We start from the raw sequence: 40,730 nt of genomic DNA on the forward strand, positions 1-40,730 counted from the left end.
GCCCGCGGTGCGGCGGGCGCGGTCGGTGTTCGCCGCGATCGAGCCGTCCGCCGCGGGCCAGGACCGCAGCGCCGCGGGTACGACGGCGGCCGCGTGTATGACGTACGGGAGCGGCCCCGGCACACACACGCGCGGGAAGACCCGGCCGAGTGGATTTCCGGCCGGGCCTTCGCGTCGTTGCGGTGGATCAGCGGCCGTCGCCCGCGGCGGCGGGCACGTTCGCCAGGGCGGCACCGGTGGTCGCGTTCGGCCCGTCGGTCTCGTCCGGGCCGGCGGCCTCCTCCTCGGAGTCCCCGCCCGCCGGCACGTGGCGCAGCAGCACGATCGCCGCGATGGCCAGCCCGGCCACGATGACGGCAGCGATGCCGGACGCGAGGTTCAGACCGCTGGTGAACGCCTCACGCGCCGCGTCCAGCAGTTCCGTACCCGCCGGGCCGCCCAGCTCCCCGGCCACCGTGTCGGCACCGGCGAGCGTGTCACGCGCCGTGTCCGCCGCCGATGCGGGCAGGTCCGAGGAGAGCGCGGCGCCGATGTCCTCCCGGTACACGGCGGTGACGACACTGCCGAGACCGGCGATACCGAGCGCGATACCGAACTCCATGCCGGTCTCCGACATGGCCGCGGCCGAACCGGCCCGCTCCGGCGGCGCCGAGCCGACGACCAGGTCCGTACCGAGCACCATCATCGGGCTGATGCCGGTGTAGATGAGGACGAAGCCGATCACCAGCAGCGGCAGCCCGCCGGTGGAGTCCGCCAGGCTGATCAGGATGTATCCGAGCACCGACAGGAACAGCGAGCCGCCGACGACGTAACCGGGTCGGACGCGCTGGGCGACGGCGGGCGTCAGCGAGGAGGCGATGATCAGCGCGCCGGCCGCCGGCAGCAGCCACAGGCCCGCCTTCATCGGGGTGAGGCCCTCCACCAGCTGGAGGTACTGCGTGATGAAGAGGTAGAGCCCGCCCATCAGACCGAGGCCGAGGGTCAGCACCAGCAGGGCGGTGCTGAAGGCGCGGTTGGAGAAGAGACTCAGGTCCAGCAGCGGGTCGGCCAGCTTGCGCTGACGCAGGACGAAGACCACGCCGAAGAGGAGACCGACCAGGAGCGTGCCGATCGCCAGGGCGCCCGGTCCGTGCTCGGCCAGCCGCTTGATGCCGTAGATCACCGGCAGCACGGTGACCAGGGAGAGCACGACACTCGCCAGGTCCAGGCGGCCTGCGTCGGGGTCCTTGTACTCCGGCAGCAGGATCGGCGTGACGATCAGGAGCACCACCATCACCGGGACGGCGAGCAGGAAGACCGAGCCCCACCAGAACCACTCCAGCAGCGCACCACCCAGGACCGGGCCCACGGCGATACCGACGGAGAAGCAGGTGACCCAGACACTGATGGCGACACCGCGCTGCCGGGCGTCCCGGAACATGTTGCTGATCAGGGCCAGCGTCGAGGGCATCAGTGTGGCGCCGGTGATACCGAGCAGCGCGCGCGCCGCGATCAGCATCTCCGGGCTGGTGGCCTTCGCCGCGATGACCGAGGCGATGCCGAAGCCGAGGGCACCGATCATGAGCAGCTTGCGGCGGCCGATGCGGTCACCGAGCGTGCCCATGGTCACCAGGAAACCGGCGATCATGAAGCCGTAGATGTCCACGCTCCACAGCAGCTGCGTGCTGCTGGGCTTGAGGTCCGCGCTGATCGACGGCACCGCGAGGTTCAGCACGGTGGCGTCGAGCGCCAGCAGGATCGTGGGAAGGGTGAGCACGAAGAGCCCGAGCCACTCCCGTGGCCCGGCCCTCAGCTCCGCGGAGGCCTGGGATTCTGTGGTCATGGGGGAACCCTCCAAGGTTCGTCGATCGTCCGCGCCCTGGCTGGTCCGGGGCAGGGGAGCAGGGAAGAGAAGGGGGCCGTGGAGGCCCCGAGGGCTCAGGAGTCGTACGGGTGTACGTCCCGGGCGTGGTGGAGCAGCCGCGCCCACCAGATGAGCTGGTCGAGCGTCGCCTTGACCGAGGCCGCGAAGCTCGTGGACGTCTTCGGCCACGCGCCGTCGGCGTCGAACTCGTCCCAGTAGTTCGGGATGCTGATGCCGTCGCGGATGGCCACGGCGTGCACCTCGGTGAAGGCGCTGCGCAGCTGCTCGGCCGCGTGGAGACCGCCCGAGGGCCCGCCGTAGGACAGGAACGCCACAGGCTTGGCCTTCCACTCGTCGAGGTACCAGTCGATGGCCGTCTTGAGCGGGGCGGGGAAACTCCGGTTGTACTCCGGGGTCACCACCACGAAGGCGTCCGCAGCCGCGAGCCGTGGAGCCAGCGCGGCCACCGGCCGGGGCAGCTCCTCGCACTCGTCGCCGAGTGTGTCGGGCAGCCGGGCCTCGGCCAGGTCGATCAGATCGACGTCGAGTTCCCGGCGCCGCCGCGCCTGTCCGGTGAACCACCGGGCGACGGTCGGACCGAAGCGGCCCCGGCGCGTGCTGCCGATGATGATCGCCAACCGCAGACGGCTGTTGTCGGACATCGGACGCTCCCGCGCTGGGCCGGCCTGCCGCCGGCGGTGGTGGACAGGTCCCAGCGTGCGGCGGAGCACTCACGGCCGGCTCACCACCCGCTCACGACCGGCTCCCCACACCCCGCGGCGCTGCGTTACGGTGGCGCCCATGCGATTCGGGGTGCTGGGGCCACTGGCCGTGTGGAAGGCGGACGGCAGCCTGCTCACCGTGCCCGGAGTCAAGACCAGGACGCTCCTCGCCGCCCTGCTCTCCCACGAGGGCCACCCGGTCTCGGCCGACCGGCTCGTCGACGAGGTGTGGGGCGAGCGCGAGCTGCCCGGCAACCCCGGCGCCGCCCTCCAGACCAAGGTCTGGCAGCTGCGGAAGGTGTTCGGCGACGCGGAGACGGGCGGCCGCGAGCTGCTGGCCCTGCGCGACGACGGCTATCTGCTGCGTACGGAGGCCGGCAGCGTCGACATGGGCCGGTTCCAGGCCCTGGTGGTACGGGCCAGGGCCGCCGACACGCCGCGCGCCCGTGCGGCCCTGCTGACCGAGGCGCTCGGCCTGTGGCGCGGCGCCCCGTTCTCCGGCTTCGAGGACGCCGACTTCGCCCGTCCGGTCATCACCCGCTTGGAGGAGGCCCGCCTCTGTGCCGCTGAGGAGCTCGCCGAGGCCCGGATCGACCTCGGCGAGCACTTCGAGGTGGCGGGCGAGCTGACCGAACTCGTCGTACGCCACCCGCTGCGGGAGCGGCTCCGCTCCCTCCACATGCGCGCGTTGTACGCCGCCGGGCGGGCGGGCGAGGCGCTCGCCGGCTACCAGGAGCTGCGGACCCGGCTCGCCGACGAACTCGGCCTGGATCCCGGCCCCGAACTCACCGCCCTCCACCAGGCGATGCTGGAACAGGACACCCGGCTCACCACCCCCGCCGCCCCGGCCCCGCCGCGCCGCCCCGCCACCAACCTGCCCGCCCCGCTCACCGAACTGGTGGGCCGCGGCGACGCGGTGGCCGAGGTCAAGGGCCATCTCGCCACCGCCCGCCATGTGACGCTGACCGGCTCCGGAGGCGTCGGCAAGACCCGCCTCGCGCTGGAGACCGCCGCCCAGCTCGCCGACGGCTTCCCGGACGGCGCCTGGCTGGTCGAGCTGGCCGCGCTCGGCCGTGCCGGCAGCGCGAACGCGGTGGACCCAGTGGCGGAGGCCGTCATGACCGTGCTCGGCATCCGCGAGGACGCGGCGACCGCCGCTCCCGGCGCGCCCGGCCCCTCCTCACCCGCCGGAAGCCTCGCCAAGGCCCTCGCCAACAAGAGCCTCCTGCTGCTCCTGGACAACTGCGAGCACATCGTCGACGCGGTCGCCGAGCTGGCGGCCCTGCTGCTCAAGCGCGCGCCGGGCCTGCGCATCCTGGCCACGAGCCAGGAACCCTTCGGAGCGCTCGGCGAGGTGGTCTGGGCCGTGCCTCCGCTGGACGTGCCCGAGGCTGCGCTGGAGGCCGGATTCGAGGACGCGGCACGCTCCAGCGCCGTCGAACTGTTCGTCGCCCGCGCCGCCGCCGCCTCACCCGGCTTCGCGCTCGACGCGGCCAACGCCCGGGACGTGGCGGTGATCTGCCGCCGGCTCGACGGCATCCCGCTCGCTCTCGAACTGGCCGCCACCCGCGTCCGCGCTCTCGGCGTACGGGGCCTGGTCACCCGGCTCGACGACCGCTTCCGCCTCCTCGCCACCGGCTACCGCGGCGCACCACCGCGCCAGCAGACCCTCCGGGCGATGATCGACTGGAGTTGGGACCTGCTCGGCGCGCCAGAGCGGGCCGTCCTGCGCCGGCTCGCCGTGCACGCCGAGGGATGCACGCTGGAGGCGGCGGAGACCGTCTGCGCCGGGCCGGGTGTGGACGGGGACGACGTCCTGGACCTGCTGGCCCGGCTGGTGGACCGCTCGCTGGTCGTGATGGCCGACAGCGGCGACGAGCCGCGCTACCGGCTCCTGGAATCCGTCGCGCAGTACGGTCTGGCCCGGCTGGACGAGGCCGGCGAGAGTGACGAGGTGCACCGCCGCCACCGCCGGTACTACACGGAGCTGGCCGAGCGCACCGCTGTGACGATCCACGGGCCCGACCAGCGGCGCCGGCTGCGCGCGCTGGACGCCGAGACCGCCAACATCCGCCGGGTGCTGGAGGACGCGGCCCGGCACGGCGGAGCCGAGGAGGCGCTGCGCCTGGTCAACGCGCTGACCTGGTACTGGTTCCTGCGCGGCCGGCTCCGCGAGGCGGGCCGGTCCCTGGAGGCGGCGCTCGCCGTGGCCAAGCCGGGCGGCACCGAGCCGGGCCAGGACACGGCGGCGTCCCTGCGGGCCCAGGCGCGGGCGTGGCGGGCCGGGTTCGCCGTCCTCGTCGGCGAAGGCACCGACCGGATGCACTACCGACGGGTCGCCGAGGAGCTCTCGCGTGACATCACCGACCGGCGCGAGCGGGCCAGGGCCCAGTGGTTCTTCGGGTTCGCCCTCTTCGGCGTCGGCGACCAGGCCACCAGCGAGGAGCTGATCGAGGAGGCGCTGGAAGGGTTTCAGGCGCTCGGCGAGACCTGGGGCACCGCCGCGGCACTGAGCGTACGGGCCAACCAGGCCCATGTCCGCGGCGATCTGGACCGGTTGGCGCGCGACGGCCACCGCAGCGCCGAACTCTTCGCCGAACTGGCTGACGGATGGGGCCAGTTGCAGACCGTCGAGCCGCTCGCCTCGCTGGCCGAGATGGCCGGCGACTACGAGCGCGCGGCTGAACTCCACCAGGAGGGGCTGCGGATGGCCGAGGATCTCGGGCTCTGGCCGGAGGCCGCCGACCGGCTCACCGGCCTCGGCAGCACCGCCATGCTCACCGGCGACCACGAGAAGGCGCGCGCGTACCATCAGCGGGCGATGCGCCTGGCGGCCGAACACAGCTTCAAACCGGGTGAGATCCACGCCGAGATCGGCCTCGGCCTCGGCGCTCGCCGCGAGGGCCGGTTCGACACCGCCGAGGTCCATATGCTCCACGCGCTGGAGTGGCAGTCCACCATGGCCTTCGAGCCCGGCCGTGCCCTGGTCCTGGCCGAACTCGGCTTCATCGCCGAACAGCGCGGCGACTCGGTAGGCGCCCTGCGCCTCCATCTGGACGGCTGGGCCTCCGCCCGTATCACCGGCGACGCCCGCGCCATGGCGCTCGCACTCGAAGGACTGGCCGGAGCCCACGCACTGGCCGGACGGCCGGCGTACGCGGCGCTGCTGCTCGGCGCGGCCGAAGGGGCCCGCGCATCGGTCGGCATGCCGCTGCCGAAGGCCGAACGCGGTGACGTCGACCGCATCGCGGCGGCCGTACGGCTCCACCTCGACGAGGGCGCCTACCAGGCCGCGTACCGCCGCGGCCGCGCGCTCACTCCCGAGCAGGCCCTCGCCGCGGACGACGGCTGAGCCCCGCCGCCGTCCCGCAGACCGTTCAGTGACCGGCTGATGAGGGGCCGTCCCTAGGGTGTGTCCGGCGGATCGGGACACGCTCCGGCCTCGCAGAGGCTTCCGGGACGTCCCATCGGCAGGCGCCGGCCCCGCCGCACCGGCGGTGTCCGCCCGCGACCGGAGCCGCCACCACCACGGGCAGCGCGCGCGGCCCGTCACCGGCGCCGTTCTCGGCCGCCGGCTGGTCCACCGAACCGACATCGAACGAAATCTGGGGACGAAATGACTGAAGTCGCCGCGCCCGTGCTCGCCGACGCCAATGTGCGACAGATGCTCTCTCCGTTCGGACTCGACATCGAGTACACCCGGGCCGAGGGCAACGCTCTCCACTACACCGACGCCGAGGGCCGTGAGCGACGGGTCGTGGACTACGCCTGCGGCTTCGGCTCCCTCATGCTCGGCCACAACAACCCCGAGATCGCCCAGCGGGCCAAGGAGATCCTGGACTCGCAGATCCCGGTCCACACGCAGCTGGCCCGGCACTCGCACACCAACGACCTCGCGATCGCGCTCAACAAGATCATCCAGCGTGAGCTGAACACGGACGAGCCCTACTTCGCGCTCTTCGGCAACTCCGGTGCCGAGGCCGTCGAGATCGCCATCAAGCACGCGGAGTACGACCGCTTGGAGCGCGCCAAGGATCTCCTCGCCGGCGTGGCGGCCAACATCGACACCGCCCGTACGGCCGTGGCCTCGGGCGCCGCGCAGGTGTCGGCCGACGCCTACGGGCAGGCCGGCGTCGCGGCGGGCACCGGCTTCGACGAGTTGGCCGCGGAGATCGAGCGGCGCAACGAGGCGGCCGCCGGCACCCAGCCGCTCTTCCTCACCATCGAGGGCTCCTTCCACGGCAAGCTGGCGAGCAGCATCCAGCTCACGCACAACGAGATGTTCCGTACGCCGTTCAAGTCGCTCTCCGCGCAGGCCCGGTTCGTCCCGGCCGACCAGCCCGACGCGCTGGCCAAGATCGTCAGCGACGAGCGGGTCCCGGTGCTCGACCTCGTCACCGACGACGGCACGGTCACCGTCGTCGAGCGTGACTTCCCGGTCTTCGGCGCCTTCTTCCTGGAGCCGATCCGCGGCGAGGCCGGCATCAGGCCGCTCAGCGCGGAGTTCGCCCGCACGATCCAGGAGGTCTCCGCCGAACTCGGCTGCCCGGTCGTCTCCGATGAGATCCAGAGCGGCAGCGGCCGCTCCGGTGCCTTCTTCGCCGCCTCGCACATCGGCCTGCGCGGCGACTACATCATCCTGGCCAAGAGCCTGGCCGGCGGCATCTCCAAGACCGGTGTGGTGCTGGTCCGCGAGGGCCGTTACCAGCACGGTTTCGAGACCATCCACAGCTCCACCTTCGGCAAGGACAGCATCTCCTCGCTCATCGCCCTCAAGGTGGTCGAGCTGCTGGAGGCCGACGGGGGACAGGCCTACCGTGCGGCCGAGGAGCGCGGCAACAAGCTGCGCTCGGCGCTCGAAGCGGTCCGCGACGACTTCCCCGACGTCGTCAAGGAGGTGCGCGGCGCCGGCCTGATGCTCGGGCTGGAGTTCCACGACCAGTCGGAGGCCAGCTCCGAGGTCATCCGCGAGCAGACCCAGCACGGCATGATCGGATTCGCCGTCGCCGGATACCTCCTGCGCAACCACGGCATCCGTACGTTCACCACGGCGAGCGCCCTGCACACCTTCCGGTTCGAGCCGTCCATCTACGTCAGCGACGAGGACATCGCCCAGCTGGAGACGGCCCTGCGCGCCGTGGCCGGCGTCCTGCGGCGCCAGGACGAGGAGGGCTTCGGCGGCGCCTGACCCGCCGGGGTGGAGAAACCGCCACCCCCAGCCGAGCGACAGGGGCACGGCCGACCGGCGACGGACGGCCGTGCCCCTGCTCCGTCGTGCGCCGCTTCGGGCGCGCACCCGCACCACAACCGAACCGCCGGGGCGTCAACGTCCCGCGAACACAAGGGAGTCGACATGAACACCGCAGCCCCCGAAGCCGGACTCGCCGAACCGCACCTCGCCGAAATCCTGGCCGCCGTCGGCCTCGACGTCGAGTACGTCAGGGCCGAGGGCAACACGATCCACCGGCTCGACGAGGAGGGCCGCGAAATCCCCGTCCTCGACTTCGTCGGCGGCTTCGGATCGCTCATCCTGGGCCACAACCACCCCGAGATCGTCGCCCGCGCCCAGGAGCTGCTCAGCGCCCAGCTCCCCATCCACGCGCAGTTCTCCCGGGCCCCGCACGCCAACCGGCTGGCCGCCGCGCTCAACACCGTACTGCGCCGTGAACTCGGCGAGGACGAGCACTACTTCGCGATCTTCGCCAACAGCGGCGCCGAAGCGGTCGAGGCGGCGGTCAAACACGCCGAGCTGGACCGCACGCTCAAGCTGGCGGCGCTGACCGAGGAGATCGACGAGCACCTCGCGTACGCACGGTCCCAGGTACGGGAAGGGCTCGCGGTGCCGGCGGACACGGCCCACGCGCGGTTCGGCACCGGCGCCTCCGGCGACCCTGTCCGTGACGCGGAGGAACTCATCGCGCACGTCGGCCGGTTCAACGCGCTGCGGCTCGCCGAGGCCCCCCTTTTCCTCGCTCCCGAAGGCGCCTTCCACGGCAAGCTCGTCGGCAGCGTGCAGCTCACCCACAACGCGGGCTTCCGCGTCCCGTTCAAGGCGCTCGCGGCGCAGGCCCGCTTCCTCCCGCTCGACCAGCCCGACGCCATCCGCAAGACCATCGAGGCCGAGCGGCGGGTCCTGCTCGATCTGGCTGTCGCGGACGGCCGGATCACCGTGGTCGAGCGGGAGTACCCGGTCTTCTGCGCCTTCGTCCTCGAACCGATCCAGGGCGAGGGCGGGATCAACGTCCTCACCCGCGAGTTCGCCGAGGCGGTCAGGGAGGCCTGCGACGCCATCGACTGCCCGGTGATCGTCGACGAGATCCAGAGCGGCATGGGCCGCTCCGGCGCCTTCCTGGCCAGCTCGCTCATCGGCCTGCGCGGCGACTACTACACGCTGGCCAAGAGCCTGGGCGGCGGCGTCGCCAAGACCTCCGTGGCGCTGATCCGAGGGTCCCGCTACCGCAAGGAGTTCGAGCTGGTCCACAGCTCGACCTTCGCCAAGGACGCGTTCTCCAGCCAGATCGCGCTCAGGACGCTGGAGCTGCTGGAGGCCGACGGCGGCCGGCTCTACGGCGCCGTGAAGGAGCGCGGCCAGGCCCTGCGCACCCGGATCGACGCGGTGCGCGCCGACTTCCCCGACGTACTGAAGGAGGTGCGCGGCGCCGGGCTGATGCTGGGCGTGGAGTTCCAGGACCGGACGGACTCCGCCACCGGGAACATCCAGGAGCTGGCCCGCTCCGGCTTCCTCGGCTACGCCGTCGCCGGCTACCTGCTGCGCGCCCACTCCGTGCGCCTCTTCCCGACCGGCAGCGCGGTCAACACGCTCCGCCTGGAGCCGTCCGTCCAGCTGGCGGACGAGGAGATCGCGCAGTTGGAGACGGGGCTGCGGGACGTCTGCTCCGTCCTGCGCGACGGCGACGAGGCGCGCTTCTTCGGCGGCTGAGACCCGGCCGGCTCCTCCCGCACGACGGCCCGCTCCCGAGGCGGTCCGGAACGATCTGTTCCGGGCTGCTTTGTCCCAGCTTTGTGAGCGGTTGGACCACGGCAACGCAGCATGGAGGCCGAACCTGGCAGACAGGAGACGCGGCGTCACCGCCGCGTCCCCGCCGCCGGGCCGTCGGAAGCGTTCGGATGGGGGAGACATGGAATTTCGGGTACTGGGACCACTGGAAGTTCTCCGCGACGGGGAGCCGGTGGAGCTCAGGGGCACCAAACAGCGCGGCACCCTGGGTTTCCTGCTCCTCCAGGCGAACCGCGTGGTCCCCACGAGCCGCCTGCTCAACGCGCTCTGGCCGGACGAGAACGCGCCGACGACCGCGCGCAAGATCCTCCAGAACGCCGTGTACGGGCTCCGCGGAGTCCTCGCACCCTCACCGCAGGACGCCGCCGACGACGCGATGCTCCTGACCCGCCCGCCCGGCTACATGATGCGCGTGGCCCCCGACGAGGTCGACCTGCACCGGTTCAACCAGTGGGTCGGCCAGGGCCGTGAGAAGCGCGACCAGGGCGCTCCGGCCGAGGCGGCGGTCCTGCTGCGCGACGCCCTGGACCTCTGGCGCGGCTCCGCACTGGCGGACCTGGTCGAGGCCGGTATCGACTGGCCGGAGCTCGACTCGCTCCGCAAGACCCGGCTGGACGTGACGGAGGACTACTTCGACGCCCAGCTCCTGTGCGGCCGGCACCACGCCGTGCTCGCGGAGCTGGAGTCCATGGTGGCGGCCGAGCCGCTGCGGGAGCGGACGTGCGGCCAGCTGATGATGGCGCTGTACCGCTGCGGCCGCCAGGCGGACGCGCTGAGCGCCTTCAGCCGCGTGCGGTCGCTGCTGATCGAGAACCTCGGGCTGGAACCGGGCCAGCAGCTCCAGCAGTTGCAGCGCGCGATCCTCACCCAGGACCCGTTGCTGTCCTTGGACGCGAGCCCCTCGGCGGCGCCATCGGCCCGCCCGCAGCCGGTACGGATACGGGCGGCGGAGCCGGGTACGTCCGAAGCCGCTCCGGCCGGTGCGGAGGTGGCGGTGCAGGAAGCGGATGCCATCCGGCGCAGCGAGGAGACGGCGCCGGGCATCCAGCGCCGCCTGGTGAGCGTCCTGTCCGTCCGCACCCGCCTCACCTCACCGTTGGACGGCTGCGTCGACACGCTCCTGGACGCGGCGGCCACCGTTGTCAGGGAGCAGATCGAGCGGTACGGAGGCACGGTGACCGCCTCCATGGGCTCGCTCACCCAGGCCCTGTTCGGGCTGGACGGTCCCGAGGAGGGCGGTGCCGGGCAGGCCGTGGCGGCGGCGCTCGCGATCCGTGACGTACTGGACGTGCCGTGCGGGTCCGAGCCGGACCGGCCGCCGCTGTCGGTGCAGGCCGCGGCGACGGCGGGCGAGGTGCTGCTCCGCTACTCGGGCCGGAACGACGCGCCCACGCCCGTCGGCGCGGTGCTGGACGAGTCGCAGTCGCTGCTGGCGGGCCTGCCCGACGGCCATGTCATGGTCGCCGAGGAGGTGCGGCGCGCCACCGAGAACGCCGTCGTCTACCGGAGGGCCGAGGGCCGGCCGGCCGTCTGGCTCGCGGTCGGCCGCCGGACGAGCGGCCGGGAGGCGGGCGCCGAGGACCCCGGCACGGCGTACGAACTGGACCTCCTCTGCGGGCTGGTCAAGCGCAGCCAGGACCGGGAGATCCCGCACCTGGTCACGGTGCTCGGGGAGTCCGGCTCAGGCAAGAGCCGCCTGCTGCGGGAGTTCGGGGTCCGGCTGGCCGCCCGGCCCGGCCCGGTCACCGTACTGACAGGCCGTACGCCGGCCGCTCCCACCGACCACCCGCTGAGAGCGCAGGCGCAGGTCCTGGTGGCCTACTGCGGCATCCGGCCCGGCGACGGACCCGACTCCGCCCGGTCCGCCCTCACCGCCCGGGTCCGCCACCTCTTCCGATCCGAACGCAGCGGCTCACGGGTGCTGGCCGGCCTCACGCCCTTGCTGGACGCACGGCCCGGTGCGGTGCCCGCCGACGTGTCCGCTCCACGGATCCTGGCCGCCTGGCGTGACTTCTTCCAGGCGGCGGCGCAGCACCTGCCGGTCGTGCTGTGCATCGACGACCTGCACCGCGCGGGCTCGGACGTGCTGGACGTCGTGGAGGAGCTGGCCGAGTCCGGCGCCTCGGCCCCGCTGTTCGTCGTCGCCTCCGCCGGCCCCGAACTGCTCCTGCGCCGCCCCGCCTGGGCCGGCGGCCGGAGCCACGCGACCACCGTGACGCTGGGCCGGACCGAGGAGACCACGACCAGCAGGCAGTTGGTGGAATTCCTCCGGGCGGCCGCCCGCGAACGAACCGCGATCGTCGGCGGGCCGTCGGCGCACTGAGGGGCGTGCGCCTCGGACGCCCGTACGTCATCCGGGCGTCCGAGACGCACGCAGGACCTGTACGTGCGTCCGGGGCGCCGGTGCCCGAGCGTTCGGCCCGTACGTCCTCGTACGTCCGGCCCGGGCGACGATCCCATGCACAGCCGAGCAGGAGGTGGACAGATGGGGTACGAGACGGAGCGGCCGGCCGCGGCCGCCCGGGAACCCCGTGGTGCCGGTCGCCGAACCTACCCCGCCAGGTCCCGCCTGCCTCCGCTCCTGCCGGGCGTGCCGGCGCCGGCCTCACCGGTACGGGCAGGGGCGGCCCGTGGGCCCACCGGTTCCGGGTCGCCCGTGGAGGCCGGGGCACGGCACCGGCGGCTGGTCGCCGACGGCGTCCGTGAGCTGGCGGTCGCCTTCGATCCGCCGACCCGGCGCGGGTCCGACTCGGACGCGCCGGACGCGCGCGGGCAGGCAGGCGGCGGCGGTGTCGCGGTCGACTCGCTGGACGACATGCGCGTCCTCTTCGGCGGAGTCCCGCTGGCTCGCGTGTCGACGTACCTGGCGGCCGGCGCACCGGCCGCCGTCCTCGTGCTGCTCCTCCAACTGGCGGCGGAGGAACAGGGCGTGGCCGGAGAGCACCTGCGCGGCGCGATGGACAACGACATCCTGGGGGAGTACCTCGGCGGCGGCGGCATCTTCCCGCCCGGCCCCTCGCTCCGGCTCGTCGCCGACACCCTGGCGTACTGCGGATCGGCCCTTCCCCGGTGGACGGCCATCTCGGTCTCCGGAGAGCAGGCGGCGGCTGCGGGCGCGTCCGCGGCCGGGGAGGTCGCCTTGATGGTGGCGAACGGGGCCGCGTACGTACGCGCCGCCGTGGCGACGGGCACGCCGGCGGAGGTGGCCGCGTCCCGGCTCTCCTTCTCCTTCGCGGCCCGCTCCACGCTCGTCGAGGAGGCCGCCGCGGTACGGGCCGCCCGCCGGATCTGGGCCGGGACGGCGACGGAGCTGCCGGGGTCACACGCCACCGGGGCGCCACCGCTTCGGCTGACGCGTCGGCGCGGCGCGGAGCCGCGGCCCGCCCGGGCCGATGCGAGCGGCGGCCCGGACATCGTCGACTCGATGGCCCACGACATCGAGTGGGCCGCCCGCGCGCTGCTCCGCGAGATCGCGGAAGCGGGAGGAGCGGTGGCCGCGATCGAGGACGGCTTCTGGCGTGAGCAAGCCGTCCGGCCCCCCGCGACCCGGCCCGGGCCGGGCCGCCCCGCCGATCCCGCCGTCGCCGCCCGGCAGACCGAGCGCCTCGCCAAGCTGCGCGCCTGGCGGGACGGGCGGCGCGTACGGACGGGCCTGGACCGGCTGCGGACCGGGGCCGCCGGGCACGGCAACGTCCTCCACCCGATGAAGGAAGTCCTGGCCGCGGGCGCCACCGTCGGCGAGGTCTGCGACGCGCTGCGCGAGATCTGGGGCCGGCATCCACCCGTCGGCGGCTGAGCGTCCTCCCCGCCGCGCTGGGCGGGGGGTTACCCGTAAATGAGTGGTCAGGGATCTCTCCGCTCTATGTTCTGAGCACCAATCTCCTGAAGGGTTCGGCATGATTTCTGTATCCAGTGACAAGATTGCCAACCGAATCTCGATGGCACCGTCCTCCTTGCGGGAATCGATGGCGCGTTTCGCCACGGGCGTCATCGTGCTGAGTGTCGGCGGCGACGATATTCACGGCATGACCGCCAACGCTTTCACCTCCGTATCACTCGAACCGCCGACCGTGCTGTGCTGTATCGCCCGCAGTGCGGTGATGCACCAGGCGCTGACCTCGCAGAAGCGGTTCGCCGTATCCGTACTCGGTGCGGACCAGGAGGATCTGGCCCGCTATTTCGCCGACAAGCGGCGCCCTCTCGGACCGGAGCAGTTCCAGCAACTCGCCTGGGAACCGGGTGCGGTCAGTGAGGCACCCCTGCTGCACGGTGCGCTCGCCTGGCTGGAATGCGAACTGACCGAGATTCATGAATCCGGTGACCACTCGATATTCCTCGGAGAGGTGGTCAACGCGAGCAGGAGCCCCGAAGGACCCGGACTGCTCTTCTTCGACGGGGCGTTCCAGGGGACCGGGTCCGCCGACGAGTCATGAACGGCCCGGAGGCCGCCATGGGCCAGTGGTTCATGGAAGCCCTCAACGAGGGCCTCAACCGGTCGGTCGTGCATACCCGCCGCCGTACCGCACCGGACGGAGAGGGTCCGCGCGACCCCTTCGCCGCAGCGGTGATGCGACGCTTCGAGGCCTCTCTGCCGACGGCGCTCGGCGCGCCGGAGCGTACGGACGCCGCTCTGCTGGCCGCCCTCCACCGCCGCGCCCGCCACATCCTCGCCAGATCCCTGGCCCCTGCCGGACCGGCGGACCCGCGCAGTTCGCTCCCGCCGCATCCGCCGCTGCCCGCTCGCCTGGAGGCGCTGGTCCCCGCCGTGCTCCTGGAGTGCGCCGCGCTGCTGCTCATGGAGCCGACGTGGTCCGAGCGGCCGGACCGGAAACCGGCCGACGTGCTGCGGGCTATGGGAGAGGCGGTACGCGAACCCTTGATTCCGGATACCGCCGGAAAAACGCACGTGACCTGGATCACAGGCGTGTCCGGGTGAGTCTCTGCCAGAATCCGGCCCATGACCAGTGACCTCCTTCTCGGAAAAGTCGTCCTCATCACGGGTGCCAGCAGTGGAATCGGTGCGGCGGCCGCGCGTGTCTTCTCCCGGGAAGGCGCCACCGTCGTGCTCGCGGCACGGAGAGAGGGCCATCTGTCGGCGCTGACCGACGAATTGCGGAGCAAGGGATCGGAAGCGTCGTACGTCGTCACCGACATCACCAAGCCGGAGCAGGTCGCGGCGGCGGTGGATTTCGTCCTGAGTGAATACGGACGTCTCGATTCCGCTTTCAACAATGCGGGAAGAGGGGGCGACCGGACTCCTCTCCATCTCATGCAGGACGATGTGTACGACTCCGTCATGGACATCAATGTCCGTGGCGTGTGGAACTGTCTGCGCCATGAGATAGCGGCCATGCTGCCGAACGGCAGCGGCAGTATCGTCAACAACAGCAGTGTCGCCGGGCTGGTGGCCATTCCCGCCGCGGCGCCGTACATCGCCTCCAAGCACGCGGTCGTCGGCTTCACCCGCGCCGCGGCGGACGAATACGCCAAGCAGGGCATCCGGGTCAACGCCATCGCTCCCGGAACTACGCGCAGCGAGATCACCGCGGACTGGTTCGACCGCAACCCCGGCCTGGAGGATCACGTCAACTCCCTGACGCCGCAGGCCAGGACGGCGGATCCTGAGGAGATCGCGCAGGCGGCGGCCTGGCTGCTGAGCGACCGCTGCCCCTTCCTCACCGGCGCGGTGGTCCCGGTCGACGGCGGGTTCGTCAACCAGTGAGTCGTGCTCGCCGGGTCCGGAGCGGCGGGCGGCCCCGTCACTCCGGTCCCGGTCGGCGTTCTGATGCCGGTCAGCCCACCCGGCCGGTGAACGTGGCGCGGAAGGCGTCCCGGTCGTCCTGCACACCGGTGACGACGAGGGAGACCTCGCCGTCCGGCCGGACGGTAGGAGTGCCGGCCACGACCCAGCTGGGCCGGTCGAACTCGACGTACTGCTGGTAGACGACCCCGACCCCGGTGGGCTCGAACGTTCCCGGGACCACCGTGGCGTGTGCGGCCTGCTGCGCGGCCTCCAGCAAGGTGAGGCCGGGGACATGGTCGACCGGGTGGTCGAACAGCAGCAGGTTCTCCGCGTCGTTCCGGAGCTGCCAGCGCCGCGGATCGTCCGTGGCCGAGAGCATCACGTCGTCGGCGGAGGGTCGGCCGACGACGGCCGGTTCCACGGGCGGCGGCACCGGCCAGCGGCCCCAGTCGACGGTGAGGTGGTCACCGCGCAGGCGTCGGTAGGCGGCCGGTGACACCCAGCCGAAGACGGAGTCCGCCCGCACCACGGTCTCGCCCTGGTGCGAGATACGGAAGTCCAGGGCCAGGTTCTGGCCGGCGGGCTTGCGGCCCGCGCCGTCGGTCAGCGTGACCTCGACGTCCATCCGCGCGCACGTGCCGTGCGGCAGCCGAAAACCGGGCCGGATCGTAAAGTTGAGATGGTGGAGCAGGGTCTGGTGGGTGAGCGGTACGTTCCGCTCCGCGTGCCCGACGAGCAGTCCGGTCTGTCTGATGGTCTGCGTCAGCAGCCGTGGATCGTACGGCGACTTCTCGTGGGCCGCGGGCCAGTGGGTGGTGAGGTCGACACGGTGCTCGGAGACCCGGCCCCAGTCGGTGACGAGGATCGACGGGCCGTGGTGCAGGTGGGTATAGGCGCGGAGCTGGTCCATCCGGTCCAGGGCAGGCCGATGACGTTCACAGCGCTTGTGCAAGGTTCCCCCAGGTCCATGCGCGGAGCTTGTGAGCTGAGCTTGTAAAGTACCGGCCCTCCGGTCGGTTTCAACCTCGAGTAAATGTGACGTAAAGCACTGGTCAAGATGTCGTATGGAGGCATGCGTGGTGAAGCAGGAACGCGCGGTACGCACCCGTAGATCCGTCCTGGTGGCGGCCTCCGAGCTGTTCAACGAGGTGGGGTACGAGGCGGCGACCATCGGTGCGCTGCTGGAGCGGGTCGACCTCACACGTGGCGGTCTTTACTTCCACTTCGCTACGAAGGAGCAGCTGGCCCGCGCGGTCCTGGACGAGGCCGTGACGCTGGAGGGACTCCAGCCACAGACCTTCAAGCTGCAGGAATGGGTGGACATCGCTCTTCTCCTCGCTCACCGGGTCCCCCGTGAACCCTTGTTGCAGGCCTCGGTGCGGCTCTCGGTCGACCCTTTGTCGCGCGGTCTGTTCGGCACCCGGTGGCCGGACTGGGTGACGGTGGGCCAGCGGCTGCTCGACGAGGCCAGGGAGAAAGGGGAGTTGCTGCCGCATGTCGACACCGCGGAGACGTCGCGCCTGCTCGTGGGTGCGTGGACCGGCGTCCTGCTGATCACCGAGGTGATGCCCGATTGCGCCCTGCCGGACGAGATCTCCAGCCTGTACGAGCTCATCCTGCCGAGTATCGCCACGAGCGGGGTGCTCGCCCGTCTGGACACGTCACCGTACCGGGCCGAACGCCTTCTGGCGGCGATCGACTCTTCCACCGTCCAGGGCGTGGGAGCCGAATGACGTAGGGGCGGACCGGTTGACGGCTTCATATCGGCCATCGGCTGGTCTCCCGCGTGGTCACCGTGCCCGCGCGGACGGGTGACCGCGAGTTCGGGAGTGGACTCGATCTTCACTTTGTCTAAGATGCCTAGCGTCCGGTTTTTGGGGCGATCTTTGCCTTGTTCTCCGTGTCTGGCCCGGCGACTTCGTGGACCTGTCCTGCCGTCAGGAGGGTTCCCCGCAGGCTGACGAGGCGGATCGAAGGCGGTGGAGAGGTCGTTCAGAACCGGACAACGGGTCTCTTCCCTGGCGGGGGCGGGACCGAAAGGAGACCGAAGTGCGGCCGTGGCTGCGGTCGCCGTCCACATTTGGGGGGATGACATGGGCGGGAAAGCTTCTCATTCGGGCGTCGCGGGCACTCTGACGCCTCCGGCATCCGATCAGTTCTGCGGCGAGTTCGCCTCGCTGCTGTTCGCGTCCCTGCGCCGCAAGGAGCAGCGCTACAAGGCGGAGCAGTACGTCTGCGGCCTGCTCATGCGGCCGGGACGCAAGACGCTGCGCAATGTGGCCGCGCAGTTCGGTGGCGAGGCGGCACAGCAGAGCGTCCACCACTTCATCGCCTCCTCCCCGTGGGAGTGGATGCCGGTGCGCCGGGCCCTGGCGCGGTGTGTGCACGAGGCGTTCTCGCCGCTCGCCTGGGTGATCCGGCCGACGATGATCCCGAAGGCGGGCAACAGCACGATCGGTGTCGACGAGCATTACGTTCCGCGGCTCGGCCAGGCCGTCAACGGCCAGCACGCGGCCGGGGTCTGGCTCACCTCCGACCGCTCGGCCCTGCCCGTCGGCTGGCGTCTGCTCCTCTCCGAGCGCTGGATGGAGGCCCGTTCGCGGCGGCAGGCCGGTGTCCCCGAGGGCGCGGCCGCCGCCGACCTGGACGCCTGCGTCCGCGGAGCGGTGGACGATGTGGTGGAGACCCGGGAGGTGCCCCGCATTCCGGTCGTCGTCGACGCCGAGCTGGCCGACTCCGTCGGACTGGCCCGCCATCTGGCCACGCTCCAGCTGCCCTTCCTCGTACGGGTCGATCCGATGGAGCAACTGCGCCTGGATCCGAGCAGGTTGCCGCTGTACGGCGGGCGCGAGCGCACCGCCGGCGAGCTGGTGAAGACCCTGACCCACCTCCGGCGGGCGGTGAACCTCGGCGACGGCCCCACGCTGGCCGCCGCCATCCCCGTCGTCGGTCGGCACCGGCCCGCGATGCCGGGCGGCGGCGGACTGTTCCTGGTGGGCGAGTGGGCAGGGGACGGCCGCGCCGGCGGCAGGCTCTGGCTTACCGGGTCGCCGCCCTCCGCACTGCCGCAGGTGCTGGCGCTCACCCGCCTCCCGGCCGTGGTGAAGCGGGACTTCGACGCGATCTCGGAGAGTGTGGGGATGACCGACTTCGCCGGTCGGTCGTACCAGGGATGGCACCGGCACGTCACTCTGGCGTCGGTCGCCCACTGCATCGCTGCCTGGCCGATGCGCACCTCGGGTGCCGACTGACCTCGCGCGAACCTACTTACCGTCCGGTAACTTGACATTCTCGGGGCCTGGCCGCCCCGCGCGCCGGCATTTCTTTCTACCTTCGATACGCCACACCAACCCCCCTCGATGCACGCCGGGAACCGGCCAGGAAACAGGAGTGTGCGTAGTGCAGTTCAGTCTCATCGGACCCTTCGGCATAGTCACCGACGAGGGCGAGACCTTCGCTCCCAACGCACCCAAGCTCTGTCAGCTACTGGCGGTCCTCGCGCTGAGACCCCGAGAGCCGGTGGCGATGGGCACTCTGGTGAAGGAGCTCTGGGGCCAGGGGGCCCCGGCTGGGGCGGCCAGGACGCTGCAGACGCACATCTACCACGCGCGCCGGATGCTCGGCAGTCTCGGGATCGTCCCGCCGGAACGGCAGTTGCTGGTCACCCAGGCCCCCGGCTACCGCCTCGACGTCGCGGACGAGGAGGTGGACGTCTGCCGCTTCGAACGCCTGGTCCAGCAGGCCCAGGCGCGCCTCGACAGCGGTGACCCGCAGCGGGCCGCGGAGGGGCTGAAGGAGGCCCTGGCCCTGTGGCGCGGCCCCGCACTCAGCAACGTACCGGTCGGGGAGGTGCTGTGCGGCCAGGTGGCGCGGATCGACGAACTGCGCATACGGGCGATGGAGTTGCGTGCCGAGACCGAGCTCCGGCTCGGCAGGCACCGGGAGTTCCTCCCGGAGCTGCGGTCACTCGTCAGCAACCACCCGCTCCACGAGTGGCTCCACGGACAGCTCATCACCGCGCTCCACCGCTCCGGCCGCCGGGCCGAGGCGCTGGAGGCGTACCAGAACCTCTACCACATCCTCAAACGCGAACTGGGCCTCGTGCCCTCGCCGGAGCTGCAGCAGCTCCAGTCGCAGATCCTCGGCCAGTCCGGCCTCGAAGCGCCCGTGCCGCTGCGGCGGCGCGCCGACCGCCACCCGGGCGCCGTCATCGCTCCCGTGCACACCACCGCGATCGCCGGCTGACCGGCCCTCGCCACCGTCGCCCACCAGCCACCCAAGGGCAGTGGGCGGCCCGTTACCGCACGATGCGCAGCCGGTTCGGGACACCCCGTTAGCGTGCTCCCATACCCCTCCAGTGACGCGAAAGCGCTCACCAGGACCCCTCCAGGGCGCCGGCCGACGTCGTGCCGCCGGCCTTCCGAGACGCCCCGCCGGCGACCCGCGCCCTGCGCGGCACCCCGTCGCGACCTCATAACCCGGACCAGAACAAGGAGACGTGGTGACCACCGCAGCCTTCGACGCCAACGCCGTCGTGAACGCCGTCCAGGACATCCTTCCCAAGCTCCGCGAGAACGGCCGACAGGCCGAGGAACAGCGCTGGATCCCGCAGGAGAACATCGACCTGCTGGAGAAGAGCGGAGTGTTCCGCATCGCCACCCCGAGCCGGTTCGGCGGGCTCGACCTGCCGGTCGCCGAGCAGACGAAAATTCTGGCCGAGATCGCCCGCGGCTGTCCCTCCACCGGCTGGGTCGCCTCGGTCTGGGTCTCCAGCACCTGGCTGGCCACGCTCTTCTCCGACCGCGCCCAGGAGGAGGTCTTCGCCGACCCGTCCGTACGCGTCTCCGGCGGCTTCACCCCCACCGGCTCGCTCACGCCCACCGAGGGCGGCTACGTCCTCAACGGCTCCTGGCGCTTCAACACCGGCTGCCGCGGCGCCGACTGGAACATCGCCGCCACGGTCCTGGAGGGCCCCGACGGTACGCACACCGAGGTCATCGCGATCGTGCCGATGTCCGAGTTCACCATCGCCGACGACTGGCACACCTCCTCCGCCTCCGGCACCGGCAGCTCGACCAGCACCGCCGAGGACGTCTTCGTCCCCGCGCACCGCGTCGTCGACTTCGGCGAGGCGATCTGGAACGTCACCCCGGACCGCTCCAACACCGGTGCCAACGGCCGCAACTACGGGCTCTTCGCCTTCGTCATGGCCGAGACCGTGGCCACCTTCCTCGGCACCGCCCAAGGTGCTCTGGAGCTTTTCCTGGACCGCATCCCGGGCCGGGCCATCGCCTACACCTCCTGGGAGAACCAGGCGCTCCACCCGCTGACCCAGATCAACGTGGCGGAGGCGGCGAACAAGATCGCCGCGGCGAAGGGGCTGGAGGCCGGCTGGCTGAAGGTCCTCCAGGACCGCGCCGACGCCGGCGAGCAGCCGACGCTGGAGGAGAAGGCCGCCATCCGCGGCCAGGGCGCCTACGCCGTACAGCTCGCCAAGGAAGCCGTCGAGATCCTCTACCGGACCAGCGGCGCCTCGGTCATCCAGCGGAGCGTCCCGCTCCAGCGCTTCTTCCGTGACGTCGAGGGCTTCTCGCTCCACGGCTTCCTGCTGCTCAGCACCAACCTCGAACTGCACGGGCGGGTCCTGCTCGGCCTCGACCCCGAAACGCCTCTCCTGTAGCACCTCAGCCCGGCCCCGGCCGGGCGGCCCCTCCCCGTACCGACGCATCGACCACGCCCAGCCCCGCCGCACGGCTGAGCCGGAGGACTTCCGAGTATGAGCACCGACACCACCTCGCCCGCCCCCACGCCCGTCTCCGTGATCGGCCTCGGCATGATGGGCACCGCCCTGGCCGAAGCCTTCCTCGGCCAGGGCCACCCGACCACCGTGTGGAACCGGTCCTTTCAGAAGGCCGAACAGCTCGTCAGCCGGGGCGCGACGGGCGCCGACACCGTCGGCGCGGCCCTGACGGCCGGCCCGCTCGCGGTCGTCTGCCTCTCTACCGACGAGGCGGTGCACCAGGTCCTTGACCCCGAGGTCCAGAACCTCAAGGGCCGGGTGCTCGTCAACCTGACGTCCAGCACGCCCGAGGAGGCGCGCGCCACGGCCGCCTGGGCCGAGCAGCACGGCATCATGTACCTCGACGGTGCCATCATGGCGACCCCGCCGCTCGTCGGCCAGCCCCAGGCGCTGATCTTCTACGGGGGCTCCGCCCCGGCCTTCGAGGACCACCAGGAGACACTGCGGGTCCTGGGCGGCGCCGCCACCTACCTCGGCGACGACACCGGCCTGCCCTCCCTCTACGACGTGGCCCTGCTCGGCATTCTCTGGTCCACCGTCGCCGGCAACATTCAGGCCCTGGCCCTCCTCGGCACCGAAGGCGTCACGGCCGAGGCCTTCCTGCCGTACGCCACCGCCTGGCTCAACCACGTGGCCGTGCCGTACCTGCCGCGCCTCGCCGAAGAGGTGGACCGCCAGGACTACGCCACCGACGTCTCGACGCTCAACGTCAACAAGGAAGCCATCGCACACCTGGTGAGCGCCTCCCGCGCCCAGGGGGTCAGCCCCGATCTGGTGCTGCCTTTCCAGGCCCTCATCGAACGCCGGGTGGCGCGCGGCCACGGCTCCGACAGCCTCTCCAGCCTCATCGAGGAACTGCGTAACCCGTCCGCCTGAACCCACTCACCCGCACGAGCCAAGACCTCGAAGGAGAGACCGTGAGCCCCGAGAACCTCCCCGGCGACCCCGAGATACCCGCGGCCGAAGCCCCCGGCGCCGGACGCCGCACCGTACTGAGAGCCGCAGGCCTCACCGCCCTGCTCGGCGCCACCGGCGCCGCCGGCATCTCCCAGGCCACCGCCGCCGAACGCCGGAGCAAGAAGGCGGCGGGCGACCACGACGTCATCGTCATCGGCGCCGGCTTCGCCGGGGTCACCGCCGCGCGTGAGCTCCGCCGCAACGGGCTGCGGCCCCTCATCCTGGAAGCGCAGAACCGTATCGGCGGCCGCACCTACACCGCCGATTTCGCCGGCGAGCAGGTGGAGCTGGGCGGCGCCTGGTTCGAGGAGGGGCACCCGCACGCCTGGAAGGAACTGCTCCACTACAACCAGCAGCTCACCACCGACCAGGCGCCCGAGGTGGCCTTCTTCCCGGCCGAGGGTGGCTACCGGGCCTACAGCCCCGCCGAAGGGTTCGGCCGGCTGGCCGAGCTGGTCACGCCGGTCTTCGACGGCTCACGCGAGTACTTCCCGCGTCCGCTCGACCCGTTCGCCCGTGAGGACCTGGTGCGTCCGCTCGACCGGCTGACCCTGATCCAGCGGATCAACGAGCTGAACCTCTCGCCGGTGGACCACTCCTGGGTCACCGGCAACCTCGGCGGCCTCTCCGGCGGCTCGGCCCGCGGCTCGTTCACGCAGATGGCCCAGTGGTGGGCGCTGTCCGACTGGAACTTCGACAAGTTCTCCAGCGCCACCTCCTCCCGCCTCGTCCACGGCACGGCCGCCTTCCTCCAGGCCATGCTCGCCGACGCCGAGGCGGACCTGCGCCTCAACTCGCCCGTCACCAGGGTCGAGGACCGGGGCGGCCACGTCTGCGTCACCACCGGCAACGGCACGACCTACCGCGCCCGCGCGGTCGTGGTCGCCGTACCCGTCAACGTATGGAACCGCATCACCTTCGCCCCCGGCCTGCCCAAGGCCTACCGCACTCTCGCCGAGCAGACCGTCGCCGTCCCCGCCGCCAAGAAGATCTGGCTCCACATCCGCAGCGCCGAAGGCCTCTTCTACGCCGCCGGTGCGGAGGACGCGCCCGGCCTCGGTGACGTCATCCCGGTCCAGCGCCTCGGCGACGGCCACCTCGCCTTCGCGTTCAGCAGGGACCCCCGGCTCGGCATCTCCAACCGGCGGCAGATCCAGGAGTCGCTGCGCCGCTGGGCGCCGGACGCCGAGGTCCTCGCCGTCCGCGGCCACGACTGGGGCAACGACCCCTACGCGCGCGGCGGCTGGACGTACAAGCGTCCCGGCCAGCTGACCGGCGCGCTGCGCACTGTCCAGCGTCCGGTCGGCCGGCTCGCCTTCGCCGGCAGCGACATCGCCACCGGCTGGAGCGGCTGGGTCGACGGCGCGATCGAGTCCGGGCTGCGCGCCGCGGGCCAGGTCCTCGACCGGTGAACACCCAGCCGCGCGACCGTGCCGGAGAGCCGATGACCGAGCAGTCCACGCCGCTTCGGATCGACCCCAGCGGCAGCGACCTCCACGCCGAGAGCGACCGCCTGCGCGCGATCGGGCCCGTCGCCCGAGCCGAACTCCCCGGCGACGTGGCCGTCTGGATGGTGACGGACTCCGCAGTCGCCAAGAGCCTGCTGACCGACGACCGGGTCTCCAAGGACGCCTACCGGCACTGGCCCGCCTGGGAGAACGGCGAAGGCGAACTCGCCCGTACGTGGCCGCTGGCCTCCTGGGTCTCCGAACGCAGCATGATCAACACCTATGGCGGAGACCACCGGCGGCTGCGCAAGCTGATCGCCAAGGCGTTCACCGCCCGTCGCACCGCCGCCTTGGAACCGGCGGTCCGCACCCTCGTGAAGGAACTGCTGGACGAGGTCGCGGCCACCGAGCCCGGCCGGCCCCTCGACATCCGGGCCGCCTTCGCCTACCCGCTGGCGATCCGGGTGATCTGCGAACTCCTGGGCATCCCGGACGCCATGCGCGAGGCCCTCTTCCGCGTCGTCGCCGACATGTTCCGCACCTCCGCCACGCTGGAGGAGGTGCAGGCCAACGGCGAAGAAATGGTCGGCCTGATGACCGCGCTCATCGACCACAAACGACGGACGCCCGGCGACGACCTGGTCAGCGCGCTCATCACCGCCCGCGACGACGAGGAGAACTCCGGTCTGGACGAGACCGAACTCGTCGATATGATCCTGCTGATGATCGGCGCGGGCCACGAGACCACCGTCAACCTTCTCGACCACGCCATCCACTCGCTGCTCACCCATCCCGAGCAGCTGGCCCTCCTGAGGAGCGGCGAGGCGGCCTGGGACGACGCGATCGACGAGGCGCTGCGCCACCAGGCGCCGATCGCCAACCTGCCGATGCGCTTCGCCGTCGAGGACATCGAGGTGGGCGGAGTGACCATCGCTCAAGGTGACGCGCTGATCGTCTCCTACAGCGGGGTCGGCCGGGACCCGGCCGTCCACGGTGCCGACGCCCACGCCTTCGACCTCACGCGCACCACCCGCAACGACCACATCGCCTTCGGACATGGCGTGCACCGCTGCGTCGGAGCGCCGCTGGCCCGACTGGAGGCGTCGGTCGCCCTGCCCGAACTCTTCGGACGCTTCCCGGACATCGGTCTCGCCGTCACCTCGGACCGGCTCCAGCCGCTGGAGTCGTTCGTCTCCAACGGCCACCGCACGCTCCCGGTCCACCTGAAGCAGGCCTGACCATGGACGACGAACTCTTCGACTACGTGATCGTGGGCGCCGGATCGGCCGGCTCCGTGCTGGCCGCCCGGCTCACCGAGGACCCGGACGTGCGGGTGGCCCTGATCGAGGCCGGCGGACCCGACTCCGACCCGACGGTCCGCATCCCCAGCGCCTCACTCGCGCTGCTCGGAACGGATCTGGACTGGGGCTACCGCACGGTGCCCCAGCCCGGCCTCGGCGACCGCACCGTCGACTGGCCGCGCGGCAAGGTCCTGGGCGGCTCGTCGTCGGTCAACTTCCAGATGTGGATCCCGGGCTCGGCGGAGGACTACGACGCGTGGGGGAGCGTTGCCGGGCCCACCTGGTCCTGGCGCGCCGTCCGCCCGTACCTGCGCCGAGCCGAACGCTGGGCGGGTCCCGGAGCCGAGGGAACCACCTACGGCGGCGACGGCCCCCTCTGGATCTCGCCGCCCCGCGACCCCGACCCCACCACCCCGCATTTCCTGTGCGCCTGCGCCGAACTCGGCCTCGGCCCGCTCCCCGGCGGACTGGGCGGACCCCACCTTCACGGCAGCGCGCTCACCCCGCTCAACCAGCGCGACGGCGTCCGGTGGAGTTCCGCCGACGGCTACCTCCGTCCGGCCCTCGAACGCTCCAACCTCACGGTGTTCACCGGTGAGCAGGCCCGCCGCATCGTCCTGGAGAACGGCCGCGCGCGCGGCGTGGAGCTGTCCGCCCGCCGGCTCTCGGCCCGCCGTGAGGTGATCCTCAGCGCGGGCGCCATCGGCTCGCCGCACCTGCTGATGCTCTCCGGCATCGGCGACGGGCGGGACCTCGCGGCAGCGGGCGTCGAGCCGCGCGTCCACCTTCCCGGGGTGGGCCGCAACCTCCACGACCACGCCACGGTCGACGTCATCCGCCACGCGGTCACGCCCGTACGCCTGGCGCACTCGGACACCCCGGAGGCGGCGAAGCGGTACGAGGAGGACCGGCTCGGCCCGCTGACGTCCAACATCGCGGAGGCGGTCGGCTTCTTCCGCAGCGACGTCGGTGACGGTGATGGCGGCACCCACGGCAGCGACGGCCTCAACGGCTCCGGCGGACCTCCCGACCTGGAGGTCATCTGGGCCCCCATCGCCTTCCAGGGTGAGTCCCTGGCGGACGGTCTGACCATCGGCGTGGTCCTCCTGCAACCCGAGAGCCGGGGCGAGGTGACCCTCCAGGGCCCCGACCCGGAGACCCCGCCCCTGATCGACCCGGGTTACCTCTCCGCCGAGGCCGACCTCCACCGCCTCGCCGCCGGAGTCCGCTTCGCCGAACGCCTCTTCGCCACGGACGCCCTGCGGCCCCTGGCCGGCGGGGCCATGGCCCCGTGGACCGACGGCCTGGGCGAGGAGGCGCTGCACCAGCACATCCGGGACCACGCGGGAACGCTCTTCCACCCGGTCGGCACCTGCCGGATGGGCCTCGCGGACGACCTGGACGCGGTGGTCGACCCGGAGCTGCGGGTCCGTCAGGTCCAGAGCCTGCGGGTGGTGGACGCCTCCGTGATGCCACGCATCATCGGCGGCCACACCCACGCCCCGGCGGTCATGCTCGCCGAACGGGCCGCGGACCTGATCCGCAGCGCGTCCCACTGAAGGGCTGTGGTCGGACCGTACCTCGGACCATGGTCCGACGTACGGTCCGACCACAGCCCTTCACCCCTGAACCTGCGGGATCACGGCCCTCCCCCGCGCCGTGATCCCGCAGCCCCACCCGCCACCCGCCCGTGTCCCTGTCGCCGGGTTGTACCCGCGCAGCTTCGGAGATCATTTACGGAACAGTTTTATCCGTTCTCAGTGATTCTCGGTAGATCCCAAGTCTTGCGGAACTGGTGGAGAATGTGGCGCGAACCCGCCGGAGAAATTGCCAGCTCAAGGCGGGCTTCGGCCAGCCGTTGGAGTGCACCGTCGTACGCCACCGCGTCCAGGGATGGACGGTCCGGAAATTTTTCGCGGTCGACGAAGAAGGAGAGGAGCGTGAGGATGAAGTCGATATAGGCCCCGAGTTCGTCCCACATGCGCTGTGCGCTCTGCGGTGCAGATGCATCGAGAAGCGGAGCCGTCGCGTGCAGGAGATGGCCCAAAACCTCATGGTAATCGGCGACAAATGCAACATTGTGGCGTTCTTTCACCAGGACTGTGGTCGAACGGAGTTGCTCAAGTCGCGTATCCAGATGATCGCCCGCACTGAGCCTGGTCCGGAACGATGTGAGAGTCTCCTGTAATTCCTCCAGCAGAAGTTCGCGAGCAATGTCGGGTGCGCGCCATCCTGAGCTGGAACTCTCAGGGGAAAGGACAATGCGTCGCGTGCTGCGGATCAAGTCTCGAGTGATGCCTCCGGCCATGCAGTGAGCGAGAGTGACGAAGGGCAGCGTGAGTCCAGGAGCGCGGTGCTGCAATATGGCGTGGGACTCCTCCAGGGATTTTGGAGCCAGATGAACCACATCATCGAGGGAACTGTCCACTACGTTGCGGGTGGGGAGACCGCGACGAACAAAGTCCGCGCCGATGTCCTCGGCGACCGAGATCAGGAAATATACGTTGGGGATGCCGAAGATTGATTTGATATCGGTAAGCAGGGAACGCGCTTGATCTGCTGTTCCTAGACGGTCGATCTCGTCGATCAGGATGAAAACGCGGCGGCCGTTCCTTCTCTCGGCGAGGGCCATACGCTCAAGAAGGGAGCGAAAGTGCACCACCAATTCGGGCAGGGTGAGCGTACGCGACGAGAGAGTGTTGGTGCGGCCCAGGCCAAGGGTCACAGCAGGCAATGACGTGGAACCCGCCGTGGCGGCCACGCTGGTGCTCTGCACGGTCCGCAGAAGGTAAAGATAATTGACGCATTCCTTCACCAGGGGAGAAATGGGGCGTCTCCTCGTCAACGTCACCAACAAACCGATGCCCAGCATCGCCAAGAGCAGGCGCATCAACCAGGAGTGTGCGACCCAGGCCTGCACCACGGTGACAGAAATGTCATGCCAAAGATTTTCCAGCCACTGCGTGATGCCACCTTCCAGGGAGCTGTTCAATGTGGCGACCGCCGGACTCAACGCTATAGCGAGAAGGAGAACTGCCAGTAAGAGGCGTCCCCATATGGAGAGAGCCGTATAAAAGCGCCGCAAAAGATGCTTACGTAACGTGATCAGAAATAGGAAGGAAGAGTCGGTGGCTCTCCCGTGCAGAGTCAAAAACTCCTCGCACACACGTTGGAACAGGGTGAGTAAAAACTCTTGTGGTACGTATGCGGAGGGGATGTCTGCCGTGATCAGAAGGTCGCCGGCTGCTTCGTTGTGAGCCAGTTCCCTGAGGAGGGTGGATTTTCCTACGCCGCGTGGTCCTGATATGCCGATCGCTCCACCGGCCATCAAATTCAGCTTGTTGACCAAGTTGACTCCCTCCCGAGAGGGAACCATGTAGCGCAAGTCGTGAACCTCGACCAGGCCCAGAATGTTGTGCGTGATGAGCAGAGTTTCGTGCTCGTCGCCGAGCAGCTCTCTGAGCAGTCTTTTTAGCTGCCCTGAAAGGGCTGTGGGTAAGCTGTCCGTCCACCGTCGGCGAAAGAAGTTCACCTGCCAGTTCAGGATGACAAGATGGAGGAGAAAAACAAGCCGGAGCGGGGATCTGCTTCCCCACGAACCGAGTATCGCGTTCTCACGTTGCTCTACAGCGCTCTGGTAGTCATAGAACTCGCGCGTACCTGACGCGAGGACGTCGGCGACGACCTCGGTGGTAAGGAAGCGCGCGGTCAGATCTTTCAGCTCGGTCGGCTCGGTTGTGATCTCAGATGCGGTAGCGCGCCAATGCTTGACGTAAGCCCGGAGCATGGCATCGCGTATATGCAGCTGCCTGACGGCCGCTTCGTAGGCAGTGGAGTCCTCACTACGAGCCCACACAGCCGGCGCCGCATGCGCAGCCCTCAATGTCCCCCACCTGATTCCCTGTCGCCAGAAGCCGTTCCGCCTGCTCCCGATGCCGCCCTGGCCGCGACTGTAGCTCGGTTCACCCGAACGCGACGACGGCCACCTGGCGCGAACGCTTCAGGATGCTGAGGTGTGGTGGCCGGCCGGGCAGTGAGACACTCAGCTCGCTACGCTCGCGGACCTGCCCGGCCGGATGTTACGGCGGCGGTTACGGTCATCGCTCGTCGTGCGCCCGCGAGTCGCGCCCACGCGCCGCGCTGTGCGACTGCCTCTTCGTCGCGGCGGAGGGACGGCCCGAGGAGCCCGTCGTTCGTGCACGGCTGACCACAGGGAGCCCCGATGTTGCGGTACGCGTTCGCACCTCGTCGTCGCCTTGCCGCGGTGGTCGTGTGCCTGGCCGCGACCACCGCGGTGCCCGCGCCTTCCGCCGGCGCTGCGCCTGCCGCCGCACAGGGCACCAAGTCCGTGCAGTTGCTGTGGCCGAGGCATGGCCGGCCGATCCGCCGTTTCGCAGTGGCGTCCTCACGGTCGGTGGGGTGTACACCTCCACTGAACCGACCGGTACCAGTGTGTCCGTATCCTTCAACGCCCTGCAGATCGTGCCCCTGGCCATGCCTTCGGGCTCCGGCATTTCTGCCCTGCGGGCCGGGTGTGATCGACGCTTTCTGGCAGGTGGCGAGTTTTCCCAACGCCGACGTGCACAGCGGCTGGACCAACGTCTTCCTCACCTTCGACGGGCAGGACCTGTCGCCCCGGCAGCTCACTGCCTGAGACGGCCCGCCCCTCGGTCCTTCATGCACCGGCGGTTCAGCGGATCCAGCCGGCGGCATCGCCGATCAGATGTCCCGGAAGAGACCAGCCATGCGGTGAACTGCGCTGACGGCAGTGCTACGGCTCGCCCGCCGTTCGAGCGGAGGTGAGCCGGTGGATCAAGGGCCGGTCCGGATCCATCCAAACCGGCCCTTGATCATGTCCGGGAGAAGCCGGCGACCGGCGCCCTCGACCGACGCCTAAGGACGGTGACGATCATCTCCTCGTCCGGTCACCGCTGCCGCGCAGGACCGCCCGGGCCGCCGAGAGGCGCTCGGGCTCGTCGCGGTCCGCGGCCCCGCCGCCCGCGACATCGTCGGCCCAGGAGAGCAAGCGGTGCAGCTGCGGGTCGGTCGAGGCCGTGGCGACGCTGGGCTCGCCTACGACTACTTCGCCACCCGTGCCGTCGACGCCGATCAGGGTGCCCTCGGGCAGTCTCCGCCCGCCTGCCTGGACGCAACCGTCGACGGGGTCCACGGTGAGGCTCGCCGCACCCACGACGGCGGGTTTCCCCATCGACCGCGCCACGACGGCCGCATGACTGGTCGGGCCGCCGCGAGCGGTCACCACCCCGGCGGCGGCGGCCAGGCCGTGCATGTCGAGCGGGGAGGTCTCGGGGCGCACCAGGACGACCGGCCCTCCGGCGGCCATCCGCGCCGCGCTGTCGGCGGTGGTCGCCACCCGGCCGACGGCGACACCGGGGGAGGCGCCGAGCCCGCGGGTGAAGAGGTCACCGGGTTCGATCCCCGTGATGCGAGGCGTACGGGCCTGCGGGAGATGCTGCGGTGCCACGCGTAGCAGCGCCTCCTCGCGTGTGATCGTTCCCGCCTCGGCGAGGTCGACCGCTACCCGGACCGCGGCGCGCCCGACGAACTTTCCGGGGCGCACCTGAAGAATCCACAGTTCGCCCGCCTCGAAGGTGAACTCGACGTAGCACGCGTCGCGGTAGTGCTCCTCCAGCCGGGCCAGGGCGGACAGCAGGCCCGTCCACACCTCGGGTTCCCGGACGGCGAGTTCATCCAGGGGCTCGGTCAACGACGTACCCGAGACGACGTCTTCGCCCTGGCGTCCGAACAGGGCTTCACCGAAGGGGACGTGCTCGCCGGTGTTGGGATCACGGCTGAACGCGACGCCCGTCCCGCTGCGTCCGTCGCGGTTGCCGAACACCATCGCCTGTACGGTGACGGCGGTGCCCAGGTCGTGCGGGATGCCGTGCAGTTCGCGGTAGGTCTTCGCGCGCGGTGTGTTCCAGGACGAGAACACGGCAGCGACGGCCAGCTCCACCTGCCGGGTGGCGTCCTCGGGTACGGTGTCGCCGCTGCGGTCCGCGATGAGCCGCTCCACCTCCCCGATGGCGTCGGCGAGCCGGCTCGGATCGGGATCCTGCCCGGCGAGCGCCCGGTCGACGGCCGCCAGGCTTTCCGGGCCCACACCGGCGACCCCGGCGGCGAAGCTGGTCAGGAACCTCAGCCGGGAGTCGAGTGCGAAACGCAGGTCGCCCGTCTCGTCGGCGAGCGCGGCGGTCGCCCCGGTGGTGAGCCCGAGGTTGAGCACGGTGCTCATCATGCCGGGCATCGACACGCTGCCCCCGGAGCGGACCGACACCGCGAGCGGCCGCTGCGGACCGCCGAGCCGGCGGTGCGTGGCCGCCTCCAGTCCGGCGACGGCATCGGCCAGTTGGGCGTCGAGACCGCTGGGCAGCTCCCCGGTACGGAGGAAGGCGCGGCACGCCTGCGTGGTGATGACGAAGCCCGGCGGCACGGGCAGCCCCAGTCGCTGGAGCACGACGAGGCCGTAGGCTTTTCCGCCGAGGACCTCCGCCGTCTCCTCGACCTCGGCCGAGAGCGTATGGATCCAGATCATCGGGTAGTCATCTCTGCGTCGCCTTCGCTGGTTCGGCTACGGGGCCTGAGGCCCGCGCGGGGTGGCGGTACTCGGAGTCAGTGGCGCGGGAGACCGAGGGTGGCCAGAAGGTCCTCGTGCAGCTGGAACCAGACGGTGTGGTAAGAGGAGGTGCTGTCCGTCACGTACTCCAGGGAGCCGGCCCTCGCCCGGGTGAGGGCGTCGGCGAGCCGGACAGGGTAGCGCTGGAAGCGGAGCAGAACGCCGGACAGCTCGGCGCACAGGGGCTCGGCGCGCTGGTGGAACTCCGTGAACCGGTCGAGGACCCGGGCGTCGTACGCGGAGTCACTGTGGTCGTTCATCGTCATGGTGCCGTCCGCGGCGCGGGTCTGCCACGCCGTGCAGAGGTCGAGCAGCTCGGGGTTGAGCACCAGGAACCGATCGAACACCGCAGTCACCCGCTCCCGGGCTCCGGCCGCCGTCAGCTCCTCGGCGATCCGCTCGGCGTCCGCGGCCCGGCCCTCCTCCGAGAGGCCCCAGCCGCCGAAGTCGCCGGACGCATGGGTGACGAGCCCGGCCACGGCGAGGTCGATCAGTTCCGATTCGACGTCGGACTCGGGGAGTCCGGACGCCCTTGCCACTCCGGAGAGGCCGGAGAAGCCGATGCAGCGCAGAGTGTGGAGCACCAGCAGGTCGGTGCTGGTCGCGTAGGACGAAACGGGCTGGGTCATGGTGCGGCCCCATCAGGTGTGGTGTCGGAGACAGCTGCGGTCGTGAGATCGAAGGTGGCCGCTCCATGAGCGGCACCGGGTCCTTGGGCTCGGGTGACGATCGCGCCGCGCCGCACCCGTACCGCGTACTCGGTGGTGTCGTCGGCGTCCGGTACGCCGACGGCGGACGCCAGCAGACCGCGCTCGTCGAGGATCAGGCGGAGGCGCGGCCAGGCACCGGGCTCGAACACGCGCCGCAGGCACCGGGCGAAGTCACCGGCCCTCAGCTGGACGAGGCGGCCGGTCTCGGCCGGGTCGGCCGTCGTGACGACCACGGTGACGAGGTCGCCGGCGCGTGCGGCGCGGACGGCCTCCTCGGCGGCTTTGAGACGGCTGGTGCCGAGGAGTGTGATCACCCCGTCCTCGGTGAAGGTCACCGGACGGTGTGTGATGAGGTCCTGCATCTCCCGTGGCGGGGACCAGGGGTCGTGGCAGGCGCCGGCCGGCGGGACGTAGGGCAGATGCGGCGGGTTCCAGGTGTCGGCGAGGGTGAGGCCGCCCAGATGCGCGCAGGCCTGAACGATGTCGAAGGGGTCGCCGAGGCCGAGTGCCGGATACGCCGAGGGACCCGCACCGTCCAGCAGTCTCATGACCAGCTGGGCCCGTCGGACCTGCCGCCCGGACTGTGCGCCGCCGGGTGCCAGCGACTCGAGCGCGAGTGCGAGCAGCAGCGCCTCCAGGTGAGTCACCTGTCCGAACGCGTTGCGGATCGGCTCGTCATCGAGCAGCGCGGCCGACGAGCGCAGACGCATCCGGTCGGGCGAGGAAGTGTCGCCGGCCAGAGGCATGCGTTCGAGCCAGGCCCGGGCGAACGCGCCCAATGCGTCTGCGACGGACGCCGCGGGCGGCTGAGCCGCTCCGGTGGCGCCGCGCTCGGCAACGGCCTTCCGCCCGGCTGCGGCCCGGCGCTCGGCCGTGGCACTGTGCTCGACCATGTCGATCAGTACTGCCAGATAGAGAGCGCGTTTGCTCGGAAAGTTCGAGTACACCGCGCCACGTGTCAGTTCGGCCCGCTCGGCGATCTCGTCCACCTTCGCCGCCGCGTATCCGCGCTCGGTGAACTCCGCCTGAGCCGCGGCGAGTACAGCCGCGCGTGTGCGCTCCTGCTGCTGAGCCCGGGTCAATCGCACCATCCGCGACTCCTCTCCGTCCGATCGTCCGCTGTTCGGAAGGAAAATATACACGGAGCATCCCGATGGTGGGAGCATCCGAGTTGCGGCGAAGACGAGTCGGGGTTGGCGTCATTACCGGCGCCGCCGAACGGCGGGGCCCTTGGTGCGAGGCCGCCGAGGGCCGCCGGACGTGCCGTCGGAAGTCCCGGGGCAGGACCTGCCCATGGTGCGGTGGCCCTGCTTTCTCTATGTTCTCCCAGACTCCTCCATTCCGTAGGCGCCGGCCGTCGCGCAATGCACCAAGGAAATCCTTGCCCGAATCCCCGGGAACTGAGATTCTCGGTTAATGGTCGCACCCTATGAATTTCTCAGCCGTGACGAGATCGAAGATGTTGCCAACTGTGCTGCTCTCGGGGCGTATGAGCCGCGTAGACGTCACGTTTTCGGGCTCTCTTTCATGGCGGTAGCGCCAGGAATTTCGCTGATGGTGTGCGGCATAGCCTTCCGGCTGACCCGTCGGCGTTTGCTGCACCGGCTCCGACGGGCCCATGGAGGTGCCGCGTTCGACTGGCCGGGCCTGCTCGCCGAGGTGCGCCATCGCGATCGGAACACCTCCTTCCGCACGCGGTGACCGTGCGTTTCGTCCCCTGGGGCCGCTCCGGCAGCGGCCCGGTCCAACGACCATCATCGCCGCGTCGCCCGTGCGGCGCCAGGCTTCAGCGCTGTCGGCGTACGAGGAAATGACCAGCCCGCGGCAGTGCTGACGAATGCGCTGTACAGGTTCTTCATCTTGACAGACAACGATCAAAAGCGATGAAATTTTCTCAGTGTCACGGTGCTCCGTGCTCGAAGAGGCGAGCAAGGAATCTACCGGACGAGGATTATCTGCCACGGGGGGGTGATGTTTCTGTGCGACGGCTGTGCGGTCTGCGCCCATTTCCCCGCCACCACCCCGGCCGTCGTCCCCTTTTCTCATCAGATTTGTCCGCGTCGATATGACGCCGAAAAGCCATGGAGAAATCCTATCGGCGCGCCCGCGCGGCGCGTCTGCCGTTTTCGCCGGTCAGGCGCGGCGAGCCGCCGAGCCACACCGGAAGCACCCACCCGCAGCAGCCCTTCCGGCTGTTCCATTCCTCCGACGCACGATCGCCCTCCCGCCCTCAACCCGCACCCGAGGTGATTGATCAATGATCGGTAGATTGAAAGCCCCCGCCGCGCGTACGCCGGAGGGCTCCGGCTGCAACGTGCCGGGAGGAGACACCGGGACGGGAACCTCCTCGGCCACGGGAGGTGCTCAGTTAGCGGCCGCCGAGTACGTGTCCGTCGCAGCCCTTACGGCCTTCGACGGCCCGCGATCCGGCAAGGAGGACGAGGAGCACGTCGAACTACTGGCGACGCTGCAGGCACGCCTCCCGCCCATCCTCGTGCATCGTCTCACGATGCGCGTCATCGACGGTGCGCACCGGCTGCGCGCCGCGGTCGTGCGCGGCGACGACCGGATCATGGTCCGCTATTTCGACGGCTCGGAGGCGGACGCCTTCGTGCTGGCGGTCCGGCTGAACAGCGAACACGGACTACCTCTGTCGCTCTCCGACCGGAAGGCCGCGGCGGCCCGGATCATCGTGTCGCACACCCAGTGGTCCGACCGCCGGATCGCCGAGGTCGTGGGGCTGGCAGCCAACACGGTGGGGGCGATACGCCAGCGTTCGACTGCGCAAAATGAGCATCCGAACGCCAGCGTCGGCCGGGACGGACGGATGCGCCCCCGCAACGGAGCCGAGGGACGGCTGCGCGCCGGGGAGCTGATGAGGGCGAACCCGGCCGCCTCGCTGCGGGAGATCGCCAGGCTCGCCGGGATCTCCGCGGCCACGGCCAGTGACGTCCGCGCCCGGCTCAACCGTGGTGACCCCCTGGTCACGCCGCAACAGCAACAGGCCGGCGGCCGCGAGAGCCCGTCGAGACCGGCGGCCCCGCGCTCCTTCGGGCCGGGCCGCCCGGACAGCGACGTCCTTCTGGTGAGCCTGAGCAAAGACCCCTCACTGCGACTCACCATGGCGGGCAAGGTCCTGCTGCGCGCCCTGCGGGTCTGTGCTGTCGACGCCGACGGGTGGTCCCGGATCGTGGACGCCGTGCCGCCCCACCGCCAGGAGGTCGTGGCCCGACTCGCCCGTGAGTGCGCCAACACGTGGCAGCTCCTGGCGGACCGGCTGGCGGAACGTACGGCCGAGGGATCGACCGAGGCCGGCTGAAGCGGAACTCGGGGGACGCACGCCGGGACCGGACGCCCGGCCCGCGTCCCGGCCCGTCGGTGGGCGCGTCAGGGAGCGTCGAGGAACGAGCGGACATCCTGGACGAACTCCGGGGCGGCCAGGATGTTGTGGCCCCGCCGCGGATACCGCACCAGCCGGGCGCCGGGTATGCCGACGCCGGTCCGGTCGAACATCTCCGGCGGCCGCAAGTGGTCTCGGCCACCGCACAGCACCAGGGTGGGCGCCGTCACCTCGGCCAGCCGGTCCCGGACGTCGAAGGAGTCCTCGGCCAGCAGCATCGCCGACATGTCCGAAGGATCCGGCGGCGGTGGATTCAGGCGCCCGGCGAGCCACAGGGGGGCCACCAGCAGCCGTTGCAGCACGGGGTTGCGGGTGATGCCGGGGGCGGCCCGGTGCATGCCGGAGCGGCCGCGTCCGGCTGCCGCGACCATGTCCCGGTGGAAGCGCCTGCCGACCGGCCCCAGCGCGTACGCGGTACTGGCCAGGACCAACCGGTCCACCACCTCGGGGTGGTCGACGGCCAGTTGGAGGGCGATCGAGCCACCGGTCGCGTGCCCCAGGACGGGGACGGGGCCCGCGAACCGTGTGCGCAGCGCCTCGGCATGCTCGGCGGCCACATCCGCCATCGTCATGCCGACCGTCATGCCCGGGCGCCGGTTGGTCCAGAAGACCTCGTACCCCGCGGCGACGAACGGAGCCACCAGCCGGGCCGCTCTGCTGCGCTGCGGCCCGGGCGGCGGCACCGTGTGCGTCATCGTGAATCCCGGCAGATAGACCAGCGGCTTTCCGGAGCCGAAGGCCAGGTGGGGCAGCCCGGTACTGAACGTTCCCTGTTTGAGCGAGAATTCCATGGAAACCCTCTCGTCCTTGTTCCGGCGTTCCCGATCGTCCGTGGTCACATCTCAGGTGTGCGGCTACGCTGACGTTCGGACCGGGGGCGCCGAATATCGCACGAACGAGGCGAGTTGGTCATCGGATCGATTTGTCCGGCCGGTTTTCGAAAAGAGGCGAGGTGTCGGGGTTGTCCGCCGTACTGCATCTGCATCAGCTGGGTCCGTTACCGCAATTCATGGCAGGCGCTTCGACTGATCCGGTAAAACGCATACGAACGCCGCCCGGTGACGCGATGTGGTTGGTGAGCGACTACGCCCTGGGCCGCCTGGTGCTGTCCGACCGGCGGTTCAGCAGGGCCGCCGCGGTGGTCCCCGGTGCGCCGCGGCTGAACTCGGCGGCGCCCTCCCCGACCTCGATGATGAGTCTGGACGGCACCGACCACGCCCGGTTGCGCAGGATCGTCGTCGCGGCCTTCACCACGGGGAAGGTGTCCGCGATGGCCCCGCTGGTGCGGCGGACCGCGACGGACCTTCTGGAAGGCATGAGCCGCGGCGGCGGCTCCGCCGACCTGGTGGCTTCGTTCGCCGAACCCCTCCCGGTGGCCGTGCTGGGCGCCCTGCTCGGGGTGCCCGTCGAGGACCGGGAGATCTTCGACTCCTCCGTGGAGGTGCTGTTCGACATCACCGCCAGCAGCGATCTGGAGAAGAGCAGGCAGCAGCTCCTGCTGGTCGACTACATGTCCACCCTCATCGACCGCAAGCGGCTGCGGGACGACGACGACCTGCTGACCGACCTCATCCGGGCCCACGACGGCGACGCCCTGTCCAAGGCCGAACTCGTCAGTCTCGGCCTTGCACTGCTCACCGCCGGCTACGAGACGACGGTGGGACAGATCAGCCTCGCCGCCCTGGCGATACTCCAAGGTGGAGTTCCCCGGGAATGGGTCAAGGACGAGAAGAGGGTCGACGCCCTGGTCGAAGAATTGCTGCGCGCCACTCCATCGACGGCCCTCAGTTTCCCGCGAGTGGCCCTTGAGGATATCGAAATCGGCGGTATCAGTGTTCGTGCGGGGGAGGCGGTCGTGGTCTCCCTGCTGCATGGAAACCGCGACGGCAGCGCATTCACCGAACCTGAATTCCTGCGGGATGACCGGTCGGGCGCCCACCTCACCTTCGGGCACGGAATACACCGCTGTCTCGGAGCGCCACTGGCGAGGTTGCAGGTGCGCTCGGCGCTGCTGCAGTTGTTCGCGTTCTTCCCGGAACTGCGACTGGCGGAGGACGAGTCCCCGGCGCGCGCCGCCGTGGTGTGGAAGGACGGGCTGATCACGCGTGGGCTGAGCTCGCTGCGCGTGACCTGGTGAGTCAGCGCCGGGGCGCCCGCGCCCGATCCGGAGGGCCGGCGGGGCCGGTGGGCGGTTCGTGAGGGGCTGATGGCTCCGGAAGACCGGGAAAACCAAGGCAGGCAGTACCGGAGTGACCAGAAGGGGCGGGGAACGACCGTGGCAGCACATGGGGTGGACGGCATCGCAGGCGCGGGAGCGACGGGGGGCGAGGCGATCGCGATCGTCGGCCTGGCGTGCCGCTTCCCGCAGGCCCCCTCGCCGGGCGACTACTGGCGTCTGCTGCGGGAGGGCCGCTCCGCCATCACCCGCTCGCCCGCGACCGGCAGGCACGAGGGCACACACCTCGACCGGGACCGGTTCGACGCCGGCTTCTTCGGCATATCCCCGCGCGAGGCGAACGCCATGGACCCGCAGCAGCGGCTGACGCTGGAGGTGAGCTGGGAGGCCCTGGAGTCCGCCGGACTGCTCCCCGCCGACCTGCACGGCAGCGACACCGGGGTCTTCCTCGGAGTCTCGTCCGGTGACTACGACGGTGTCATCCGGCGCGACGGCGCGGCGCCGCTCACCCACCACGCCATGACGGGGACCCACCGCAGCATCATCGCCAACCGGGTCTCGTACGCCCTCGATCTGCGCGGTCCGAGCATCACCGTCGACACGGGACAGGCGTCCTCACTGGTGGCCGTGCACCTGGCCTGCACCAGCCTGCGCGCCGGAGAATCGTCCCTGGCCCTCGTCGGCGGTGTCCAGTTGAACAGCACCGAGGCGGGCGCAGAGGTGGCCGCCGCCTTCGGCGGGCTGTCCCCGGACGGTCGCAGCCGTGCCTTCGACGCCCGGGCCAACGGCTTCGTCCGAGGGGAGGGGGCCGGCCTCGTGGTGCTCAAACCGCTGGCCCGGGCGCTCGCCGACGGCGACCGCGTCCACGCGGTGATCAGAGGCAGCGCCGTCAACCACGGTGGTAGGGGTGAGGGCCTGACGGTGCCCGGCGCGGCAGCGCAGTCCGACGTCCTGCGGGCGGCCCACCGTCAGGCCGGGGTCGCGCCCGAGGACGTGCAGTACGTCGAACTCCACGGCACCGGGACGAAGGTGGGCGACCCGATCGAGGCCGAGGCCCTCGGCGCGGTGTTCGGTGCGGACCGGCGAGGCCGCGATCTGCTCCGGGTGGGCTCGGTCAAGACCAACATCGGCCACCTGGAGGCGGCAGCCGGTATCGCCGGACTCATCAAAACCACCCTCGCGCTGACCCACGGCGTCATACCGGCGAGCCTCAACTTCGAGACGCCCAACCCCGAGATCGACCTCGACGGGCTTGGCCTGCGGGTGCAGACACGGGCGGAGGACTGGCCGGCAGTGGAGGGCGCGAGCCGGACGGCGGGCGTCTCCTCGTTCAGCATGGGAGGTACCAACTGCCACCTCGTGGTGACGGCCACACCCCGGCTCCCGTCCGGCGCCACAGCCCTCCCGGGCCCGTCGACCGACGACGCCGTCGCGCACCGTCCGGTCCCCGCCCCGGTGCCGTGGGTGCTGTCGGGACGCGGCGCGCAGGCCCTGCGGGACCAGGCACGGCGGCTGCGGAACCATGTGGTGGCGAACCCGTCCCACACGATCGCGGACATCGGCTACTCGCTGGCCACCACCCGAACGGCTTTCGCCCACCGGGCGGTGGTACTCGCCGCGGACCGGGCGGACTTCGTCATGGCCCTCGACGCGTTGGCCCTCGGCCCGGACCTGGCCACGGACCCGAGCATGGGCGCGGGAGCGGACGAGGGCTCGGTCGTGTTCGTCACGGACGATCTCGTACCGGAGGCGAAGCCCCTGACGCTCGTCTTCCCCGGCACTGTCGGCGCGTGCCTCGACGCCGGGCGCGAACTCATCGTCAGCTCAAGGGAGTTCAAGGCGGAGCTGGCCGAGTGCGACCGGATGTTCGCGCCGTGCGGACTGGGATCCGCCGCCGATCTCCTGCGCTCCACCGCAACCGATGAGCCGGCGTCGGGGACGGCGCAGGCGTGCGCCTTCACCGTCATGGTGGCGCTCGCCGCGGTCTGGCGGGCGTACGGAGTCAGGCCGGACGCGGTGAGCGCCGGGCCGGGGCCCGGCGCAGTCGCCGCCGCGATCGTCCGGGGCCTGCTGACGCCCGAGGAGGGTGCTCGCCTCGTGAGGACGGACGGTGTGCCGCCGGGGCACGAGGAGCTCACCGGACCTGCTGCCGCAGACACCGTGTGGCTGGACGCGACGGGTCGGCTCGGTGTCCGCACTCCGGGCATCGGGACTTGGGCCGCCCCGCAGGCGGCGGCGCCGGGGCAGTGCTTCGCGGCGGTTGTCGGACAGCTGTACGTGCGGGGCGTACCGGTCGACTGGAGCCCCGCCTTCGCCGGGGCACGGCCCCGGACCGTCGAACTGCCCACGTACGCCTTCCAGCGCGAGTCCTACTGGTGGCCGGCGGCGGCCGCCGAACCGGCGTCCGCACCGCTCAGCCGCTCCCGCGCGTCTGCCGAGCAGACCGTCTTCTCCGTCGTCCGTGAAGTGCTGGGTGGTGAGTTCGACGGGCGGGTGGCCCTGCGGGACCTGGGCTTCGACTCCCTGATGATGGGGGCACTGCGGGACAGGCTGTGCGAGGTGACGGGCGTGGACCTTCCGTCGACGGCGGTTTTCGATCACCCGACGCCGGAGGCTCTGAGTGAACTGCTGACCACTTTGCAGGAGGATTCTGCGGAGGACCCCCAGGACGAGTCCCCGGCTCGTTCGGCGACTTCATCCGAAACTCCGGGTGCCGATTCAGCGCGCATTCCCGCCAGGCATTCCCAGAAATCTCCGACGGGTGATCCTGTGGTGATTGTGGGGATGGCTTGTCGTTTTCCGGGTGGGGTGGTTTCGCCTGAGGGTTTGTGGGATGTGGTGGTGTCGGGTGGGGATGTGGTGTCGGGTTTTCCGGTGGATCGGGGGTGGGGTGCTGGGGTGTTGTCGGGTGAGGTGTGTGGGGTGCGTGAGGGGGGTTTTGTTGAGGGTGTGGGGTTGTTCGATGCGGGGTTCTT

The 40,730-nt window shown here is 70.8% G+C and carries 27 protein-coding genes; 19 read left to right on the top strand and 8 right to left on the bottom strand.

The window, feature by feature from the left end:
- Positions 1-187: 187 nt before the first annotated feature.
- A complete protein-coding gene (locus ABZ154_RS28925; protein WP_356837318.1) occupies positions 188-1,822 on the bottom strand; it encodes an MFS transporter in 1,635 nt (544 codons plus the stop codon).
- Positions 1,823-1,917: 95 nt separating this feature from the next.
- Complete coding sequence (locus ABZ154_RS28930) at positions 1,918-2,505, bottom strand: NAD(P)H-dependent oxidoreductase (protein WP_356837319.1); 588 nt, start codon at positions 2,503-2,505, stop codon at positions 1,918-1,920.
- Positions 2,506-2,644: 139 nt separating this feature from the next.
- Here ABZ154_RS28930 and ABZ154_RS28935 point away from each other — a divergent pair, with 139 nt between their 5' ends.
- The 8 genes from ABZ154_RS28935 to ABZ154_RS28970 all read left to right on the top strand — a co-directional run bounded on the left by ABZ154_RS28935 (position 2,645) and on the right by ABZ154_RS28970 (position 15,305).
- Positions 2,645-5,917: a BTAD domain-containing putative transcriptional regulator gene (locus tag ABZ154_RS28935; protein WP_356837320.1), complete on the top strand. Its 3,273-nt coding sequence runs from the start codon at positions 2,645-2,647 to the stop codon at positions 5,915-5,917.
- A gap of 264 nt (positions 5,918-6,181) precedes the next feature.
- Entirely contained in the window at positions 6,182-7,753 is a 1,572-nt protein-coding gene (locus ABZ154_RS28940; protein ID WP_356837321.1) for an aminotransferase class III-fold pyridoxal phosphate-dependent enzyme, read from the top strand.
- A gap of 165 nt (positions 7,754-7,918) precedes the next feature.
- A complete protein-coding gene (locus tag ABZ154_RS28945; protein ID WP_356837322.1) occupies positions 7,919-9,505 on the top strand; it encodes an aminotransferase class III-fold pyridoxal phosphate-dependent enzyme in 1,587 nt (528 codons plus the stop codon).
- Positions 9,506-9,704: 199 nt separating this feature from the next.
- Positions 9,705-11,906, top strand: coding sequence for a BTAD domain-containing putative transcriptional regulator (locus ABZ154_RS28950; protein ID WP_356837323.1), 2,202 nt, complete (start codon positions 9,705-9,707; stop codon positions 11,904-11,906).
- Positions 11,907-12,173: 267 nt separating this feature from the next.
- Positions 12,174-13,379, top strand: coding sequence for a methylmalonyl-CoA mutase family protein (locus tag ABZ154_RS28955; RefSeq protein ID WP_356837343.1), 1,206 nt, complete (start codon positions 12,174-12,176; stop codon positions 13,377-13,379).
- Positions 13,380-13,548: 169 nt separating this feature from the next.
- Positions 13,549-14,016: a flavin reductase family protein gene (locus ABZ154_RS28960; RefSeq protein WP_356837344.1), complete on the top strand. Its 468-nt coding sequence runs from the start codon at positions 13,549-13,551 to the stop codon at positions 14,014-14,016.
- A complete protein-coding gene (locus ABZ154_RS28965) occupies positions 14,013-14,519 on the top strand; it encodes a hypothetical protein (RefSeq protein ID WP_356837324.1) in 507 nt (168 codons plus the stop codon). Before ABZ154_RS28960 ends, ABZ154_RS28965 begins: the two co-directional genes overlap by 4 nt.
- A gap of 21 nt (positions 14,520-14,540) precedes the next feature.
- A complete protein-coding gene (locus ABZ154_RS28970) occupies positions 14,541-15,305 on the top strand; it encodes a glucose 1-dehydrogenase (RefSeq protein ID WP_356837325.1) in 765 nt (254 codons plus the stop codon).
- A gap of 70 nt (positions 15,306-15,375) precedes the next feature.
- Here the strand turns inward: ABZ154_RS28970 and ABZ154_RS28975 are convergent, their stop codons facing one another.
- Positions 15,376-16,236 (bottom strand): ScbA/BarX family gamma-butyrolactone biosynthesis protein, encoded by an 861-nt coding sequence (locus ABZ154_RS28975; protein ID WP_356837326.1) that lies wholly within the window; start codon positions 16,234-16,236, stop codon positions 15,376-15,378.
- A gap of 166 nt (positions 16,237-16,402) precedes the next feature.
- Here ABZ154_RS28975 and ABZ154_RS28980 point away from each other — a divergent pair, with 166 nt between their 5' ends.
- From ABZ154_RS28980 to ABZ154_RS29015, 8 genes are all read left to right on the top strand, one after another.
- Positions 16,403-17,059 (top strand): ScbR family autoregulator-binding transcription factor, encoded by a 657-nt coding sequence (locus tag ABZ154_RS28980; RefSeq protein ID WP_356837327.1) that lies wholly within the window; start codon positions 16,403-16,405, stop codon positions 17,057-17,059.
- Between the two features lie 360 nt (positions 17,060-17,419).
- The gene (locus tag ABZ154_RS28985) at positions 17,420-18,577 is read left to right on the top strand and encodes a transposase (RefSeq protein WP_356837328.1); all 1,158 of its coding nucleotides are present in this window, start codon (positions 17,420-17,422) and stop codon (positions 18,575-18,577) included.
- A 148-nt stretch (positions 18,578-18,725) separates the two neighbouring features.
- Entirely contained in the window at positions 18,726-19,571 is an 846-nt protein-coding gene (locus tag ABZ154_RS28990; RefSeq protein WP_356837329.1) for an AfsR/SARP family transcriptional regulator, read from the top strand.
- Between the two features lie 256 nt (positions 19,572-19,827).
- Positions 19,828-21,006 carry an acyl-CoA dehydrogenase family protein gene (locus tag ABZ154_RS28995; RefSeq protein ID WP_356837330.1) on the top strand — a complete coding sequence of 393 codons (1,179 nt, stop codon included), beginning with the start codon at positions 19,828-19,830 and terminating at the stop codon, positions 21,004-21,006.
- A gap of 96 nt (positions 21,007-21,102) precedes the next feature.
- Entirely contained in the window at positions 21,103-22,002 is a 900-nt protein-coding gene (locus ABZ154_RS29000; protein ID WP_356837331.1) for an NAD(P)-binding domain-containing protein, read from the top strand.
- A gap of 41 nt (positions 22,003-22,043) precedes the next feature.
- Positions 22,044-23,495: an NAD(P)/FAD-dependent oxidoreductase gene (locus ABZ154_RS29005; protein ID WP_356837332.1), complete on the top strand. Its 1,452-nt coding sequence runs from the start codon at positions 22,044-22,046 to the stop codon at positions 23,493-23,495.
- Positions 23,496-23,527: 32 nt separating this feature from the next.
- Positions 23,528-24,769 (top strand): cytochrome P450, encoded by a 1,242-nt coding sequence (locus ABZ154_RS29010; RefSeq protein WP_356837333.1) that lies wholly within the window; start codon positions 23,528-23,530, stop codon positions 24,767-24,769.
- A 2-nt stretch (positions 24,770-24,771) separates the two neighbouring features.
- Positions 24,772-26,391, top strand: a complete 1,620-nt coding sequence (locus tag ABZ154_RS29015; RefSeq protein WP_356837334.1) for a GMC family oxidoreductase N-terminal domain-containing protein — start codon at positions 24,772-24,774, stop codon at positions 26,389-26,391.
- Positions 26,392-26,579: 188 nt separating this feature from the next.
- Here ABZ154_RS29015 and ABZ154_RS29020 read toward each other — a convergent pair whose 3' ends face one another.
- The 4 genes from ABZ154_RS29020 to ABZ154_RS29035 form a co-directional block, all read right to left on the bottom strand.
- Positions 26,580-28,619, bottom strand: coding sequence for a P-loop NTPase fold protein (locus tag ABZ154_RS29020; RefSeq protein WP_356837335.1), 2,040 nt, complete (start codon positions 28,617-28,619; stop codon positions 26,580-26,582).
- A 1,122-nt stretch (positions 28,620-29,741) separates the two neighbouring features.
- Positions 29,742-31,388, bottom strand: coding sequence for a pyruvate, phosphate dikinase (locus ABZ154_RS29025; RefSeq protein ID WP_356837336.1), 1,647 nt, complete (start codon positions 31,386-31,388; stop codon positions 29,742-29,744).
- Positions 31,389-31,465: 77 nt separating this feature from the next.
- Positions 31,466-32,098: a transcriptional regulator gene (locus ABZ154_RS29030; RefSeq protein ID WP_356837337.1), complete on the bottom strand. Its 633-nt coding sequence runs from the start codon at positions 32,096-32,098 to the stop codon at positions 31,466-31,468.
- Positions 32,095-33,270 (bottom strand): helix-turn-helix domain-containing protein, encoded by a 1,176-nt coding sequence (locus tag ABZ154_RS29035; protein ID WP_356837338.1) that lies wholly within the window; start codon positions 33,268-33,270, stop codon positions 32,095-32,097. The genes ABZ154_RS29030 and ABZ154_RS29035 overlap by 4 nt, the downstream gene beginning before the upstream one ends.
- A gap of 1,295 nt (positions 33,271-34,565) precedes the next feature.
- Here ABZ154_RS29035 and ABZ154_RS29040 point away from each other — a divergent pair.
- Positions 34,566-35,498 (top strand): ParB/RepB/Spo0J family partition protein, encoded by a 933-nt coding sequence (locus tag ABZ154_RS29040; protein WP_356837339.1) that lies wholly within the window; start codon positions 34,566-34,568, stop codon positions 35,496-35,498.
- A 68-nt stretch (positions 35,499-35,566) separates the two neighbouring features.
- Here ABZ154_RS29040 and ABZ154_RS29045 read toward each other — a convergent pair whose 3' ends face one another.
- Entirely contained in the window at positions 35,567-36,418 is an 852-nt protein-coding gene (locus ABZ154_RS29045) for an alpha/beta fold hydrolase (protein ID WP_356837340.1), read from the bottom strand.
- Positions 36,419-36,645: 227 nt separating this feature from the next.
- Between ABZ154_RS29045 and ABZ154_RS29050 the strand changes: the two genes are divergently transcribed.
- Both ABZ154_RS29050 and ABZ154_RS29055 read left to right on the top strand, forming a co-directional pair.
- The gene (locus ABZ154_RS29050; protein WP_356837341.1) at positions 36,646-37,716 is read left to right on the top strand and encodes a cytochrome P450; all 1,071 of its coding nucleotides are present in this window, start codon (positions 36,646-36,648) and stop codon (positions 37,714-37,716) included.
- A 138-nt stretch (positions 37,717-37,854) separates the two neighbouring features.
- The coding region (locus ABZ154_RS29055) for a beta-ketoacyl synthase N-terminal-like domain-containing protein (RefSeq protein WP_356837342.1) at positions 37,855-40,730 on the top strand (2,876 nt) is incomplete at its 3' end.

Origin of the sequence: Streptomyces sp. NPDC006261, assembly GCF_040613515.1 — a bacterium.
GTDB lineage: Bacteria > Actinomycetota > Actinomycetes > Streptomycetales > Streptomycetaceae > Streptomyces.

Bases quoted from the DNA above. Each gene is read 5' to 3' on its own strand.
- ABZ154_RS28925 (WP_356837318.1), bottom strand. From the start codon at position 1,822: ATGACCACAGAATCCCAGGCCTCCGCGGAGCTGAGGGCCGGGCCACGG.
- ABZ154_RS28930 (WP_356837319.1), bottom strand. From the start codon at position 2,505: ATGTCCGACAACAGCCGTCTGCGGTTGGCGATCATCATCGGCAGCACG.
- ABZ154_RS28935 (WP_356837320.1), top strand. From the start codon at position 2,645: ATGCGATTCGGGGTGCTGGGGCCACTGGCCGTGTGGAAGGCGGACGGC.
- ABZ154_RS28940 (WP_356837321.1), top strand. From the start codon at position 6,182: ATGACTGAAGTCGCCGCGCCCGTGCTCGCCGACGCCAATGTGCGACAG.
- ABZ154_RS28945 (WP_356837322.1), top strand. From the start codon at position 7,919: ATGAACACCGCAGCCCCCGAAGCCGGACTCGCCGAACCGCACCTCGCC.
- ABZ154_RS28950 (WP_356837323.1), top strand. From the start codon at position 9,705: ATGGAATTTCGGGTACTGGGACCACTGGAAGTTCTCCGCGACGGGGAG.
- ABZ154_RS28960 (WP_356837344.1), top strand. From the start codon at position 13,549: ATGGCGCGTTTCGCCACGGGCGTCATCGTGCTGAGTGTCGGCGGCGAC.
- ABZ154_RS28965 (WP_356837324.1), top strand. From the start codon at position 14,013: ATGAACGGCCCGGAGGCCGCCATGGGCCAGTGGTTCATGGAAGCCCTC.
- ABZ154_RS28970 (WP_356837325.1), top strand. From the start codon at position 14,541: ATGACCAGTGACCTCCTTCTCGGAAAAGTCGTCCTCATCACGGGTGCC.
- ABZ154_RS28975 (WP_356837326.1), bottom strand. From the start codon at position 16,236: ATGGACCAGCTCCGCGCCTATACCCACCTGCACCACGGCCCGTCGATC.
- ABZ154_RS28985 (WP_356837328.1), top strand. From the start codon at position 17,420: ATGGGCGGGAAAGCTTCTCATTCGGGCGTCGCGGGCACTCTGACGCCT.
- ABZ154_RS29000 (WP_356837331.1), top strand. From the start codon at position 21,103: ATGAGCACCGACACCACCTCGCCCGCCCCCACGCCCGTCTCCGTGATC.
- ABZ154_RS29010 (WP_356837333.1), top strand. From the start codon at position 23,528: ATGACCGAGCAGTCCACGCCGCTTCGGATCGACCCCAGCGGCAGCGAC.
- ABZ154_RS29015 (WP_356837334.1), top strand. From the start codon at position 24,772: ATGGACGACGAACTCTTCGACTACGTGATCGTGGGCGCCGGATCGGCC.
- ABZ154_RS29020 (WP_356837335.1), bottom strand. From the start codon at position 28,619: ATGCTCCGGGCTTACGTCAAGCATTGGCGCGCTACCGCATCTGAGATC.
- ABZ154_RS29025 (WP_356837336.1), bottom strand. From the start codon at position 31,388: ATGATCTGGATCCATACGCTCTCGGCCGAGGTCGAGGAGACGGCGGAG.
- ABZ154_RS29030 (WP_356837337.1), bottom strand. From the start codon at position 32,098: ATGACCCAGCCCGTTTCGTCCTACGCGACCAGCACCGACCTGCTGGTG.
- ABZ154_RS29035 (WP_356837338.1), bottom strand. From the start codon at position 33,270: ATGGTGCGATTGACCCGGGCTCAGCAGCAGGAGCGCACACGCGCGGCT.
- ABZ154_RS29050 (WP_356837341.1), top strand. From the start codon at position 36,646: ATGTGGTTGGTGAGCGACTACGCCCTGGGCCGCCTGGTGCTGTCCGAC.